The 57671-nt window shown below is 62.0% G+C and carries 48 protein-coding genes, 1 pseudogene and 1 riboswitch (2 of these 50 only partly in view); of the genes and pseudogenes, 25 read left to right on the forward strand and 24 right to left on the reverse strand.

The annotated features are described in order from the left end of the window. The 12 genes from RR42_RS39135 to RR42_RS33260 form a co-directional block, all read right to left on the reverse strand. Positions 1-221: the beginning of a glycosyltransferase family 2 protein gene (locus RR42_RS39135; RefSeq protein ID WP_269083414.1), read on the reverse strand. It extends 631 nt beyond the left edge of the window; only the first 221 of its 852 coding nucleotides appear in the window; its start codon is at positions 219-221; its stop codon lies off the left edge, out of view. A 34-nt stretch (positions 222-255) separates the two neighbouring features. Further along, complete coding sequence (locus RR42_RS33225; protein WP_043356225.1) at positions 256-1482, reverse strand: hypothetical protein; 1227 nt, start codon at positions 1480-1482, stop codon at positions 256-258. Positions 1483-1902: 420 nt separating this feature from the next. Then, the gene (locus tag RR42_RS39140) at positions 1903-3066 is read right to left on the reverse strand and encodes a glycosyltransferase (protein WP_158408332.1); all 1164 of its coding nucleotides are present in this window, start codon (positions 3064-3066) and stop codon (positions 1903-1905) included. A 10-nt stretch (positions 3067-3076) separates the two neighbouring features. Continuing rightward, positions 3077-4252 carry a glycosyltransferase family 4 protein gene (locus RR42_RS39145; RefSeq protein ID WP_082055191.1) on the reverse strand — a complete coding sequence of 392 codons (1176 nt, stop codon included), beginning with the start codon at positions 4250-4252 and terminating at the stop codon, positions 3077-3079. Continuing rightward, positions 4249-5475, reverse strand: coding sequence for a glycosyltransferase (locus RR42_RS39150; RefSeq protein WP_082055192.1), 1227 nt, complete (start codon positions 5473-5475; stop codon positions 4249-4251). The genes RR42_RS39145 and RR42_RS39150 overlap by 4 nt, the downstream gene beginning before the upstream one ends. A gap of 2 nt (positions 5476-5477) precedes the next feature. Next, positions 5478-6980 carry a lipopolysaccharide biosynthesis protein gene (locus tag RR42_RS39155; RefSeq protein WP_158408333.1) on the reverse strand — a complete coding sequence of 501 codons (1503 nt, stop codon included), beginning with the start codon at positions 6978-6980 and terminating at the stop codon, positions 5478-5480. An 84-nt stretch (positions 6981-7064) separates the two neighbouring features. Further along, the gene (gmd, locus tag RR42_RS33235) at positions 7065-8153 is read right to left on the reverse strand and encodes a GDP-mannose 4,6-dehydratase (RefSeq protein ID WP_043358357.1); all 1089 of its coding nucleotides are present in this window, start codon (positions 8151-8153) and stop codon (positions 7065-7067) included. A 29-nt stretch (positions 8154-8182) separates the two neighbouring features. After that, a complete protein-coding gene (locus RR42_RS33240) occupies positions 8183-9115 on the reverse strand; it encodes a GDP-L-fucose synthase family protein (RefSeq protein WP_043358359.1) in 933 nt (310 codons plus the stop codon). Positions 9116-9123: 8 nt separating this feature from the next. Next, positions 9124-10548, reverse strand: a complete 1425-nt coding sequence (locus RR42_RS33245) for a mannose-1-phosphate guanylyltransferase/mannose-6-phosphate isomerase (protein WP_043356229.1) — start codon at positions 10546-10548, stop codon at positions 9124-9126. Positions 10549-10853: 305 nt separating this feature from the next. Next, on the reverse strand, positions 10854-13109 hold the full coding sequence (locus RR42_RS33250) for a polysaccharide biosynthesis tyrosine autokinase (protein WP_043356231.1): 2256 nt from the start codon (positions 13107-13109) through the stop codon (positions 10854-10856). A 20-nt stretch (positions 13110-13129) separates the two neighbouring features. Next, positions 13130-13567, reverse strand: coding sequence for a low molecular weight protein-tyrosine-phosphatase (locus RR42_RS33255; protein ID WP_043356232.1), 438 nt, complete (start codon positions 13565-13567; stop codon positions 13130-13132). Beyond that, a complete protein-coding gene (locus tag RR42_RS33260; RefSeq protein ID WP_043358361.1) occupies positions 13564-14703 on the reverse strand; it encodes a polysaccharide biosynthesis/export family protein in 1140 nt (379 codons plus the stop codon). The genes RR42_RS33255 and RR42_RS33260 overlap by 4 nt, the downstream gene beginning before the upstream one ends. Before the next feature lie 1189 nt (positions 14704-15892). Here RR42_RS33260 and RR42_RS33265 point away from each other — a divergent pair. Further along, positions 15893-16234, forward strand: coding sequence for a hypothetical protein (locus tag RR42_RS33265; protein ID WP_043356234.1), 342 nt, complete (start codon positions 15893-15895; stop codon positions 16232-16234). A gap of 391 nt (positions 16235-16625) precedes the next feature. After that, entirely contained in the window at positions 16626-17111 is a 486-nt protein-coding gene (locus RR42_RS33270; protein WP_043356235.1) for a hypothetical protein, read from the forward strand. Positions 17112-17182: 71 nt separating this feature from the next. Here the strand turns inward: RR42_RS33270 and RR42_RS33275 are convergent, their stop codons facing one another. Continuing rightward, the gene (locus tag RR42_RS33275) at positions 17183-17473 is read right to left on the reverse strand and encodes a hypothetical protein (RefSeq protein WP_043356238.1); all 291 of its coding nucleotides are present in this window, start codon (positions 17471-17473) and stop codon (positions 17183-17185) included. A 405-nt stretch (positions 17474-17878) separates the two neighbouring features. Here RR42_RS33275 and RR42_RS33280 point away from each other — a divergent pair, with 405 nt between their 5' ends. Further along, positions 17879-19039 (forward strand): sensor domain-containing diguanylate cyclase, encoded by a 1161-nt coding sequence (locus tag RR42_RS33280; RefSeq protein WP_236702105.1) that lies wholly within the window; start codon positions 17879-17881, stop codon positions 19037-19039. Positions 19040-19067: 28 nt separating this feature from the next. Here RR42_RS33280 and RR42_RS33285 read toward each other — a convergent pair whose 3' ends face one another. After that, on the reverse strand, positions 19068-19529 hold the full coding sequence (locus tag RR42_RS33285) for a CopD family protein (RefSeq protein ID WP_043356242.1): 462 nt from the start codon (positions 19527-19529) through the stop codon (positions 19068-19070). 326 nt (positions 19530-19855) lie between these two features. Between RR42_RS33285 and RR42_RS33290 the strand changes: the two genes are divergently transcribed. Both RR42_RS33290 and RR42_RS33295 read left to right on the forward strand, forming a co-directional pair. Next, positions 19856-21832, forward strand: a complete 1977-nt coding sequence (locus RR42_RS33290) for a diguanylate cyclase domain-containing protein (protein WP_043356245.1) — start codon at positions 19856-19858, stop codon at positions 21830-21832. An 88-nt stretch (positions 21833-21920) separates the two neighbouring features. Further along, positions 21921-22382, forward strand: a complete 462-nt coding sequence (locus RR42_RS33295) for a GNAT family N-acetyltransferase (protein WP_043356248.1) — start codon at positions 21921-21923, stop codon at positions 22380-22382. Positions 22383-22802: 420 nt separating this feature from the next. On the opposite strand, the gene RR42_RS33300 is transcribed toward RR42_RS33295, so the two are convergent. Then, positions 22803-23504 (reverse strand): GntR family transcriptional regulator, encoded by a 702-nt coding sequence (locus RR42_RS33300; protein ID WP_043356249.1) that lies wholly within the window; start codon positions 23502-23504, stop codon positions 22803-22805. A gap of 213 nt (positions 23505-23717) precedes the next feature. Here RR42_RS33300 and araD point away from each other — a divergent pair, with 213 nt between their 5' ends. From araD to RR42_RS33345, 10 genes are all read left to right on the forward strand, one after another. Further along, the gene (gene araD / locus RR42_RS33305) at positions 23718-25457 is read left to right on the forward strand and encodes an L-arabinonate dehydratase (RefSeq protein WP_043356250.1); all 1740 of its coding nucleotides are present in this window, start codon (positions 23718-23720) and stop codon (positions 25455-25457) included. A 46-nt stretch (positions 25458-25503) separates the two neighbouring features. After that, positions 25504-26241: a ribonuclease activity regulator RraA gene (locus tag RR42_RS33310; protein WP_043356252.1), complete on the forward strand. Its 738-nt coding sequence runs from the start codon at positions 25504-25506 to the stop codon at positions 26239-26241. Between the two features lie 150 nt (positions 26242-26391). Continuing rightward, positions 26392-27396 carry a Bug family tripartite tricarboxylate transporter substrate binding protein gene (locus tag RR42_RS33315; protein WP_043356254.1) on the forward strand — a complete coding sequence of 335 codons (1005 nt, stop codon included), beginning with the start codon at positions 26392-26394 and terminating at the stop codon, positions 27394-27396. A gap of 20 nt (positions 27397-27416) precedes the next feature. After that, entirely contained in the window at positions 27417-28406 is a 990-nt protein-coding gene (locus RR42_RS33320; RefSeq protein ID WP_052495140.1) for a tripartite tricarboxylate transporter substrate binding protein, read from the forward strand. 80 nt (positions 28407-28486) lie between these two features. Next, the gene (locus RR42_RS33325) at positions 28487-29491 is read left to right on the forward strand and encodes a Bug family tripartite tricarboxylate transporter substrate binding protein (RefSeq protein ID WP_043356256.1); all 1005 of its coding nucleotides are present in this window, start codon (positions 28487-28489) and stop codon (positions 29489-29491) included. 61 nt (positions 29492-29552) lie between these two features. After that, on the forward strand, positions 29553-30491 hold the full coding sequence (locus RR42_RS33330) for a 2-hydroxyacid dehydrogenase (RefSeq protein WP_043356259.1): 939 nt from the start codon (positions 29553-29555) through the stop codon (positions 30489-30491). 191 nt (positions 30492-30682) lie between these two features. Then, positions 30683-31501: a hypothetical protein gene (locus tag RR42_RS40890; protein WP_201777373.1), complete on the forward strand. Its 819-nt coding sequence runs from the start codon at positions 30683-30685 to the stop codon at positions 31499-31501. Between the two features lie 233 nt (positions 31502-31734). Next, on the forward strand, positions 31735-31872 hold the full coding sequence (locus tag RR42_RS40595) for a hypothetical protein (protein WP_158408334.1): 138 nt from the start codon (positions 31735-31737) through the stop codon (positions 31870-31872). A gap of 182 nt (positions 31873-32054) precedes the next feature. After that, positions 32055-33479, forward strand: a complete 1425-nt coding sequence (locus tag RR42_RS33340) for an amidase (protein WP_043356262.1) — start codon at positions 32055-32057, stop codon at positions 33477-33479. Positions 33480-33546: 67 nt separating this feature from the next. Continuing rightward, entirely contained in the window at positions 33547-34551 is a 1005-nt protein-coding gene (locus RR42_RS33345; RefSeq protein WP_043356264.1) for a Bug family tripartite tricarboxylate transporter substrate binding protein, read from the forward strand. Positions 34552-34609: 58 nt separating this feature from the next. Here the strand turns inward: RR42_RS33345 and RR42_RS33350 are convergent. After that, positions 34610-34801, reverse strand: a pseudogene (locus RR42_RS33350) (NADAR domain-containing protein); the annotation flags it as partial. Between the two features lie 108 nt (positions 34802-34909). Then, positions 34910-35099: riboswitch (yybP-ykoY riboswitch) on the forward strand. 9 nt (positions 35100-35108) lie between these two features. On the opposite strand from RR42_RS33350, the gene RR42_RS33355 reads away from it, so the two are divergent. The 5 genes from RR42_RS33355 to RR42_RS33375 all read left to right on the forward strand — a co-directional run bounded on the left by RR42_RS33355 (position 35109) and on the right by RR42_RS33375 (position 38941). Further along, positions 35109-35693 carry a TMEM165/GDT1 family protein gene (locus RR42_RS33355; protein ID WP_043356266.1) on the forward strand — a complete coding sequence of 195 codons (585 nt, stop codon included), beginning with the start codon at positions 35109-35111 and terminating at the stop codon, positions 35691-35693. A gap of 145 nt (positions 35694-35838) precedes the next feature. Then, positions 35839-36465: a trimeric intracellular cation channel family protein gene (locus tag RR42_RS33360; protein ID WP_043356268.1), complete on the forward strand. Its 627-nt coding sequence runs from the start codon at positions 35839-35841 to the stop codon at positions 36463-36465. A 221-nt stretch (positions 36466-36686) separates the two neighbouring features. After that, the gene (locus RR42_RS33365) at positions 36687-37535 is read left to right on the forward strand and encodes a hypothetical protein (protein ID WP_144410017.1); all 849 of its coding nucleotides are present in this window, start codon (positions 36687-36689) and stop codon (positions 37533-37535) included. Between the two features lie 92 nt (positions 37536-37627). After that, the gene (locus RR42_RS33370) at positions 37628-38443 is read left to right on the forward strand and encodes an AraC family transcriptional regulator (protein WP_043356270.1); all 816 of its coding nucleotides are present in this window, start codon (positions 37628-37630) and stop codon (positions 38441-38443) included. Between the two features lie 93 nt (positions 38444-38536). Next, on the forward strand, positions 38537-38941 hold the full coding sequence (locus RR42_RS33375) for a cupin domain-containing protein (RefSeq protein WP_043356272.1): 405 nt from the start codon (positions 38537-38539) through the stop codon (positions 38939-38941). Positions 38942-38975: 34 nt separating this feature from the next. Here RR42_RS33375 and RR42_RS33380 read toward each other — a convergent pair whose 3' ends face one another. Beyond that, positions 38976-40052: an MBL fold metallo-hydrolase gene (locus RR42_RS33380; RefSeq protein WP_043356274.1), complete on the reverse strand. Its 1077-nt coding sequence runs from the start codon at positions 40050-40052 to the stop codon at positions 38976-38978. A gap of 1050 nt (positions 40053-41102) precedes the next feature. On the opposite strand from RR42_RS33380, the gene RR42_RS33385 reads away from it, so the two are divergent. Both RR42_RS33385 and RR42_RS33390 read left to right on the forward strand, forming a co-directional pair. Then, the gene (locus tag RR42_RS33385; protein ID WP_043356276.1) at positions 41103-41837 is read left to right on the forward strand and encodes a hypothetical protein; all 735 of its coding nucleotides are present in this window, start codon (positions 41103-41105) and stop codon (positions 41835-41837) included. A gap of 155 nt (positions 41838-41992) precedes the next feature. After that, positions 41993-43714 carry a dipeptidase gene (locus RR42_RS33390; protein ID WP_043356278.1) on the forward strand — a complete coding sequence of 574 codons (1722 nt, stop codon included), beginning with the start codon at positions 41993-41995 and terminating at the stop codon, positions 43712-43714. 31 nt (positions 43715-43745) lie between these two features. On the opposite strand, the gene RR42_RS41860 is transcribed toward RR42_RS33390, so the two are convergent. Beyond that, positions 43746-44381, reverse strand: coding sequence for an alpha/beta fold hydrolase (locus RR42_RS41860; RefSeq protein ID WP_144410018.1), 636 nt, complete (start codon positions 44379-44381; stop codon positions 43746-43748). 341 nt (positions 44382-44722) lie between these two features. On the opposite strand from RR42_RS41860, the gene RR42_RS33395 reads away from it, so the two are divergent. After that, a complete protein-coding gene (locus RR42_RS33395) occupies positions 44723-46372 on the forward strand; it encodes a S8 family serine peptidase (protein WP_236702106.1) in 1650 nt (549 codons plus the stop codon). A 25-nt stretch (positions 46373-46397) separates the two neighbouring features. After that, entirely contained in the window at positions 46398-46892 is a 495-nt protein-coding gene (locus tag RR42_RS33400; RefSeq protein ID WP_144410019.1) for a hypothetical protein, read from the forward strand. Between the two features lie 147 nt (positions 46893-47039). Here the strand turns inward: RR42_RS33400 and RR42_RS33405 are convergent, their stop codons facing one another. The 6 genes from RR42_RS33405 to RR42_RS33430 all read right to left on the reverse strand — a co-directional run bounded on the left by RR42_RS33405 (position 47040) and on the right by RR42_RS33430 (position 55927). Beyond that, entirely contained in the window at positions 47040-48143 is a 1104-nt protein-coding gene (locus RR42_RS33405; RefSeq protein ID WP_043356283.1) for a helix-turn-helix domain-containing protein, read from the reverse strand. 239 nt (positions 48144-48382) lie between these two features. After that, positions 48383-51511: an efflux RND transporter permease subunit gene (locus RR42_RS33410; protein ID WP_043356285.1), complete on the reverse strand. Its 3129-nt coding sequence runs from the start codon at positions 51509-51511 to the stop codon at positions 48383-48385. Positions 51512-51517: 6 nt separating this feature from the next. Continuing rightward, positions 51518-52678 (reverse strand): efflux RND transporter periplasmic adaptor subunit, encoded by a 1161-nt coding sequence (locus RR42_RS33415; RefSeq protein WP_043356288.1) that lies wholly within the window; start codon positions 52676-52678, stop codon positions 51518-51520. A gap of 2 nt (positions 52679-52680) precedes the next feature. Further along, positions 52681-53943: a TolC family protein gene (locus RR42_RS33420; protein WP_419188924.1), complete on the reverse strand. Its 1263-nt coding sequence runs from the start codon at positions 53941-53943 to the stop codon at positions 52681-52683. Positions 53944-54145: 202 nt separating this feature from the next. Beyond that, positions 54146-54625 (reverse strand): hypothetical protein, encoded by a 480-nt coding sequence (locus tag RR42_RS33425; RefSeq protein WP_043356289.1) that lies wholly within the window; start codon positions 54623-54625, stop codon positions 54146-54148. Between the two features lie 411 nt (positions 54626-55036). Then, a complete protein-coding gene (locus tag RR42_RS33430; protein ID WP_043356290.1) occupies positions 55037-55927 on the reverse strand; it encodes a LysR family transcriptional regulator in 891 nt (296 codons plus the stop codon). Between the two features lie 100 nt (positions 55928-56027). On the opposite strand from RR42_RS33430, the gene RR42_RS33435 reads away from it, so the two are divergent. Beyond that, on the forward strand, positions 56028-57671 hold the 5' portion of the coding sequence (locus tag RR42_RS33435) for an alkyl/aryl-sulfatase (protein WP_043356293.1). It continues 333 nt past the right edge of the window; 1644 of the gene's 1977 nt are visible here — the first part of the coding sequence; the start codon lies at positions 56028-56030; the stop codon falls past the right edge of the window.

Consider the following 57671-nt stretch of genomic DNA (forward strand, 5'->3'; position numbering starts at 1 on the left):
TGCATACCTCGATTCCAAAAAAGAGAACCGTCTCCGTGTTCGATCTTCACAAGGGGAAAATCTTCTTTGACGGCATCTACTGTTCCATCGCTACTGCCATCGTCGACAAGCACCGCATCTAAGCGAACACTATTCGACCTGCGGTTTAAAAACAGCGCCCGCAGGCACGACAAGGTTGTCATCTTTCGATTATGACAGGTTATTAATGCTGTTATATGCACAATTCAACTCACATAGATTATTAACGGAAAAAGACTATGAAAAATACTTTTTCAAATCCTCATCGCGCATAGCTCTAAATTTCTTTGAAAGTGATATACCAACTGCCATCCAAAGGAAAATCATTCCCATATCGAAAACTGGAGGCTCTTCGATATAAAACATGACCCACCTGAACGCGATCATCAATCCAAGCATTTTCGAAAGCCAATTATTCGAGCGCCAGACGCCATAATACGCCGCCAAGAACATAATGAGAAAATATAGCGCCACACCAATCGCACCTCCATAAAGAAGGGTATTCAAAAATCCCACCTCTGTACCGTACCGACGTGTGTCAACTAAATCCTCGAAATCGAAATCCGTATCATATGACCCCGCTGCACCCTCGCCCATAACGAATGAGTCACGCTTATCTAATGTCTTAAAAACATCAACATACAAAAATGTTCTAGTATCGCCAGTCAGATTTTCATCTAGGCCGTCAAGTCTTTTTGCATTCGCATTAATTTTGCTGATTTCGGCAAACGGATTAAATTGACCAGAATACCCGCCCCACAGCCCAAGTAATGGTGCTGCCATCATCAGTATCACCCCCCACTTCAAGACAGCTCGTGGAATCAGATCTCTGAAATAGTATGACAGCACCATAGCCAGAGCAAATGAAATTCTTAGAGCATTTGCGCGAAAACCCATTGCAAATCCTAAAGAGCACAGGGCAACGACAAACACAACCAGCCTATCCCGCGGCCTCAAATATGGAGAGAATAGCAATATCACCGCGATGGGGGCCACCATAAATGCATAAAACTCCCCCCCAATGCTCCACGAGAAATAAAGAAACACAAAAGACAGAACAAATATCTTCCTGACGATTAGCAGAACCAGATTCCGAAAACCAACCAAGCAGATCCCCGCGACGATTGAAAAGTGCAACGACAGCCGTAGGACATTTTCGGTCAATAGATTTTTCCATTCCCAATAGTCGTTAGCGGAAGCTATTCCTCGCAATATCTGGAACAGACTCCAATAAGCTAACAACCAAAACAAACAATAGGCACGCCAAGGAATATCACCCTTTATGTCTTTCCGCATTCTAAAAAACAAGAATAAAATCAGGAAAAACGAGGTATACCCCACAGAGGCGGCCAGATACGTCAACCCGCCCAACTTGGTCATGCCATCAATATATTGGAGACGGTAAAAAAAATCTCGAATAAATATTACTAAAAATGATAAAACCACCAATCTGGAGGCACGCATCAAGTAGTTCGCCCTACATCATTAAACGATGTATCATAAAAGATATCCGCTCTGTTCTTGCACAGCCTGCATTTATAGCGACTCATAGCAGCGGCCTCGAATGCGCAGCCAGGCGCTGCAGGAAATTTCTCTCGAAGCCATCTTTACCTCTAAAACCAGCTATTTTGAAATTAAATACACACCGCAATACGCTTACGTGCCCTTAAAATAATCCGGCACGAAGAAACTCATTCGATCGCTATAATTATTTATCTGACAAAATACAACGAGCATATTCAGGCTGCCGTCAACTTATTATTTCTCCATCGCCCACAGCCATAATACGAAATCAAAAATAGATGAGGCCAACTAACAAATATAATCCATTGATGTTATTTCTCACTCTACTCAATCACAAATGAGGTCGCAAATCGAGGCAACTCACGTGGAGCGAAATTCACCGGTCCTATATAGTTCGGCATATTTCATCGGCCCATTAGATAATCCATAATTCTCGCGAACTGCTTCTGCTTGCCGCCTCCCTAACGACCGTCGCTGATCATTTGATAAACCACACATACTGACCATCGCGGAAGCGATTGCGGAGGGATTCGGTTCAACGTATAGGATTCCGGCCACTCGATCTCGAAAGTCACTCAAAGCCTCGACATTAGAGAGAACGGCGGGTACCCCTGCGGCCATCGCTTCAACCGCGGCGACACCAAACCCTTCTTCAGAACTAGGCATCAAGTAGACGTCAGCGGCATGTAAATACGGCAAGGGGTTCTCGACGACCCCAGCACACCGAATTCGATCTTGAACACCCAGAGCTCGACTAATCGTTTCAAGGGGTGCACCCTCGCCCTGTGGCCCGACTTGGATATACAAGACTCTTAAGGAGTCGTCTATCTTTCCCAGAGCCTCGACAATCATTCCGTAGTTCTTATATGACCAGTTCCCCCCAAGGGATATAAAGACGCACAGGTCATCCGGAAGATCCAGGATCCTTCTAGCCTCTTGTCGTTGACTTTCTGTTGGAACCACATATTTGTCGCTATCGTACCAATTAGGTATCAATGGGTTCCTCACGCGATAACGATTCCATTCATTCCTTTGACCGGATGGGCTGTTCGAAATAAGGGTTACTCTTAATATCCTTCGCATAACCTGGCGCTCGACAAATTTTCGCCAGCGTAGAAACCCTCTAAACCTAAATATATGATGAACTGTACGTAAGAGAAGAATGGAATATCCCAAGTATAGGCGAGTCGTGGCGGCAAATATTGGGCTAGCTCTCTCAGTATGGAGATGAACGATATCGAATTTTCCTTCTCTTAATAAACGACCAACAGAGATAAAAAATGATAAACGCTTGGCAAACGCGATGTGATGAATACGATAGCCCGCCTTTTCTAGCACCTCTGCGTATTCACCAACTGACGAGCCAGTGCTAAGAAGATGGATCTCAGCTTCCTTCTGCCAGAGTGATGCGGCGCTGAGTACCATCGCCTCACCGCCAGATGGCTTCAACTCCGCAAATATATGCAGGATTCTAATTTTACTTTGGTCGACCGAGTGATTTTCATTTACGCGCTTTAGATGCATTTTACAGACCTTACAAAACGAGTTCTGCGTATATCTTCTGATACGCATCCGCCACCGCGCTAATGTGAAACCTTTCTTGCGCAAGAGCCTTACCTCGCATGCCGAGCCGTTTACGTTCCGCAGAAGACTGGGCGAGCTGACACAACCCGGCGCAGATCGCTTTTGGCGATGAGACATCCAAGAGGATGCCTGCGTTTCCACCATCCAGAGTCCATGGCACCCCCCCGCTGGATCGCCCCCCGATGACTGGGATGCCAAGCGCCATCGCCTCAATAGGCGGCATTGGTTGCGCTTCCTCCAGTGAGGGATGCAGGAGTATGTCGACCTCTATGGCGAGGCGATCTAGAACATTCTGATGCGAAGTCCGTCCTGCAAACTCAATGCCATCATCATATCCTTTATCTTTTGCCCATTTTTGCGCTGCTTCACTCGTTCCATAATCCGGACCAAACATAATCATCCTGGCATCCGGAAAATCATTCTTAAATAGCGAAAAAGCCTCGATTGCTGCCTCACCATTCTTTAATAAGCTCCAGCTTGAAAGAATCGTTGCGATTCGTATTCCATGAGATTCGCCCCTTTCAACTCTGGATTTTGAAAATAAATATCCCGGCATTCCATTCGGAATTACTTCCATTTTCCCACGATACAACATGAATCGCTTAATATGATTGGCAACATAGGGGGACACAGAGACAACCCGAGTGGCGCGCCGTAATACCTGGTAGGCCATTAAGGTACGCGCAATCCGGTAGGGTATAAAATTGTGCCTCAGTATCGTAATCGGAGCATCGTGAGCTGTAATGACATGCGGAATCCCGCTAGCCTGTGCCGCTAGGGCATATTCATAAGTCCACTGCGCGTGTAGCACATCCGGCGCCTCACGCGCAATGGTTTCCCTTATGTATTTACACTCAGCATAGAAAAAATCTCTTGCCCTTCGCGGACGAAATGGTCCTATGCAAATTCGTAGATTCTCACCTTCCAGAATAATTTCATTATGCACAGCGGGATCTAATGAAATGATCAACAATCGTACACCTCGTCGCAGCAACTCTCCCGATAGAAGATTAACTGGCGTACCGCCAAGGCCAATAGGCAAATCATCCCTCCACTGCCCGGGGTTCAAGTGATCGCGAAAATCTGCCAAACGGATCGGGCCCAACATACCAACGGTGTAGCTCATCGCCTGCTGTTCTCAGAAAAATAATTTGCACTTCTCTTCTCTGCACTTTCGATCGCCGTCAGGCCAGATCCGCGCAGCCCAGCAAGCCACAGCGGGCCAAGAACAGTGGGCCGGAACTTCTCCTGATATCGCTTCGTCGTAGCGGCTGCTATTCTTCTATATATATCAGCATCTTCCAGAAGGCCAATTAACAACTCAGCGCCGCGGCCCGCGTCGTTAAGCGGCCAAAATAACCCCTCCACGCCGTCATCAACTATCTCCGGAATCCCTCCCACCTCAGCAGCCAGTATTGGTTTTCCGTACGACAATGCTTCGATGAGAGTAAGAGGCATATTTTCGATTGTTGCCGAATGAACAAGGGCACGATGCCTAGAAAGCAGGAGTGCGGCGTCTGGCACAAATCCGACTAAATGCAGCTGATCCGTTATTTCTAGTTTCTCGGCCAATGCTACCAAACCTGTCCTATCCGGACCGTCACCGGCTATCGTTAGTGTGTAGCGATATCCTCTACGTTTAGCCTCGAAAAGAACGTTTAACAAATAAGATTGGTTCTTTCTCGCCTCTAGAGTCCCTATTGCCAGGAGATCGCGATCAATGGATATTACTGTGTTATCTTCACTAGCCGGTGGCAGCGGAAAATTGGCAATGACATGTTGGTCAACGAAAGCGAGCTCTGGTAGACGCTGCAGCACCAAGCGGCGCATGAATTCGGAAACAAAAATAATGGTATCAAGTTTCGGCAGCACAATTCTTTCATTGTCTAAGAGATTGTTCCAGAGTGCACCACCTTCATGGGTGTTTCCACTCAAGACGTTCTCGAATCCCTCAGAAACGTTAAAATGCACCACGCCAACTAGTCGAAAAACAAACCCCCTCTCTCGCAATTTAAGTGCTACACGAGCGCTCAAAGGATCTTGGGCGTATACTATTTTTGATATGCCCGCTCCATTTGTTAGCGCTCGAATTAACTGCGCAGCGAGCAATTTGGCATTAAATGCGCGGTTCCAAAGTATCGCGCTCTCGCGACTCACGGCACCGAATGCACGACAAATTATGCCCCCAAATCGGCGTAGCCACCGACTAGCATCGTAGGGCGTGGCAATCGTTACAGACATCCCCTCTGAAGTCGCGCACCGAGCTATAGCATTTAGGTGCGTTTGTACACCGCAGCGCCCCTGCGCAGGTAGGAGGGTGGCAATAATCAATTGATCAATATTACTCATTCCTAGTATCCCCAACGTCGCATACACCACGTAAGTGGTTCTGGCAAACGCCCGGCTGAAGCGGCAAATAATCCAACAACATCACGTCCAATCAGCCAGCGACCGAAAAACAGGACAACAACAGCGCAAAATAGGCCCGTTCCAAATAGTACGCCGGCCAACCGTAGGGCCGGGTTTTGTAACCAATTTTGGAGTAAATGATCCATGCTGGCCGCTAGGGCAGCTGCAAAACAGCCGACGATCAATGGACCCGATATCGCCCGTACAAATTGCACCCAACGGGCTTCGCATATCCGGAGGGCGAGACCCGTAATCAGCAAACAACGCAAAATATATACGCTAAGCACTGCCCACGGCACGGCGAAAATGGAAACATTCGCTGCCCAACTCAAAGCGAATGCAAGCGCGAGAAGACTAAACGCATGTATGCTGGCCTCACTCCTCGCTTTTCCAAGGCCAAGGAGAAGTGGCCCGCCGAGCGCAAGTAGGACATTGATCGGCATAGCTAACGCCAACGGTGTAAGCAAAGACTTGGCTGGCAACCATGCCTCACCATAAACACCAAGAATGGTTGTCTGCGGTATTGCCGCCAGTGTTAAGAACGCAGGTATGAGCAACATCGCAACTCCACCAACTGAAGCCAGATAGGAGCGTCGCACCGATGCGATGTCAGTCTGACCGCGCGAGTAGGCAGAGAACAGCACACTTTGAACAGCTGAGACAAAGGCGTTCATAGGCGTCGCAACAAGATTCATGGTGCGGTTGTAGAGTCCAAGCTCCACGATGCCGAAAATCCTCCCAACGATGGCGGCATCAAGATTGCTAATTCCCCAACTGCTGACATTCCCAGCGAGTACCCCAGATCCGAACGCTAGCATTCCGCCACCCGGCATGCGTAGCGTCGGTTGTAATGAGTGACGAACTCGGAGATAAAGCGCGGCCGAAGTGATTATGGCCTGCGTCAACTGGGCCACCACCAGCGCCCAGACCCCAGCGCCTGCCCAAGCCATAGGTAATCCGACAGCAATATAGCCCGTGAGGTAGCCCCCAATACTCGCCAGTTGAATCGCGCGAAAGTTCATTTGACGGCGCAATATGGCCGCAGAGGTCTGCCCAGAAGCTTGCAGGACAAAGAGTAGTGCCATGGCCTGCACTACTTGCACGGCATTGGGCTTGCCGAAAAATATGCCTATGAGCGGCGCCAAGCTGGCTACAACAACGCTGAATACCAAGCCAACAACAATTTGCACGGTAAAGGCGAAGCGGATGTCCAATGGTGTAATATTCTGGCGCTGAACTAATGCTGATGCCAAACCGAAATCAGCAATCAAATTTCCAAGGCCGATAACTATCCAGGCGATCGCCACCAGCCCGAAAGGTTCCGGGCCGAGTAATCTTGCCAAGACAATACCGATGATAAATTGCACCAACGCACGAACGGTATTCCCGAAGGCGTTCCACTTAAGCGCAGTGAATCCTCTTGAAGTTTTATTTTGTGATTTCAATTTTGTCACTAATTAAATTTAATCAATATAAAATTATAGCCAACAAATAATAATTGATTAACCTCAAGGCGCTTTTCGTTAAATCTATGCCACTCTTACAGACATCTTGTAACCATGAGATTTGAGGAGCACGTGCCGCTGCGCCTCCGCCAAATCGTGTGCGACCATTTCTTTACACATTTCCTGAACCGTGATTTCGGGAGTCCAGCCCAGCTTTTGCCTGGCTTTAGTCGGGTCACCAAGTAGGGTTTCAACTTCCGCCGGGCGGAAGTAGCGAGGATCGACTTTGACGATCGGTCGATCGCCCCAGTAGCCGATTTCGTCGATTCCCCTACCTTCCCACTTCACTTTCATCCCGAGCTCCGCCGCCGTCCACTCAATGAACTGGCGGACACTGTATTGCACCCCCGTAGCAATCACGAAATCCTCCGGATGATCTTGCTGCAACATTAGCCATTGCATACGCACGTAGTCCTTCGCATGGCCCCAGTCGCGCAATGCGTCCAAATTGCCCATATAAAGGCAATCCTCCAATCCTTGGTGGATGTTAGCCAAGCCCCTGGTGATTTTTCGGGTAACGAACGTTTCGCCACGACGGGGGCTCTCATGATTAAATAGAATGCCGTTGCAGGCGTACATGCCGTACGCCTCCCGGTAGTTCACCGTAATCCAGTAAGCGTACATCTTAGCGACCGCATACGGGCTACGCGGATAGAAGGGGGTCGTTTCCCTCTGCGGTGTCTCTTGGACCAATCCGTACAGTTCGGACGTGGACGCCTGATAGAAGCGAGTCTTTTCCTCTAACCCCAAAATACGGATTGCTTCCAGAATACGTAAGGTTCCCATCGCGTCGACGTCAGCAGTATATTCTGGGCTTTCAAAGCTCACGGCCACATGGCTTTGTGCTCCAAGATTGTAGATTTCGTCTGGCTGAGTCTGCTGGATGATGCGTACGAGGTTACTGGTGTCGCTCAAATCCCCGTAGTGGAGATTAAATCGGGCGTTCTCCACATGGGGATCCTCGTAGATATGATCGATTCTATCCGTATTAAAACTGGAAGCGCGGCGCTTGATTCCGTGAACCATATAGCCTTTTTCCAGCAAAAATTCGGCGAGATATGAACCGTCTTGCCCGGTAATCCCGGTGATGAGGGCAACTTTTGCTTGTTTCATAGAGAAATAATCTTCCTGGAGGTCAATAACTAGGCCCATTGCCGAAATGGTGCGACGTCATACGCGAGGCGCACTCCATCCGCCAGCGTTGTACGAGCCCGCCAGCCCAGCGATGCCAGCCGACTTACGTCGAGCAGCTTTCTAGGAGTGCCATCTGGTTTGGTCGCGTCATATACGATACGGCCGCGGAAACCAACCACGTCCATCACTGTCTCAGCCAACTCTCGAATCGTTAAGTCCTTCCCGGTACCTATATTTACCAATGGGCCGTCATATCCCTGCTCAGCAAGATGTACGCATGCATCGGCCAAGTCATCTACGTATAGAAACTCACGGCGCGGCGTGCCGGTGCCCCATACCACGTACTCATCGTCGCTCCGTAGCTTGGCTTCGTGGGCTTTTCGAATAAGGGCAGGTAACACGTGACTATTGGCTAGGTCGTAGTTGTCATTGGGCCCATAGAGATTGGTTGGCATCACACCTACATACTGGCGACCGAACTGTCGGTTGTAGCTCTCGCAGAGCTTGATACCCGCGATCTTGGCAATCGCGTAGGGCTCGTTTGTGGGCTCGAGAGGGCCAGATAGCAGATACTCTTCCTTGATTGGCTGAGGACAGTCGCGCGGGTAGATACAACTTGAACCCAGGAACATGAGTCGCTGCACGCCAGCCAAATGCGCACCGTGAATGATGTTTGCCTCGATCAGCAGGTTTTGATACAGAAAGTCCGCGCGATATAGGTTGTTGGCTTGGATTCCTCCCACCTTGGCCGCGGCAATGAAGATGTACTCCGGCCCCTCCGAACTCAGGAATGCGTGCACTGCGCGTTGATCGAGCAGATCTAGTTCGGCATGCGTGCGCGTGAGCACGTTTGTGTAACCGCCTTCTCGCAGACGACGAACAATAGCACTGCCTACCATCCCGCGATGGCCAGTAACAAAGATCTTTGCTGTCTTATCCATCGTCTCGCTCATTTGCGTCCGTATGTGTCTTCAAAGCGCACGATGTCGTCTTCTCCAAGATAACTGCCACTCTGCACCTCGATGAGTTCAAGCGGTAGTTTTCCTGGATTCTCCAACCTGTGGACTGTGCCTAAAGGGATATAACTCGATTGGTTCTCGGATAGTAAAAAGGTCTCATGTCCACAAGTTACTCGCGCCGTGCCTTTAACCACGATCCAGTGCTCAGCACGATGGTGGTGCATCTGCTGCGAAAGTTTGGCGCCGGGCTTTACAGTGATGCGCTTCACCTGATACCGCTCGCCATCGTCCACCGAATCGTACGCGCCCCATGGGCGATAGACTTTGCGGTGCTCTGTGGCCTCGCTTCGGCCAGTCTTGCGAACAAGATCCACCAGCACCTTCACGTCCTGCGTCTTTTCCCGATGTACCACCAGAACGGCGTCAGGTGTTTCCACAACCATTACATTGTCGAGACCAGCAACCGCGACCAACCGATGCGATGAGTGAATCAGGCAATTCTTTGCGTCGTGCAAAAGCACGTCACCGACGGCCACATTGCCCTCTTCAGTCTTCTCTCCCACTTTCCAAACTGCATCCCATGAGCCGACGTCGCTCCACTCGGCGGACATTGGCACCATGCGAGCGAGGCGGGTATGTTCCATAACTGCGTAGTCAATCGAATTGCTCGGACAACGTGCGAGGGATTCAGAGTGCAGACGGAAGAAGTCCTGGTCTTGATGGCCCTGGTCGACTGCCTCCTTTGCGAGCGTGAGTATCTCAGGTGCGAATTTCTCCAGTTCTGCTAAGTAAGCAGATGCCCGAAACAGGAACATCCCGCTGTTCCAGAAATAGTCCCCCTCTGCCAGGTACTGGCTGGCTAGCTCATGCGAGGGCTTCTCAACGAACCGGTCCACGTCAAACACGGACGCCCCATTTGGCAAGCCAGACTTGATGTAGCCGTAACCGGTGGCAGGTTCGGTGGGAATGACGCCAAATGTGACAATTGCACCCGCCTGCGCCGCAGGTACCCCATTGCCGACTGCGAGCACGAATGCATCTGTATCGCGAATTAGCTGATCGGAGGGCAATAGCAAGAGTATGGGATCTTGCCCGTTTGCCGTGGCTCGCAATGCTGCAACGGCTGCCGCAGGCGCGGTATTCCGCCCATGCGACTCGAGAATCAGGGATCCGTTCTCGACCCCCATTTCGCGCACTTGCTCGGCCACCATGAATCGGTGTGCGTGATTGGATACCAACATCGGCGCGCTAATGCCAGGGATTGCCTGCACTCGTAGCAGAGTATCCTGAAGCAATGACCGATTACTCAGCAGCCGAAGGAACTGCTTGGGATAGCCCTCGCGGGAAAGCGGCCAGAGGCGAGTACCAGAACCTCCACAAAGTACAACCGGGATAATGGCGGCTGGTGTTTCCATCCGTTTGCTCCTTCTGCAAAATCGACGTCGATCTCACCTGCATAGCAAATATCAGGCGGCAAAAATTACTCGCGCCCTGAAGTCGGGGCGAGACGTCCCCGCTATGAATAAAATACCAAGTTTGGGATGTTTATACAGCAGATTATAATTTCTGCCCCCCATTTTTCTTCCAGCCTTTCCACCCGATCTATTATTTTCCAGTCGATCAGCTTTTCGTAACCAATAACTGAATAATTAGATTAATTTTTATAGGCTGCTATATTAATTTATTTTAAGCGAAGATTCGGCGACAACGGCTGCACTGCCTAGACGCTTCGAGGCGGTCTCTGCACGGCTTCTTCGGAGGCATACCCATAGTACGCGTATCGATATCGCCCATACTTCGATCCGTATCCATATCGATACGCGTTTGCATCGAGACCGTTAAAGACAACGCCATTGACGTCAGCATTAGCTTGACGCAACTGCTTGGCAGATTCTGAAATCTCACCGATTGTCGTCTTCTCGAATCTAGTAACGAGAAAGACCGTGCCACAGCGCGCAGCCAGGATTGCCGTATCTGAAACCGCAAGTACTGGGGGTGTGTCGATCAGCACTAAGTCATAGTGCTCACCAAGCTCTTGCAGCAGCTTTACCATGCGTTCGTTTAGCAAGAGTTCCGCCGGATTGGGTGGCAACACCCCAGTACTAAGAAAGTCCAGGTTCTCGAATACTTGCTTATGGACAGCCTCTTCGAATCCGATCTTTCCCACCAGTACGTCTGAGAGTCCGCGCTGGCGATCCTTGCCGAAATATTGGTTCAGATAACCCTTGCGCATATCTGCATCTACCAGCAGCACGCGCTTTCCACCCGTTGCCATCACCAGTGCCAGGTTGGCGGACACGAAGGATTTTCCAACTCCAGGAGTCGGCCCGGTCAAGAGCACCCTATTATTGTCCGCATCCAACATCGCAAATTGCAAAGCAGTTCGCAGACTACGCAGGCTTTCAATTGATGGTTCGTTGGGATTGCGATCTGCCAGCAAGAACTTTCCAGGCTTACGTTGTCGGATTTCCTCTGTGAGAATTGCCTGCGTAGCCGAAAGTGGTACTGTGGCGTACACATTCAGGCCAGTGTGCTGCTCGATGTCCTGTGGGTCCGTAATGCCACCATAGAGAGCGTTCCTTACAAAGGCTGCGATTATCCCAAGAAGGATCCCAGCTATGCCAGAAATCCCGATGACAAAGGCCTTCTTTGGCTTAATTGGGGCCTCTGGAATTGGAGCATTATCCAACAGGCGAACGTTACCTACTTTTCCCGCTTTCACCAGTTTCAGCTGCTGCATGTTGTTCAACAAACCAACATAGAGATCATTGTTGACCTGCACATCACGCATCAGGCGCAATGTGTCCTGTTCCACGTTGGGCAGGGTGCCCATGCGCGCCGTCAAGCCCCCCGTCTTGGCAGTAAGCGTGGCGATCTGCTGATCGAGAGCCTGTACGCCGGGATGATTGGCGGTGAAGCGCGTAAGCAGTTCGAGACGCTTCTGCTTCAACTCGAGCAACGCGGTTTCTGCTGTCACGCTTTCTTGCAGAAGCGCGCTGCCCTCGGCACTCAGATTGAATGTGCCACGCTTGTTGCGCATTTCGTTGTACTTGACCTCTGCCCGCTCGAGTTCCGTTTTTAACTGCGGCAGCAAATCGCCCAGGAAGACCAGAGACTTCTCCGCTTCCGCCGCTTTACGTTTGATATTTTGAGCAACATACTCCTCGCCGAGGTTGTTCAGTATGCTCGCAGTCAGCGCCGGGTTGGTCCCATCTAACGAGGCGCCAATAATGCCGCTTTGTTTTCCCTTCTCCGCAATGTTGAGTTGTGCCTGCAGGCGCGTGAGCGTCTGAAGCCGGGAGGCACGCACCACGTTAAAGACCGCACCCGGCTTTGCCTTCAGATCGCTCACCAATATGTTGAGGGTACCCACCTCTTGAGTGGCCTGCAGTACTTCACCCACGCGCCCCTCCAGCGAACGGTCTAGGCTCTCCTGTTCCAACCGGAATCTGCCAGCGCCCAACGCCACGAGCTTGAACGGCGCGCCCTCCAACACCTCTGGCACGTCGAACAGTTCCACCTTGATTGCCTCTCCTGCCCACACATAGCCACCGAATCCGAATAGCCCCGGTTCGGAGAGTCCTTTGGAGCGTCTCGCAATCCAACTGCCTACGAATGGAAAGTACTTGGGTGCCGCTGAGATATATAGGTGTAGGTTGTCTACCGCCTTACCCACCACCATGCGCGAGCGAAGGATTTCGATCTCCGCTGTTGCCTCCGCCTTGACGTCAAAAATACTGGAGACATCGCCTAACAGACTTTTCGCGCTGTTAGGACTGTCTTCCACTTGAACGAGGATATCCGCCTGGTACACGGGACTGGCCAGGAAAGAGTAGGCAAGGCCAAGTGTAAGCACTACGGCGGCGATAAGCGCGATCAGCCAGCGATTGGCCAATAGCACATCAAGGTAGTGAACGAGATCAATCTCGTCTTCCGGCGGGCCGGCAACAGGAACAGTGGGAGGATTCTGGTTCATTGGCTCTACTGCAGATTCTGTTAGCTGAGGGCGCGGATGCGGGGGACCCAGACTTCCACGCCGCGCTGGATCAACTCAAGCGCGTTCTCAAAGGCGGGGCGAGCTTCACGATAGGGGTCCGGAACATCAAATTTATCGAGTTCGCCTAATCGGAACACGCGACCTGTCGTTGCGGGATGCAAATGCTGTATCTCCTGCCGCTGTGCGTTATCCATCACCAGAATCAGATCTGCCTGCTTTGCCAGCCCGCCGCTCAACTGCTTGGCTCGATGACCAGAGATATCCAGGCCGAGATTCTTCATCACAGCGACTGCATGCGGGTCGGCCGGTTGGCCCACCAGGGCACCTAGGCCGGCGGACACAATCTTCATCTCCGGCAGCACATGTCCAAGCAGACCCTCCGCCATCGGGCTCCTGCAAATATTGCCGATGCACACCACGAGTACGGTCTTGATCATTTCAGCGTATTCGCGGTAGAGGTGAAGAAATTCCCGCTCGGGAGCAACTGGTTAATGACGCGGCTCCAGCGGACGACACCGGCCGCGTCCACGTACACAACGTCTTTCGGCTTCAGCTCGAAAGACTCCGCAAGCGCGAGTGAAACCGGAGACTTGCCATCGAGGTGGAAGATTTCTGCTTCGCCGTCCTCGCTCTTGCGAATCACATAGAGCTCTTTTGCGTCTGCTGAGACAGGATTCACGCCGCCCGCTTCGCCAATTGCTTCATTCAACGTCAGGCGACCGTTGCGCGGGAGTACAACCGAGGGACGCACGACCTCACCCGTCACGAACACCTTGCTGTCTTCACGCTGCTCAACTCGCACGATGTCGCCATTTCGCAGCATGACGCGTGCGGGGTCGATGCCCTTGCGCAAGAGGGCGGGTAGATCTACTACGTAGTTCTTACCATCGCGCGCGACGCGAATGCGGCTGTTGTCGCCCGTCAGTACGTTGATCCCGCCAGCGCGATTCAGCGCTTCGACGAGCGTCATTGGCACGTCGTCGATATTCTGCGGACCAGGCACCTTCACTTCGCCGTCCAGGTAGACGCGTCTGCTGCGAAACGCGAGCACGCGCACGGTGATCTGCGGCATGTTGACCACGCTCTTGAGCTGCTTGCTCAAGTCCCCGCGAATCTCGTCGGGCGTCTTGCCAAGTACGGTGACAACGCCTGCGTAAGGAAACTGGATGGTGCCAGCTGGGCTTACCACATAGCCGGGCACGTTCGCAGCACCGCCAAGTGCTGGGATATCGTAGGCCGTGCCAATGGTGTAGGTCTGCGTGGGGAACACCAACTCGGGGTGGTCCCATACGACGATAGAGAGAATATCGCCTACGCCAACTGTATAGGCTTGCGCCGTGCCAAACAGGTCTTGGACACCGTCGTTCGCCGGTTTGCTGCTAGCCTTCATAGCCCGCACCAACGCCGGCGTAATCTGCGTGACCTTTGGCACAGACTCGGGATCTTCCGGATCGAGCGGGCGCTGCGGGTCGAACCGCATCCCCGGCGCAAGTGCGCAGGATGCGAGAAGTGGAACCGTCCCCAGCAACAGCAACGCTCTACGGAAAGACAGAAGGCTTGAAAGCTTGAACACGTCTGAATAATTCCCTTGATACCCGAAAGGTCCGCACTCCTGGCCGTCTCCTGGCTTGGGATTGCTGCGACAAATCCGCTTGTCCAACATGGCACGCGGGCGGTGCCTTTCCGCTGCGATGACCTGCGGGCGGAGATGAACGTTGCGGCGGTGGCTTCTTGGTGCCTGCACGCTTTGCTCTTGCAGTGCATCACTGCGCGAAGACCGGCGAAGTGTATGGCTCTTGGGGGTAGATCTTCAAGGCAATGCGGCCGTTTTTGCCGTGTTTTCTATCCCTACTGAAGAGTGGACCCGACAAAGGGAGGGATGCCCCTAAAAGGGGTAATGCAGAAGAATTTGGTTTGTGTTCATGATGGAGATCCTTGCGTTTGCTGGCGCGTTGTCACCCGATTTGGCTATGCGTTTTTTGCGGTTTTCTCGGGGTTTTTTGCGGTTTTCCGATTTTGAGTGTCGGGGTGGCGTGGGCCGCGGCGTGCGCATTTTGTCGTTGGATTGCAGCGGTCGCGCAACAGCCGCTGGTGACCTTGCCGGGCTTTCATTTCCCCACCAAGGTGGGGATCGGAAAACTGCGGAGGGACTTCCACAACAATGCGGATTCGTGCTTGCGCGGAGATGGATAGAAGGCTTTTCAGCCAGATCTAAAACATCATGTTGTGATGCATTATTGCTGCGCTCTTTTGCGCATTGCCGATTGCCATGGCGGTGAAAAGATGCCTCGGACTTTTGTGTGGGTATTGCATGCCGCTGCGCGTTGCCGGAGGCAAAGCACTGGTTTTCTCTCCTCCCCCACCGCGTGGGAGAGGGGAGCTACGGCAGCGCTGGGGTTCGCCCAGCGATGCATCAACCCACACAAAAATCAGATGAACCTGGAAATCAGATGAACCTAAAAAAAAGGGTGTAGGCGCGGGGAGTGCCTACACCCTATCGGGAATTAGCAAGGGGTCACGCTTGCTGATGCTGATTATTGGTGCACACGGCTATTGCGGTTACCCCGCTAAGGTAGGTGCCACGCTTAGGTGGGGATAAGAATGTGCTGTCGCCATCGATAAGCCGTTGCCCGTGGTGGTCAGCCCCGACATTCTTACCCTGCGCCTGGGTGGGTCCTACCAAGGCAGGGTACCGACACTGCGTTTGCCTGATGAGAATGATGCGCTGTTGCGCTGGTTGTTACCTTGAAGGGCTGAAGCAGATGCTGGATTCAATCGATGGAAAGCTGGAGGCCGATGCGGCGGCATTTGCGTCGGGCGAGGCGTGGATCGAGGCGCATCTGACGCCGTCGGGCTGGGTGTATGGCAGCTACAAGGAGGAGAATGCGCACCCGGTGTTGATTCCGCCGCCCGGCGAGTCTGTGCTGACGGTGCGGCGGCACTATATAGTGAGCGGCGCGGCGACGCCCCGGCGGCTTAGCGAGATCCGGACGACGCGCGCGGATTCCGCCCGAGAGATCATTCGCTTGCTGGAGGCCTACGGCGAGCCGCATTTCAATATCAGGACGCGCCAGGTGCCGAGAGTCCCCGGCGTAACGTTCTGACTGGCGCTGCCTTGTTGCTTTGTTGCTTTGTTGCCTTGCCTCCCCGCGTGATCACGGCGCCTGCCGGCGCGGGTCATTGCCGACCTGGAGCCCCACCCCGCTCTCGAGCCTGACCTTAAGCGCCAGAACCTAGCCCGAAAGGATGACGGGCTAGGGCAAACGGGGCATTGACGGGCTGTGCCTGGGGGCTACCATCGGGTTAATCTGGCGCGATCTCCTTGGTTATGGCCTCTTGCGCCGGACGCGGCGCGCGAAGCGCCTCTGGCTGCATACGGTATACACTGCCGGTTCTCCTCGGGTGACAGGGTCCCGTGAGCGCCGGGCCAGGGGTGCGATTTTGCGGCGTGGCTTAGCCTGCGCGGCCATAACAACGAGACAAGGCAGTAAGACGATGAAAGTTTCGACCACCAACGTTCTCAACGTCCTGGAGCAGGGCGAAATCACTGCTGTCCGGGATCTTGCGCGCTACATCTCGCATCCTCGCGCCTTTGTTCTGCTTCGCACTGCCTTTATCGCGATGGCCGCGGTGGCCGTGCTGTGCTTCGCAGCGAGTAGCTTCCATCTCGACGGCTTCGAGAACGTGGGGATTGGCGCGGCGGTGGTGGCCGCGCTGCTGCTGCTTGGCGAGCGCCGCTGGTTCGGTAACCGCGACGAGGTGGTGGTGCCGGCTGAGCTGCTTGCGGTGCTGCGCGGGCAACTTCGCCAGGAGATGTTTGGCAAGCTGGAGGAGGTGGCGAGCCGCCTGACCCATGATGGCCCGGGGGATGGGGTGATCCGGGTTCGCACCTTGTGGCAGTTCCTGTCGGAATCCGTGGCCAGCGATACGCTTAAGCGCCGGGATGCTCGCCGGCCGACCAAGGAATCGCAGGCGGGCTGAGTTACAGCACGCACAGACGGGGCGGCCGGGCCGCCCCTTATCAATGGAAGCGGGTGACGACCGACCGACCGCTATGCGTCGCCGCGCCCGTCCTCCCCATGCTCCGCCGCGAGTTCGCTCAGCACCAGTATTTCTTGCGCCAGTCCGGTCGCCAGTGAGAGCAGAGGGCCCTGGATGTCTGCGACCAGATCTCCGAATGTTCCGGCGGCGGCGCTGTCGCGGGTCATGAAGAGTAGCGCGTAGAGTTGTGCCGCTTTTTCGCCAGCGAGGCTCAGCGGGCTTTCGCATGGGGTATGGGCGGTCACGAACATGTCCGCGCCGGCATGTTCGGCAGTGACGCCGTAGCGGCTGTGCCTAAACATGGGCAGCCTCCGTTGCGGTGGCGTTCCAGTATGCGTGGGCGAGTGGATTAAGGCGGGTCAGGCGTTGCCCGGAATGGGCGAGCGAAGACAGGGGCATGAGAGTGCCTCCTACGTTAGCGAATCGAAGATCCCGCCTTGCGGCGGCCGTCGCCTACGTTTTCGGGCTGCTATTCCCGGTCGCTGTTTTGCAGCGACCGGCAGAGTATACCTCCATATGTTCCTCCTGAAGCGCCGCAATAGCGTGCGGACCATGGCGGTGGTGACCAGCCGGGTGGTGCGCGCCGGCGCCTGGATCACCGCGCCGGCCATGGTCTTGCTGCCGTGGTGAGCATGCCGGCGTGCAACCTTAGCCGATCAGTCTTTGGTAGGATTGCCAATCGCCACGGATTGGGAGGCGCACTGACGATGCCCCAGATCGACCTGAGAACGACAGTCCTCCTGTCAGCGGTGATGTCGGCCCTGATGTCGGTCGTGCTGTTGTCGGCGTATTACAGTTTTCCGCGCTCGATCAAGGGGATTGGGCGTTGGGTCAGCGGCTCGCTGCTGCTGATCGTTACGCCGGTGCTGTTCTGGTTGCGCGATATCGCCCCGGACTGGCTCTCCATCGTGGTGGCCAACTGTCTGGTGATGGCCGCCATGGCCCTGTGGATGCTCGCCGTGCAGGCGTTCTACGGGCGGCCACAAACATGGCGGTGCGCTGCCGCGCTGACGGTGCTGGGCACGCTGCTGCTGGCCTGGTATGCGTTTGGGCAGCCGAACTATGTGGCCCGGGTCACCATCGCGACCTTTGTCGTGGGGATCTTCTACTGCGTGCAATGCGTGGTGATCGTGCGCTACGGCGAGCGCCATTTCAGCACCTACTTCTTTGGTACCCTGATGATCGCCCAGACGCTGGTGGTGCTGCTGCGTTTTGGCACCAGCCTGTTTGCCGGGATGACCGGGCAATCCTTTTTTGCTCCTGGCGACGCGATCCAGATCATTTACCTGAGTTCCAACACCCTGATGGACCTGGCCTTGTCGGCCGCCTTCATGCTGGTGATCACGCGGCGCCTGCACGTGGAACTCGACGTGCTCTCCAGGACCGACCCGCTGACGCTGCTGCTGAACCGGCGCGCACTGTATGCGGCCGGGCAGGAGGCGCTGGAGGGCATGGCGGAGGACGGCGCAGAGATGGCGTTGCTGTTGATCGACCTTGACCACTTCAAGCGCATCAACGACAGCATGGGGCATGCCGAGGGCGACCGGGTGCTGACGGCGTTCTCGTCCATGCTCAGGCGCGAACTGCCACCGGGCGCCTACCCGGGGCGCTTCGGGGGCGAGGAGTTCCTGGTGCTGCTGCCGCGTACCGGCATGACGGGCGCGCTGGCGCTGGCCGAGCGCCTGCGGGCAACGTCTTCGCGGTTTTTTGGCGAGCGCGTTGCGGATCTCACCATCAGTATCGGCGTGGCGTGCCTGGAAAAATCGGAAACGCGCCTGGATGACGCCATCGGCCGCGCCGATCTTGCCCTGTACCGGGCCAAGAGCGCGGGCAGGAACCGGGTCGAGGCGGTGATGCAGGCGGCCTGAGGGGCCTGAGGGGACTAAGGGGCAGCCATCAGGCGAGCAGCCGGCCCAGCGTGGCTACCCCGATGGTGAGTGCGCCAAGCGCCAGGTTCAGGCCAACGGCCTGCCGGATGCGGCCCAGCGCGGCGCCGGCGGCCTTCCAGTCGTGCGCATCGACGCCGCGCCGCAGCGCCGCGTAGGGGCCGAAATACACGTAGGCAAAGATCCCGATCATGATCAGCCCAAGGCCGAACATGATGTGCCAGTGGACCGGCGCGGCGGCAAACCCTAACGCGCCGAGCATGGACACGCCGCTGATGGCGATCACGGCGACGGCGCCCCAGACCCAGGCCAGGAACCGCGCGAATACGGCGCGCCACAAGCGCAGCCGCTGCGGCGGCTCCAGCAGGGTGGCCGCAGCCGGGCGCAGGCAGGCATAGGCGAAGAACATGCCGCCCACCCAGAGCGTGACGCCGGCGATGTGCAGGAAGCGCAGGACAGGATCGAGGGTCATGGTTTTTTGGTTTTTTCGGACGACGGGGATGGGGGAATGGGCAGGCCCCAGCCGGCGAACCGCGGTGGGGATTGTCGGGGGAACTGTTGCGGGGACTGTCGGGCGACTGTTGGGGGAATGCTGCATTCTAGCCCCCGAAAGCCACTTGTGCCGGCATAAGTCACGCATGAGACACACATGCCAGAGCAATGCCGTCGGCATAAGCGGTGCGCTCCCCCGCTTCTGCTAACCTACCAGCCTGGTGAGTCGCTCGCGACAAGGGATAGGCAACCGGGACGGAAAAGCCAAGGGTCAGGCTGGTCCGCAAAACCAAGAAAAAAATACTCATGCGGCACTCCTTAAAGTATCAGGTCGCCTTAGCCACGGCGCTCGTGGTGACATTTGTCATCGTGGCGCGCGCGCTGTTCTCCCAGTACTACGCGTTCCAGAGCCTGACGGCGCTGCGCCAGTCCCAGCAGGAAACGCTGGTCAAGCTGGTTGCCGAACAACTCGACGAGAAATTCGAGACGCGGGCAATCGCCCTGCGCCGCCTGGCGCGCCAGCTGGCGCCCATGCTTGGGCAGCCGCCCGCCGATCTGCGGCGCTTCGCCTCCCAGGCGATGTCGATGCCGCAGTTCTTCAATGCCGTGTTCCTGGCCTTGCCTGACGGCGACATGGTGTTCAGTACCGCCGTACCCGTGGGGCAACGCATCCACCTGTCGGACCGCGACTACTTCCGTGCGGTCGTCGACGGTTCGGAGTTTGCGGTGTCGGACCTGCTGCGGGGCAGGATGAGCGATTCGCCCGGCGTGGTGCTGGCCGTGCCCCTGCGCGGCGCGGACGGCAAGCTGCTGGCGGTGGTTGGCGGCGTGTTGAATTTCTCCGAGAGCAACTTCCTTAGCGTGCTGGCGCACAGCCGGGTTGGCCTGACCGGCGGCTATTGCCTGGTCTCTTCCGGCACAAATCCGCGCTACGCCATGCACCCCGATCCTTCGAAGGTGATGATGCCGGCCAAGGCGCACGGCGAGACCTGCGGCGTTGGCGCGCCGCCCACCGGGTGGGAGCTCCTCAACCCGACGCAGCCCGTGGTGGCGCGCTACCTGCTCGAGTCCAATGGCTGGGAGGTGGTTTCGGTGCTCCCTGCCGCGGAGGCTTACGCCCCGCTGCTCGCGGCCCGCAACAAGACGATCATCGTCGGGGGCATGTCGCTGTTGCTGGCTGCGCTGCTGATGTGGCTGGTGATACGGCGCCTGCTGGCGCCGCTGGAGTTGCTGCACCGCGTGGTCAGCGAGGTGCCCAAGAATCCTGCCGCCCTGGCTGCGCTGCCAACCGGGGGCAATAACGAAATCGGCGAACTGGCCGCCACCTTTGGCGCGGTCATGCACCAGCTCTCCGAACGGGAAGCGGCGCTGAGCGCCGCCAAGGATTGCGCCGCCGAGAGCGAGAAGCGCATCGAGGCCATTGCCAACCATGTGCCCGACCTTGTCTCGTTCATCGACATGAACGAGCGCTATGTCTTTGTCAACGAGGCCTACGCGCAGCGGTTCAACCTGCCGGTGCAGCAGATTGTCGGGCTGACGATGCGCGAGCTTTGGGGCACCTCCGTCTACGTGGCATCGAAGCCTTACCTGGAGCAGGCCTACCTGGGCGCGTCGGTCACCTTCAGCCTGGAAGGCAAGGATAATGCCGAGTGCATGCAGGTTACATACCAGCCCGCCTGGAATGACGGCAAGGACACGGTCCAGGGCCTGTACATGTTCGCGCGCAACGTGACCAGCGAGCGCCAGAAGATGCGCAGCCTGGAAGCGCAGACGCTCACGGACCACCTCACCGGCCTGCTGAACCGCAAGGGGTTCGACCGGCGCATGGCCGACGCCATGGCCCGGGCTGGCGCGAACCACGCCAGCGCCGCCCTGCTGCTGGTGGACGTCGACGATTTCAAGACCATCAACGACACGTTTGGGCACGCCGTTGGCGACCAATTGCTGGCCTCCTTCGCCGAGCGGCTTTCGGCGTGCGTGCGCACCGGCGACGCCGTGGCCCGGATTGGCGGCGACGAGTTCGGCATCGTGCTGGACGACGCACTCAACGTCGCAACGCTGGAGCGCATCGCCCAGGCCATCGTGCATGCGGCCAGGCGAGCGCATTTTATCGATGGCCATACCATCGTGGCGACAGCCAGCGTGGGCATGGCCATCCATTACCCGGACGACGGCCAGACCGCGAACGAGCTCTTCATGCGTGCCGACATGGCGCTCTACGAAGCCAAGCGCGGCGGCAAGGCGCGCTACACACCGCCGCCTGCCTCGAGCAACCGCGCCTAGCATCCATGCGCGACAATGCAATAACGCAACAACGCAACATCACAACATCACAACAACGCAGCAGCACATTCACCCTGAGGATGACCCTGTGACCGACCCGATCCTGATCCGCCCCGCCGAGCCAAGCGATTTCGAAGCATGGAAAGTGCTATGGGATGGTTACAACGCCTTCTATGGCCGCAAGGCGGAGACGGCGCTGCCGGCAGAGATCACGCGCATGACGTGGTCGCGCTTCTTCGATGCTTACGAGCCCATGCACGCGCTGGTGGCGGAGCGCTCCGGCGAGTTGCTGGGCCTGGTGCATTACCTGTTTCACCGCAGCACCATCCAGATCGGCCCGAGCTGCTACCTGCAGGATCTCTTTACGTCGGAGGCGGCGCGTGGCGCTGGCGTGGGCCGCGCGTTGATCCAGGCGGTCTACCAGCGCGCCGAAGCCGCCGGGGCGAAGCGGGTCTACTGGCAAACGCACGAGACCAACACGACGGCGATGAAGCTCTATGACAAGGTTGCGGAGAACTCGGGGTTCGTGGTTTATCGCAAGCCGGTTTAGCCCGCTTAGCCGGTTTAGCCAGTCGAATGGGATAAGGAAGGATCCGCAAGCCACCGAGCGCGGGAAACCTGGTTGAACGGGCCCCGCGACCGGCTATTAGAGAAAACCCTCTAACCGCTTGACAATTTGTACCAAGCTGTAACTAAACACCCATTTTATGGGTCGTGTTATCCACAAATACTGTGGATAACAGGCACCTCGCTTCCCGCCAACCGGCTTGCAGCCGCCAATCCGGTCGGACTGCCTATTGTTTCAGCAACTTGAAGGTTTTGTGGCACATCCATGGCATGGATGCCAGCGGCCGTCGGTGTGGCCCCCCACAATTTCCCCTCGTTATCGATCACATGCGGCGCGCCGCGCGTGCCGCATGAAGGTTTGCGCCCGCAGCTTGCAGCTTGCTGCTTGCTGCTACTTCGACCGCTACTGCAGGAAGTCGCCGTAGCGAGCGCGGATCTCTTCGAGATTGGCGAGCGTGCCGGATAGATGCCGGCGCAGGCTGGCCTGGGCGGCGTCGGGGTCGCCGCTGGCGATCGCATCGGCGATGGCAGTGTGATCCGCCACGACAGCGTTGGCCTTGCCGGCGATTGGCAAATGCAGGCGGCGCAGGCGGTCCAGGTGGCCACTCTGGCGGCGCACCAGCATCCATAGGTCCGGCACGCGGGCGGCTTCGTACAGCTGGCGGTGAAAGGCCTGGTCGAACAGGGAGAACTCGGCGAAGTCCTGGGCGGCCAGCATGGCCTGCTGGCGCGCCACGATCAGGCGCAGCCGCTCCACCAGCGCGGGGTCCGGTGCCTCGGCCAGCGTGCGCACGATTTCCACTTCCACGGAGCGCCGCAGGAAATGCGCCTGCTGGGCCAGCGCGATGCTGATGGGGCTGACCACCGTGGCGTGCTGCGGGAAGATATCGACCAGCCCTTCCTCGGCGAGCCGCATCAGGGCATCGCGCACCGGTGTCTGGCTGATGCCGTACTGCGCGGCGAGATCCGTGCGCGACAGCACCGTGCCGGGGGGCAGCGTCATGGCGATGATCATGTCCCGCATATGCTCGAACACCTGCGGCGCGGCATGCCGGGTGCGGTCGAACTGGAATTGAATCTGCGGGGCGGTCAAGGTGGCTTCCATCAGGCTGTCTGGTTTCACTGCACAGGTGTGTCTTATCACGCACAAGGACGCTGCATGGCGTCTCATGGCAGCAGTTTAATGGAAAGGTTTACGGTTTGACACACTAATATATTAGTGCTTTAATCATGCCGACGATATCAGATGTCGTACCTCTACCGCCCGGTTCTGGCGCCGGAGGTCCGGCCCAATGACAACATCCGTGGAAGAGACAACATGACGTCACGCAAGAAGACGCCCGAGACCCTGCGCAGCGCGCGCTGGTTCGCCCCCGATGACCTGCGCTCCTCCGGGCACCGCTCGCGCATCATGCAGATGGGCTACTCGCCCGACGAATGGCTGGACCGCCCGATCATTGCGATCATCAACACGTGGTCCGACATCAATCCCTGCCACTCCCACTTCAAGCAGCGCGTCGACGACGTCAAGCGCGGCATCCTGCAGGCCGGCGGCTTCCCCATCGAGCTCCCCGCCATCTCGCTGTCGGAAAGCGCGGTCAAGCCCACCACCATGCTGTACCGGAACATGCTGGCGATGGAAGCGGAGGAACTGATCCGCTCCCACCCCGTCGACGGCGCGGTGCTGATGGGCGGCTGCGACAAGACCACGCCCGGCTTGCTGATGGGCGCGTCGAGCGCAGGCGTGCCGGCCATCTACGTGCCGGCCGGCCCGATGCTGCGCGGCAACTGGAAGGGCAATGTGCTGGGCTCCGGCTCCGACGCCTGGAAGTTCTGGGACGAGCGCCGCGCCGGCAATATCAGCAAGACCGAGTGGATCGGCATCGAGGGCGGCATCGCCCGCAGCCATGGCACCTGCATGACGATGGGCACGGCCAGCACCATGACTGCGATTGCCGAGGCCATCGGCATGACGCTGCCGGGCGCCTCGTCCATCCCCGCTGCCGATGCCAACCATATCCGCATGTGCTCCGAGGCCGGACGGCGCATCGTGGACATGGTGTGGGAGGACCTGACCCCGCAACGGATCCAGACGCGCGCCTCGTTTGAAAACGCCATCGCCGTGGCCATGGCGATGGGCTGCTCCACCAACGCCATCATCCACGTGATCGCCATGGCGCGCCGCGCCGGGCATGACATCGGGCTGGAGGATTTCGACAAGACGAGCCGCCACGTGCCGGTGATCGCCAATATCCGGCCCAGCGGCGACAAGTACCTGATGGAGGATTTCTTCTACGCTGGCGGCCTGCCCGCGCTGATGAACCGCATCAGCGACAAGCTGAACCTGGATGCGCTGACCGTCACCGGGCGCACGCTGGGCGAGAACATCGCGGGCGCCGAGGTCTATAACGACGACGTGATCCGCACCAAGGAAAACGCGCTGTACCAGGAGGGCGCGCTGGCCGTGCTCAAGGGCAATATCGCGCCCGACGGTTGCGTGATCAAGCCCAGCGCCTGCGAGAAACGGTTTTTCAAGCACACCGGCCCGGCGCTGGTGTTCGACGACTATCCGTCGATGAAGGAAGCGGTGGAGCGCGATGATCTCGACGTTACCGCCGACCACATCCTGATCCTGCGCAACGCCGGCCCGCAAGGCGGCCCGGGCATGCCGGAATGGGGCATGCTGCCCATCCCCAAGAAGCTGGTCCAGCAAGGCGTGCGGGACATGCTGCGCATGTCGGACGCGCGCATGAGCGGCACCAGCTACGGCGCCTGCATCCTGCACGTGTCGCCCGAATCGTATATCGGCGGCCCGTTCGCGCTGGTGCGCACCGGCGACATGATCTCGGTCGACATCGACCGCCGCAGCATCCACCTGGAAGTGTCCGACGAAGAGCTGGCGCGCCGCAAGGCGGCGTGGACGCCGCCGCCGCCGCGCTTCGGGCGCGGCTATGGCTGGATGTTCTCCAAGCATATCCGGCAAGCCAATGACGGCTGCGACTTCGACTTCCTGCAAACCGACTTCGGCGCGCCCACGGGCGAGCCCAGCATCTACTGATCACCGAATCCGCTCACCGAATCCGCCCATCGACTCCGCACCCGCCATGACCGATACGACCCAAGCCAGCAAACTCAGCCAGCAGACCATCGACCAGTTCAAGAGCGTCAGCACCGCCACGTTGTGCACGGCGCTGTTCAAGCGCGGCCTGCGCAACCAGTTCATCCAGGACGTGCATCCGCTTAATCCCGAGCACGGCAACATGGTTGGCGAGGCCTTCACGCTGCGCTACATCCCGGCGCGCGAGGACCTGAACCCGATCTCGGTGTTCCTGGACCCGAACCATCCGCAACGCCAGGCGGTTGAGCAGTGCCCATCCGGCGCGGTGCTGGTGATCGACAGCCGCAAGGACGCGCGCGCGGCCTCCGCCGGCTCGATCCTGATCACGCGCCTGATGCAGCGCGGCGCGGCTGGCGTCGTCACGGATGGCGGCTTTCGCGATTCGCCGGAGATTGCGCGGCTGGCCATGCCGGCGTATCACCATCGCCCCTCCGCGCCGACCAACCTGACGCTGCACCAGGCCATCGAGATCAACGGCCCCATCGGCTGCGGCGACGTGGCGGTGTTCCCGGGCGACGTGGTGGTGGGCGATGCCGAAGGCGTGATCATCGTGCCGCGCCACCTGGCCGAGGAAATCGCGGCGGAAGCGGTGGAGATGACCGCGTTCGAAGACTTTGTCACGGAGGAGGTGATGAAGGGCCGCTCGATCATCGGCCTGTATCCGCCGACCCAGGAGCAAAGCCGGCTGGACTTTGCCGCCTGGCGCGAAGCCAAGGGCCGCTGAGCCGCGCTGCCTGCCAGACGGGGCAAGCCTTGGGCAAGCCTCGGGCAAGCCAAAAACAAGCCGCAAACAAACCACAAACAAACCACAAACAAGCACATGAGCCAGCCGGCTCCCGACGCAGGGGGCAAGGCGGCCACGGATGGAGACAAGATGAACCACAACAAGCGAGGCGCGCTGCGCCGTGTCGCCGCCATCGGCATGCTGGGCGCCGCCGGCGCCCTGTTCCTGTTCGGTACCGGCGCGCAGGCCGAGGACAAATGGCCGTCGCGCCCGATCACCTGGGTGGTGCCGTTCGCGGCGGGCGGCTCCACCGATATCGTCGCCCGCACCATCGGGCAGGAAGTCTCGAAGGCGTTGGGCCAGCCGGTGGTGGTCGAGAACCGGCCCGGTGCGGCCGGCGCGGTGGGCGCGGGCTACGTGGCACGCGCGAAGGCGGATGGCTACACGCTGTTTGGCGGCACCATCAGCACGCATGCCATCAACGCGAGCCTGTACAAGAATCTCTCGTACGACCCGGTCAGGGATTTCGAGCCGGTCTGCCTGATCGCCTACGTGCCCAATGTGCTGATGGTCGACGCCAAGCTGCCGATCAACAACGTGAAGGAGCTGATCGCCTATGCGAAGAGTCATCCGGGCCTGAGCTTCGCGTCGTCGGGCGCGGGCACTTCGACGCATCTGGCGGGCGAGCTGTTTGCCGACATGATCAAGGTGCCGATGACCCACGTGCCTTACAAGGGCAGCCCGCAGGCGATCCAGGACGTGGCCGCCGGCCTCGTTCCCTTTCTCTTCGACCAGCTGACGGCGGGCGACGCCATGATCAAGGCCGGCAAGCTGCGCGCGCTGGCCGTGACCTCGCCCAAGCGCTCCGCGCTGGCGCCCAACGTGCCGACCATGGCCGAGGCCGGCGTGCCGGGCTTCGAGATGGTGTCGTGGCAGGCGCTGTACGCGCCGCACGGCACGCCGAAGGATGTGGTGCAGCGCCTGAACGCCGAAGTGGTGCGCGCGCTGAAGCAGCCCGCCGTGCAACAACGGATGACCCAGCAACTGGGCATGGAAGTGGTGGGCAGCAGCCCTGCGGAGCTCGCGGCGTTCATGGGCAAGGAGATCCCGCGCTGGGCCGAGCTGGTGAAGAAGTCGGGGGCGACAGCCAATTGATGAATCGCGCAGGAGACAACATGCACTTTTACACCAGGCCCATCGGCGCAGCGCTCGCAGGCATCGCCGCCGCACTCGCCTTGACCGCCCCCGCCACCCATGCCGCCGAAGCCAGCTACCCCACCAAGACCATCACCATCATCGTGCCCGCCTCGCCCGGCGGCGCCATCGACCTGGTAGCGCGGCTGGTGGGCCAGAAGATGACCGAAGCCTGGGGCCAGTCCGTGGTGGTGGACAACCGCCCCGGCGCCACCGGCATCATCGGCACCGACCTCGTCGCCAAGAGCCCGCCGGACGGCTACATGCTGGCGCTGGTGGCCAGCAGCCACGCCATCAATCCCAGCATGGTGAAGAAGCTGCCCTTTGACACCATCAAGAGCTTCGAGCCGGTGGCGCTGACCCACGTGGTGCCGCTGATGCTGGTGGTGTCCCCTTCCCTGCCTGTGACGTCGGTCAAGGAACTGATCGCCTACGGCAAGGCCAACCCGGGCAAGCTGTCGTTCGCGTCCAGCGGCTCGGGCGGCGCGCCGCATTTCTCGGGCGAGCTGTTCAAGAGCATGACGGGCATCGACATGATCCACATCCCGTACAAGGGCAGCACGCTGGCCCATCCGGACCTGACCAGCGGGCGCGTGTCGCTGATGTTCGACACCGTTGCCGCCATCGGGCCGCAGGTCAAGGGTGGCAAGGTGCGCCCGCTGGCGGTGACGACGGCCAAGCGATCATCGGCCGCGCCGCAGGTGCCGACCATGGCGCAGGCTGGCCTGCCCGGCTATGAGACCAGCACCTGGGGCGGCGTGCTGGCCCCGGCCGGCACCCCCAAGGCGGTGGTGGACAAGCTCAACGCCGAGATCAACAAGGCGCTGGCTTCGCCCGACGTGCGCGAGCGCCTGCAGAACGCCGGCATCGAACCCGCGGGCGGCACGCCCGCGCAATTCGCCGGTTTCCTGCAGGTGGAAATGGGCAAATGGGCCAAGGTGGCCAAGGACGCGGGCATCCAGCCCGAGTGAGCTGCCACCTGGCAGCCACCAACCCATGCATGCCGGCGCCATGGCGCCCGGCCATCAAGCTGTATTTTCGGAGACAAGACATGCGCTCGCTCTACACCCCCACGCTTGGCCGCCGCGCGGCCCTGATTGCCCTGGCCACCCTGGCCACGGGCGCCTGGCTGCCCGCCGCGCAGGCCCAGCCCGGCGCGGCCTGGCCGACCAAGCCGGTGACCATCATCCTGCCGTTCGCCCCGGGCGGCGGCACCGACGTGGGCACCCGCCTGGTGGCGCTGCGGCTCTCGCAACTGTGGGGCCAGCCGGTACTGGTGGACAACCGCCCCGGCGCGGCCGGCAATGTCGGCCTGGACATCGTGTCCCGCGCCAAGCCCGATGGGTACACGCTGGTGGCGGGCAATGTCGGCACGCAATCGATCAATCCCTCGCTTTACAAGAAGCTCAACTATGACCCGGCCGCCTTCGTGCCGATCAGCCTGATGGCGGAGTTGCCCTTTGCGCTGGTGGTAACGCCCAAGCTGCCGGCCAGGAACCCGAAGGAACTGGTGGCGCTGGCCAAGGCGCAGCCGGGCAAGCTGACCTATGCCAGCTCGGGCAGCGGCGGCTCGCCGCATCTGTCGGCCGAGATCTTCAAGGTAGCAACCGGCACGGACCTGCTGCACGTGCCCTACAAGGGCGGCGGCGCGGCCATGACGGACCTGATGGCGGGTAATGTCGACATGCTGTTCGCCTCGATCCTGGAAACCGCCGGCCATGTGAAATCCGGCAAGCTGCGCGCGCTGGCCGTGACCAGCAAGGTCCGCTCGCCCGCGCTGCCGGACGTGCCGACGCTGGCGGAGGCGGGCATCGCCGGCGCCGAGTCGGGGTCGTGGGTGGGCCTGCTGGCGCCGGCTGGCACGCCCAAGGACATCGTCGACAAGATCGCCGCCGGCGTGAAGGAAGTGGTGGCGATGCCGGCGGTGAAGGAGCAACTGATCGCGCAAGGCGCCATTCCCGTGGGCAGCACGCCCACGCAGTTCGCCGACCTGATTGCCACGGATCGCAAGCGCTACGCCAAGATCATCCATGACAACAAGCTCAGCGCGGACTGAATCCAGCACCGCCGCACCACCGTCACCATCACCATCACCATCACCATTTGGACCTCTTCTCATGAAACCACGCCTTGCCCAGCACGGACGCCTGCCCGCCGCGCTGGAAGCCAGCCTCGCCGAGCACTACGACGTGCACCCGCTGTGGGCCGAGACCGATCCCGCCGCCTTCCTCGCCAGCCACGGCGGCGAGTTCGCCGCGCTGACCACGCGCGCCGCGATCGGCGTTGACGCTGCGATGATCGCGGCCATGCCAAATCTGAAGGTCATCTCCAGCTTTGGCGTGGGCCTCGACAAGATCGATCTGGACGCCGCGCGCGCGCGCGGCATCGCCGTTGGCTATACACCCGACGTGCTCAACGATTGCGTGGCCGACACGGCCTTCGGCCTGCTGATGGATGTGGCGCGCGGCTTCAGCGCGGCCGACCGTTTCGTGCGGCGCGGCGAATGGCCAAAGGCGCAGTTCCCGCTCGCCACCCGCGTCAGCGGCAAGCGCATGGGCATCGTCGGCATGGGCCGCATCGGCCGCGTCATTGCACGGCGCGGCGTGGGCTTCGACATGGAAGTGCGCTACCACAGCCGCCGCCCCGCGCAGGATGCGCCCTACCGCCATGAGCCATCCCTGAGCGAGCTGGCCAGGTGGGCGGACTTCCTCGTCATTGCCACCGCCGGCGGGCCCGAAACCCGGCACCTGGTGTCGGCCGAGGTACTCGAGGCGCTGGGCCCGAACGGCTTCCTGATCAATATCGCGCGCGGCACCGTGGTTGACGAAACCGCGCTGGTGGACGCGCTGGTGCAGGGGCGCATTGCAGGCGCAGGACTGGATGTGTTCGAGAACGAGCCGCAGGTGCCGCAGGCGCTGTTCGCGCTGGACAACGTGGTGCTGCTGCCGCATATCGCCAGCGCCACGCACGAGACGCGCAATGCGATGGCGGATCTGGTGTTTGAAAACCTGCAGAGCTTCTTTGCCAGTGGGGCGGTGAAGGCCTCGGCTGTGTAAGTCGGCTTGAGCGAGCTTGAGCCAAAGCGGCGGCGGGCGAACGCCCCGCGCCCGCGCGCCGCTCCGGCCTCCCCCACTGAAGTGGGGAGCTGTGTATCTCAACCGACGCTTACACGTTAGGAGAACCGCGGGGCGTGCGCCAGAGCCAGGCAGGACCCCGCGACGATAAAAAAATATCCCGGGGAAAAATCATGAGGTCATTCCAGTTGTCCGTGCTTGCTGCGTGCGCCATGACCAGCGGCTGCGCGGCGATCGTCAGCGGTACGAACCAGCTTGTCAGCGTGGAAACGCGCAAGGACGATCAGCCTGTCGAGGGCGCGAGCTGCAAGCTGGTGAACAGCAAGGGCACCTACTACGTCAACACGCCAGGCACGGTCACGATCAATCGCGCCTACGGCGACCTTAGCGTGCGCTGCGACAAACAAGAGATGGAGGCCGGACTGGCCACGGTCAAGTCCACCACCAAGGCCATGGCGTTCGGCAATATCCTGTTCGGCGGCGCGATCGGCGTGGCGGTCGATACGGCGTCGGGCGCGGCCTACGACTACCCCGAAGTCATCATGGTGCGCATGGGCACGAACTCCATCGTCAGCATCCCGACCGTGGCCGGCGGCATGGGCCATACGGAAGTGTCCCTGCCCGCGCCTTCCGGCTATGCCGACATCAACAACGTCGATGCCGTGCCCTACGCGCGAGCGCGCCGTGGCTACACCGAGTACCTGGCCCGCAAGGCGCCCAAGGCCTTCGTGCTGGCGGACGGCGGCCACTATGCCTTCTGGTCGAACAACAAGGACGCCATCGAGCGTGCGATGGGGCAGTGCCGGGACAAGAAGTTCACCGCATGCCGCTTGTACGCCTACGACGACATCGTCGTGTGGCCCCGGGATGCGCGCACTACGCAGCGGGTTGCCGCGAAGGATGTGTCGCCCGGCGTCGCAGGCAACGCCGCGCCACCTGCGGGCGACACCCCTGCCCTCACAGGCGGCGCGGGCCAGGCCCTGAACCGGTGAGCGGCGCCTTCGCTCATGAGAAACCAAACTGAAGGCGGCGACTGAGCGACTGTCATGCATCCGCCCCATGGGATCGGTCTGGAGGCCCCGAGTGGCGGCGCGGCGTTTGAGGGCGAACAGCGTGGTGATTCGGGCCACACCCCCCTCCGTCGAGTGGTAGCGGGCCAGGTGTGCTTTTGCGCATACTCGCAGCTAGCAAAAAAATAGCGCGAACGCGCATCGAGGGGTCGGATATGGAAGCAACCATTACGTTTGCGGGGTACCTGCTTGCGTTTCTGCTGGCGCTGGTCCTCGGGGCGAGAAGCGTGAACCGGCACCATCCGGCGCTGCGCCAGGAATTGCCGGTTGCCGCGGAGCCGCAGCGGCCATAAACTTGGTCCCTTGCGGCGCCCCCGCCGGCACTCAGGGTTCAGTTAGGGTTCAGCAACCGCAGCGACGTCGTCGCGTTGTCGCGTCGTCGCGTTGTCGCTTTCCCCCCGCTGCGCCAACGCCCTGAGCGGCGCAAGGCGCGGCATCGACTCCCCCCCGAGACGCTTTCCGGAGACGCCCGCCAATGCGCGATGCGCTTTGCTTCCTGTCCGCCGCCGAACTTCAAGGCCGCATCACCCGCAAGGAAATCTCACCCGTCGAGCTCACGCAGGCCGTGCTCGACCGCGCCGCCCGGCTGCAGCCTGAGCTGAACTGCTTCATCACGCTGTGCGCCGACCAAGCCATTGCCGCCGCCCGCGAGGCGGAACAGGCCGTGATGGCGGGCAAGCCGCTTGGGCTGCTGCACGGCATTCCCTTCACCGCGAAAGACCTTGTCAATACAAAGGGCGTGCGCACCACATTTGGCGTGGCGCCGTACCGGGACAACGTGCCGGACCACGATGCGGTGGCCATCGCCCGCCTGCGCGAGCAAGGCGCCATCCTGATCGGCAAGACCACCACGCCCGAGTTCGGCTCCAAATGCCTGACCGATTCGCCGCTGTTTGGCCGCACGCGCAATGCCTGGAGCCGCGAGCGCACCAGCGGCGGATCGAGCGGCGGCGCGGCGGTTGCCGTGGCCAGCGGCATCGCGCCGCTGGCGGTCGCAACCGATGGCGGTGGCTCCACGCGGATTCCGGCCGCTTGCAACGGCGTGGTCGGCATCAAGCAGAGCAACGGCGTGATTCCGCACAGCCAGGCGCAAGACCTGTTCGGCAACCAGACCTATGTCACGCCGACCACGCGCACGGTCGCCGATACCGGCCTGATGCTGCAGGCGATGGCCGGCGAGCATGCCTGCGACCCCTGGTCCATCGGCGTGCCCAAGCCGGACTATGTCAGCGCGGCACGCCCGCAGGGCGACCTGCGCGGGCGCCGCATCCTTTACTGCCTGACGCCGCCGGGACGCCCGGCATCGGCAGAGGTGGCGCGGGCATTCGAGGCGAGCCTGTCCAGGCTGGCTGATCTTGGCGCGGAGCTGGAACCCTTTTCCGGCGAAGGCTTTGACGTGGAGCCGATCTGGCGCGCCATCAACCATACGGTCTGGCGCGCGCGTTTTGCCGCTATTGCGCAGGAGCACGGCGACCAGCTCAGCGCCACGTTCCTGCGGCAGGTGGCCTCCGCCGCGCAGGTCAGCGGCGTGGAGTACCAGCAAGCCATGTTCGACCGCACCAGGCTGTTCCAGCGCGTGCAGGCGCTGCTGCAGCGCGGCGATCTGCTCGCCATGCCTACGCTGACGCGCACGGCGCTGCCCATCGGGCAGGACCTGTTCGGCACCATCGACATCGACGGCGAGGCTTTCGAAAACGTGCGCGCGCACTGGTTCCCGTGGACCATGCCGTTCAACATGACGGGCCACCCCGCCATCAGCCTGCCCTGCGGCTTTGGCAGCGACGGGCTGCCGATCGGCTTCCAGCTGGTGGGCCAATTCCGCGGCGACGCCGAATTGCTGCGCGTGTCGGCGCTGTTCGAGGCGTCGCACGGGCTGCTTGGCCAGTGGCCGCAACTGTAATCCGCGACAACCACCCCCCGCCCTCCCGCCCCCTTTATCACCGATAGACCTCGCCACCGCATCCGCCATGACCCAAGCTTTACGCCGCAACTTCGTGATCCACACCCTGGCGCTGTCGGCCTGCGCCGTTGCTGTCCTCGCCCTGCCCCGGCCGGCCAGCGCGGCGGACAACCCGGATGCCGCGATGCACATCATCGTCGGCTACGCCCCCGGCGGCGCGGCCGACAGCCTGGCCCGGATCTATGCCGAGCAACTGCGCCAGGATGGGCATGGCACCGTCATCGTGGAGAACAAACCCGGCGCATCGGCTCGCCTGGCGCTCGACTACGTGAAGCGCGCCAAACCGGATGGCAAGACCATCTTCATCGGGCCGTCGCCGCTGTTCACTATCTTCCCGCTGACCTACAAAAAGCTGGGTTACGACGCGGACAAGGACCTGGTGCCCGCGGCTGTGCTGACCGACGTGCCAACCGTGATCGCGGCGGGCGTGCAGCAGCCATACAAGAACATGAAGGAGTACGTGGAGTGGGCCAGGCGCAATCCCAATAGCGCCAGCCTGGGCCTGGCGACCATCGGCAGCGCCGGCCATCTCGGCACGGTAGCCCTGGGCAAGGCTGCCGGCATCGCCATCACGCCGGCCGCTTACCGCGGCGCGTCCCCGATGCTGGTCGACGTGATCAGCGGCACGGTGTCGATCGGCTGGGATGCCGTGGCCAGCATGATGCCGCTGTACAAGGGCGGCAAGCTGCAGTTCCTGGGCGTGAGCGGCACGCGGCGCGCCAAGGCGCTGCCGGATGTGCCGACCCTGAAGGAGCAGGGCTTCAGCCAGTATGAGTACGCCACCAGCTGGTACGGCGCGTTCCTGCCGGCCGGCACCCAGCCGGATGTTGTCGCCAAGGTCGAGAAGATGTTCATCGTCGCCTCCGGCAATGCCGCGACCGCCGGCAAGCTGGAGGCCCTTGGGCTGGAAGTGGCGGCCAAGCCTGGCCAGGACGCGCGGCACCGCATCCAGCTGGAGCGCGCCGCCTGGAAGCCGATTGTGGAGGCTACCGGCTTCGTCGCCGAGGACTGATCGGGATCGGAGGAAGGGGCGGAGGAAGGGGCGGATTATGCCGAGCCTTCCTCCCGCGCTAATGCGCCGCGCCTTCGCTGAGCGCCTCGCGCACAGCCATCAGCGCAAATCCGAGCAGGTTGGGCCCGCGCCATTGATCGGGATTGGCCGCGCGCGGATCGTCAGCGGCCAGGCCGATGCCCCATATGCGGTCCACCGGGCTGGCCTCCACCAGCACGCGCCGCCCGGTGCCGAGCAGGTAGCCAGCGAGGTTTGTTCGCGGCAAAGGTGTGCGTCAAATGGCACAAGGCGCGGGTTCATGAGCAAGGCATACTGAGCGCCGGGGCGCCGGATCCGCGCCGGCGCAAGCCTGTGGTATCATCTGCGCCGTCTTAGGGGAGTAGCTAGCCTCCAGTCCCCCTGGAGGAGCCGACGTCAACATACTTGGTACAAAAAACCATGGCGCCGGCGGCCTGATTGGCTCAGCGAGACCTTTGACTTTTCTGTCCACCAGCTGGGGCTGGCACTGGGCAGCGAAGTCATTGGTTCGTTTGTTGCCGGCCCCCTTTGGATGTCACATGGAAGCACTCATTGCTTCGTTCGGTATGGTCGCCCTGGCTGAAATGGGCGACAAGACTCAGCTCCTTTCCTTTCTCCTGGCCTCCCGGTTCCTTGGCAAGCAGTGGAGCATCATTGCGGGCATTTTCGTCGCAACGATCTTCAACCACCTCTTTGCCGCCGCCTTGGGCGACTGGGCCGCGTCGCACGTCAGCCCGGACGTGACACGCTGGGTGCTGGGCATCGCCTTCCTGGCCTTTGCCGCCTGGGCGCTGATCCCTGACAAGCTGGACGACGAAGGGAACAACGGCAAGCGCGCCGGCGCCTTCGCCACTACCGTAGTCGCCTTCTTCCTCGCCGAGATGGGCGACAAGACGCAGTTCGCCACCATTGCGCTAGGCGCGCAGTATGCCAACCTGGGCATGGTCGTGGTCGGCACCACGCTCGGCATGATGGCGGCCAACGTGCCCGCGGTCCTGCTGGGCGAACGCCTGACCCGCATCATCCCGCTGTCCAAGATGCGCTTCGTCGCCGCGGCGCTGTTTGCCATCTTCGGTATCCTGATCCTGTTCAAGGTGAGCTTTGGCCTGAACCTGGGGATCTGAGCCAGCGGCACGGCACGGTCAGCGCGCATGCCTTCGCCAGCTTGCGCTTGCGTGCTGGCATGCGCCTATGGCGCCACTGCGCCGAGGGCAGTATCCTCCCTGAAGCCGTCCCGCCCTCGAGTCCCAAGCCCAACTTGCCAGCCTAATGAAAACAAGAGCCGAAGTCGTCGTGCTGGCAGCCGATCTTGCCGGCACCACCGTGTTTGCCGTGGAGGGCGCCATCATCGGCATGCGGCATGGCCTGGACCTGCTCGGGGTGCTGGTGGTCGCGCTGGTCACCGCGGTGGGCGGCGGCATCATCCGCGACCTCCTGATCGGCGCGGCCCCGCCCAATGCGATCCGGGACTGGCGTTATCCCGCGCTTGCCTCTCTTGCTGGCACCGCGGCGTTCGTGTTTCACGCGGCGGCGCAGGGGTTTACCGGCCCATTGATCATCGCGCTGGATGCGGCAGGCCTGGCGCTGTTTGCCGTGGCGGGCGTGCAAAAGGCGACAAACTACGGCGTACGCCCGTTTGTGGCGACGCTGATGGGCACACTCACCGGCGTGGGCGGCGGCGTGGTGCGCGACATGCTGCTGGCGCAGGTGCCGACCGTGCTGAGCGCCGACATCTACGCCACGGCGGCATGGCTGGGATCCGCGGTATTGGTGAGTGCCCGGGCCCTGCGCCTGCCGCCGGCCGTCGCTGCGCTGGCCGGCGGCGCCAGCTGCTTTGCGCTGCGGCTGCTTGCCGTGCAACATGACTGGCACCTGCCGAAGGTGCCGGTCTGGTGAGAACTCGGATCCGAGCTCTGGGCTCCGGGCTCTGGGAACAGCCAACGGATTGCAAGGCCGAAGCCCGCCATTTCAGGGATAGCAAAACAGACGCGATCTCCCTGCCTGCTCCGGCGCAACACCAGTGCGTGCCCGGACCGCCCTGCCAGGTGCAACATCGAGTTCGCATGCGCTATGATCGCAATCGCTTGGCCTAGGCGAAGTACAGGGCGGGGCGAAGCGTGAATGCCCAGGAACTGGACACAACAAGATTCGGGAAAAACAACATGCAGACACATGGCGGGAAAACAATAAGAATCCGCAAGGCACTGATGACCCTGGGGGGCGCGCTGCTACTGGTGCCCTGCGCCGCGCTCACGGCGAACCAGGCGTCGGCCCAGAGCGTCGAGCAACCGGCGTTCAAGGAAGGCGATAGCTGGACCATGCACCTGAAGAACCAGTTCCAGAATGGCGAAACACGCGAGCGCAGCTTCGTCAGCGCCCTGGTCCGCTCCGGCGGAGATAGCATCCTGGTATCGACCAAGCCAGTCGATTCCAGCCTCCCCCCCAAGGAGATCCTGTTGGGTCTCGACTGGAGCCAGGCGAGAAGCATCAACGGCCATATGCAGGTCGTCAACAAGCCGCTCTCGTTCCCCATGAAGATCGGTAAGACATGGACCGTCTCCTACGACGAGGAACATCCAAATCCCACGATCAAGCAGCGCCATACCCAGATGCAATACAAGGTGATTGGCTGGGAGGATATCAGTGTGCCTGCCGGCAAATTCCACGCCTTGAAGATCGAGACCGATGGGACCTGGTACCTGGAATTCCAGCCGACGCCGTCGGCCGCCGCCGCGGTTGCCAAGGTGGATCAGAATGGTTCCAGTGTCACGATGCAGAGCCAAAAGCCCACTACCCCGGATCCGGCCACAGGCCGCATTTACCGAGCGTACTGGTATGTTCCGTCGGTCAAGCGGGCCGTGAAAATCATCGAGGAGCAGTACAACTCCGGAGGCGGCCTCTCAAACCGGGACACGGTGGAGCTTGAGTCGTACAAGGTCGACATGCAGGCCGCTGCCGGCAACTAAGCGCTCGCCAGGGCAACTGCAGCGCTCGTACCGGCCGCGCAGCTTGTCCCGCCCTGACACCGGCGAGAAACCGCAGCCAGGAATGGAGCATCATGCCGTTGAATGACACCCCGAAGGACTGGGTTTTGCGCGCGCCGCAAGCGGGCCGCATGGAACGCATCGAGGCGTTCTTTTCCGGGCATGGCTACGATCCGCATCGCCACGATACCTATGCCATCGGGCGGACGCTGTCGGGCGTGCAGCGCTTCAAATATCGTGGCGCGCAGTGCAACAGCGTGCCTGGCGGGACCATCGTGCTGCATCCCGATGAGGTCCATGACGGCGAGGCCGGCACCGACGCTGGCTTTCAGTACCGGATGTTGTATATCGAGCCGGCGTTGATCCAGCAGGTGCTGGGCGGCAAGCCGCTGCCCTTTATCAAGAACGGCCTGTCCTCGGATGCGCGGCTGTGCGAAGCGACCAGCGTCTTGCTGCAAAGCATGGCGTGCCCGCTCGATCCGCTGGAGGAGGACGATGCGCTGTTCGATCTCGCGCATGCCCTGAGCGCCGCGGCCGGCGCTCGCGCCAGGCACCAGGGCTATGACTACCGGGCCGCGGAGATGGCCCGGGGATTCATTCACGGCGCGCTGCACCGCACGGTCACCTTGAGTGAGCTGGAAGCGTGCAGCGGGCGCGATCGCTGGAGCCTGTCGCGGGACTTCCGCTTGCTGTTCGGCACCAGCCCTTACCGCTACCTGACCATGCGCCGGCTTGACCTGGTCCGCTCGCTGCTGATGCGGGGCCAGTCGCTGGCCGATGCCGCGCTGGCCGCGGGCTTCACCGATCAGAGCCACATGACGCGTCACTTCGGCAAGGCCTATGGCATGCCGCCGGCGCGCTGGGTAAAGATGCAGCAAAGGCTGCGCTGAGGGCGCCGGCCGACAGCTTGCACGATCGTACAAGAATTCGCCCGCGGGCCTTGCTAACGTGAGCGTTCTCGACAACGCAAGGAGATACACACCATGCAACACGATCTGGCAAGCGCCCCGCACAAAGCATCCGGAGAATACAAAAGCGTGAACTTCGCGCAGAAGCTCGGCTTGATCCATGAGCGCTGGACGCCGAAAGTCATCGCCGAGATGAACGACTACCAGTTCAAGCTGGTCAAGATCGAAGGCGAATTTCTCTGGCACCAGCATGCCGAGACCGATGAGGCGTTCATCGTGCTGGAAGGCGCGCTGCGCATCGATTTTCGCGACGGGCACGTGCGGCTATCGGCAGGCGAGATGTTCGTGGTGCCCAAGGGCTTGGAGCACAAGCCTTTTGCCGAGACGGAGGTGAAGCTGCTGTTAATCGAGCCCCGGGGCGTACTGAATACCGGCGACGAAGGGGGCGAGCGCACGGCGGTCAACGACGTCTGGATCTGACCGCCCCGCCCTGCGCTCCCAGCGCTCCCGGCGCTCAGGCCTTGCGATAACGTGCGATGCCGTCCGGGCCCACCTCCATCACGGCTTCTTCCCGCTGCACGAGATAGTTCAGGTGGGCAATGCTCTCGCCAGTTGCCATGCCGAGCAGCCCGGGCTCGGCGCCGATGGGGCGGGAGAATAGCTCGCCGAAGACGTCCACCGCCCGCCGGGGCTCGGCCAGCGCGGCGCGCAGCCGGTCCAGCGCGTGGTGCTGGCTGCGCGCCAGATAGTCGATACGCGCGTGCAAGCCACGGAAGGGCTCGTTGTGTGCCGGCAGCACCAGTACGTCGTCCGGGACTTCCCTGCGCAGCTTGGCGAGCGAGGCCAGCCAGTCGCCCATCGGATCGGCATCGGGCTCGGTCGGGAAGACCGACACATTGGACGAGATGCGCGGCAGGATCTGGTCGCCGCTGATCAGGATCTTCAACGCCTCGTTATAGAGGCAGGCGTGTTCGGGCGAGTGGCCGTTGCCCACCACGACCCGCCACTGGTGCTCGCCGATCGTCAGGCTCTCGCCGTCGCGCAAGCGCCGGTAGCTGTCAGGCAAGGCATGGACGTACTTGCCGAAGCCGCCAAAGCGTACGCGGTAGGCCTCGATGGCATTGTCGTCCCAGCCTGCGCGGCGATAAAAGCGCACGCCGTCTTCCGGCGCCTCGCGCCCGGTGTCCGCCGCGAGCACGCGGCAGTTCAGGTACTCCAGCCGGGTCATCCACAGGCGGCAGGCAAACTTGCGGGTCAGCCAGCCGGCCATGCCGATATGGTCGGGATGCATGTGCGTGACGAAGAGCCGGGTGAGCCCGTCCGCCAGCGCCCCGCCCTGCGCGAAGAGATCGCGCCAGGCGGCGGCGGTTTCGCTGGTTTGCAAACCGGCGTCAACCGCTGCCCAACCCTTGCCGTCACGCACCGCCCACAGGTTGATATGGCTCAGCGCGAATGGCATTGGCATGCGGATCCACAGCACACCCGGCACGACCTCAACCGCGCTGCCTGGCGCTGGCGCTTCTCCGCAGGGGTAGTCGAGAACAGGCTTGCTCTCGGTCTCGGGCGGGGGGGTCAGACTCTCGTCGCTCATGTTGTTGTTTTCCTTGGGTCCGTGCGGACATGCCGGGCGCGACGCGGTGCGTGCAGGATACTGCACCGGCATGGGGCAAGGCTGCGCACCCTTGCGTGCGGCGCCGTGGGAGATTCTACCGAGGTCCGGCCGTTCGCGCAGCGCGAAGCGTGCCCTGAATTGCTGACACCCCTGGGGCAACAGGAACTTCCGCCGCGTGGCCGCAACCGGCACCAGCTTCTTGCTCCGCCGGCTGGCATTCACCCCTTCAGAAGGGTACTGAAATTGCTGTGCTGCAGCACACTTACCAACGGCAACTCGATCGACCCTGTTGTTGCCATTCCTTGAGGGTGTAGGCGATCTCCCCGGCCTACACCCCCCTTTTCCTGTTTTCTCTCTCCAATTGAAGGGCCAGGACGTGTCAATCCGGGGAGGGTTTCACAAAACCAATCCCCTCATCAGAGGGGATGAAAATAATAGGTGCCCCGTAATACCTGGCATTCGACCGTTTTTATGTCAGACATTAAAATATTGAAATGCATATCACAAATAATCTCAGATATAGTGCAACGCAACAATTGAATATTTAGCATTTTATTCATTTCATATCGATTTACCGTGGGAAGTAACTCGGATATGAACAGCTAAGGCCCACAGGCATGAACGGGCGATTTTCAGTTGCCAGCACCGTATAAAAAACAACGAGCGAGGCCGCAACCGGCGCGGGATGGGGAACCACCGCACCGTGTAGCCGACCTGCCGGACACATCAAATAACCACGCGGCACACGCGGCGCTGCAAGCGCCGGGCGGCACGTTGTGGAATCGGTGAAACGGGGTCCCACCAGAAGGCAAGGGGCAAAAAGTGCAGCACACAGGGGTATTCACGCGTCAGGAACTGGACAATTACTTTGCCTCGTACGTAGGGATGGAAGGCGGAAACCCCAGGGCCAGTCTCTGGATCTGCGACAGAAGCCCGCATCCCTGGTACGAGCGCCTGGCCGGGCCGTTACGGCCGCGCACGGAGCCACCGGCATGGGATGCGGCGTTTCGCGCGAAGCATCGGGAAGACATGGGCAAATGGCTGAACCACCAGCGCATTGCCCGCATCATGGCCGCGGCGCGCGCGCAAGCGCTCGATATCCGGCTGGATGACAATGACTGGAAAGCGTACTACCGGGACGAGCTCTACGCACCCGACGGCGCGCAATTCAAGCTGAACCTGTTTCCCTTGCCTCTCATGCTCGATGGCCTGACACCCTGGTCCAAGGTGTTCCGCGGCCAGTCCGAACTCGTGCCCAAGGAGCGTTACCTCGACCTGTGCCGGCATGGCGGGCGCTTCCGCTTCCTGCGCTCGCTCTGCGCGCACTGGCGGCCCAAGGTGGTCGTCTGCATCGGCTATCGCCAGGCGGACGACTTCGCACGCGCATTCGAGCTCGAAGAGGTCACATGTGAAGAGCGGCAACTGCAGCCTGCAGACCAGGTAAGGCTGCTGCAGATCTACAAGCGAGATGGCACCACGTGGATCATTTGCCCCGCACTCGCGGGCAGCGCGGGGCTGACCTCCGACGTGCAGCTCAACGCGTTCGGCAAGCTGCTCGGCGCCAGCCTGGCGCCGAGCGACTTCGATCACCCGTGCGCGGCGGCACTCGGTCGGGGCGGGTTGCCGGAGAGCCTGAGTGCGCTGTTGGCCGAGAGTGCATCCCGCGGACTGCCTGGCGGCGGATATCCTGCCCAACGGCATCATCAACCTGACCCAAGGCCAGCGCGACAACACCTATCCGATTGCGTGCCCCAGGCAACGTAGCCGCCAGGGTCACTGTTCAGCCGGCCGGGCGCAAGGAGCCGGCGTGAAGGACATGGTCGGCAGGAAATAGCACGCCGAGGCTATCGCATGCCCGGCGGGATTTGCACCGGCTGGCCAACTCATGCGAACATCCTGCGTTTTTGGGAGCCCTGCCCATGAAACGCTCGACCTTGCTCGCCTCGCTAGCCCTGCTCACGCTGGCCATGGGGCAGCCCGCCGTCGCGGACACGCTGAAGAAGCCCGGCCTCGACGCGCTAGCCGCCGCCGCGCAGGCCAGCCCGCCAACTGATTTCAACGCGTTCCTGAGTGCGGCAGCCAAGGCCGATCCCTCGCTGGCAGGCAGTGTCGCCGCCTATCAAAAGCACGCCTCGCTGCACGGCGACGACCTGACCAATATCGGGCGCTTGCTGGGCCTCTATAACCGCATTCACAACCACCAGGCGGTGATCGGCGCCATCGAGCGCATGGTGGCTTTGCGCACCGTGCGCGACGACAAGATCCCGCAGCACGAGAACCCCGCCATCATCGCCTTCGGCAACCTGGTGGAGGGCATGGCCAAGGACTTCGGCCTGACTTTCCGCAACGTGGACAATCGCGTGTTCGAAGTCACGCTGCCGGGCACGGGCAAGGAAGAATTCGGCTTGCTCACCCACGCCGACGTGGTCCCTGCCGTGGCGGATGAATGGGTGCTGGACGACGGCACCAGGCTCGATCCGTTCAAGGTCACGCGCGTGGGCGATTTTCTGTACGGCCGCGGCACCATCGACGACAAAGGCTCGATTGCCACCGTGCTGTACGCGATGAAAACCGTGAAGGAAAGCGGGCTGAAGCTCAACCGCACCATCCGGCTGATGATCGAGACCACCGAGGAAACGGGCGGCGACGGCATGAAGTACTACCGGCAGCACACCAAGCTGCCCGAGTACAACATCGTGCTCGACAGCAAATACCCCGCCGTGGTGGCCGAGAAAGGCTCCGGCAGCCTGAAGGTGTTCTTCCCCGTGCAGGCCACCGACGGCGACGCCACCGCCATCGTCGGCATGAGCGGCGCGGCCTCGGCCAACGCCGTGCCGCAGACCGCGAGCGCGCAACTCAAGGGCGGCGACCTGAACGCGGCCCGCGCCCGGCTTGAAGCCGCACGCGCCGCCTTTATCGAGAAGTACGCGCCGCAGGGCAAGTTCGCCATCGATATCACCCAGCGCGCCGACAGCCTGGAGGTCAAGGTCACCGGCAGTTCGGCCCACGGCTCCCGGCCCGAGGAAGGCGTGAATCCCCTGCCGCGCCTGACGCTGTTCCTGCGCGAATCCGGCATCGCGCTGGCCGACAACCACTACGCCCGCGCAGCAAAGTACCTCGACGACCTGTATGCCACCGGCTACCTCGGCGAGAAGATGGGCGTGGCCTACAAGGACGACTTCATGGGCCCGCTCACCCTGTCGCCCAACCTCGTCCAGGAAAAAGATGGCCGGCTGGAAGTCACCACCAACGTGCGCATGCCGCGCGGCAACACGCCGCAAGCACTGTCCAAGGCCGTGGCCGACAAGATCAACGCCTGGGCTGCCGCCAACCACGCAACGGTGACCATCAGCCACGACCAGGGCGACTGGATGGCACGCGACCCCAAAGGCGCGTGGCTGTCCACGCTGCTCAACATCTTCGGCGACACCACGGGACTCGAAGCCAAGCCCGTGCCCACCGCCGGCAGCACCACCGCCAAGCTGATGCCGAATGCCATCAACTTCGGCCCCGCCATGCCGGGCAAGAAGTACACCGCGCACAACGCCAAGGAGTACAAGGAAGTCGTCGACCTGGACCTGGACATGCAGATGTTCACGGAAATGCTGATCCGCATCGGGGACCTGAAGACGATGCAGTGAGGCTGTGGCGGCCGCGTTGCGTTGCGTTGCGTTAATTGCGGCCGCGAAACCTGTCCAATAGCCATTCCCGAGCGATCGCCGTGCTCGCCTCGGGACGCTCCATGGACGGGAAGTGCCCGCAACCGGGAAGCACTTCATACCGGGCGTCAGGCAAGACACCGGCGATTCGCCCGCCGACTTCGGCCGGCACGAACGTATCCGCCGCCCCCCAGATCCATAGCGCCGGGACCTCTACCGACGCAAGCGTGCCCCAATGATCCCGTCGTGTCAGGGTGGCGTCCGACTGGCGGGCGAACAGCGCCGCCCCGCAAGTACGCCAGCCGGATCCGGATGCATGTCCGGGTTGCAGTTCATCGGCCAAATCCCTGCCACGCGCTCCGGGACAGGAACGTCCGAGTGAGACAGAACGTCGGTTTTTGTGAGACGCAGCGTCAAGTGGCGAAGCGATAACTCTGCAAAAATTGGCGCCGGTTCGTGGTACACGCCACCCCTCCAGCAAGAGCGCGGCCCCGGGCCAGCGTGGCACGCGGCCTTCGATGGCAAGCACGACTCGCTTGCCAGCACCAGGCCGCACGACCAGGCCGCCCCAAAGGTTCTCGATAGCAGCCCGGCAGCGCAGCTTGCCGACACCAGGCAGTTCCTGCGGGATGCGCCCGGTTCGTGCCATGGCGTACTGAAAACACAATATTGAAGGCGGGAAATCTCATGCTGAAAAGTAGGACGACATTCATATCGCTGACATTCCTGGCCGCCGCAGCGCTCTCGGCATGCGGGGGCGACAATCCAGAGAACACGGCCGCGAACGCTCAAGCGCCCGCCGCGCCCACGCCCACGCCGGCGCCCCTCGCGTCCACCTGCGCCGAAACCGGCGTGGATGCGAAGTTCGCCTGCCAGACCGGGGCCACGGAGCCGCTCTACATCTACCAATGGGCGCTCAGGCAAGCCGCCAGCTACTTCAAGTCTTTCTCCGGGATCGCGGATGGCGTCACCGATCTCAATGTGGAAGACGTGCATGCCGCGGGCATCAAAGGCCAGGGCGTCAATGTCCTGGTGCTCGACGACGGCGTCGATATCCACAATGAGGACCTGGCCGCCAATGTGAACAAGTCGATGACTTACAACTTTGACGACGGCACCAACAACCCCACGCCGGCCGATATCCCCAACAACATCGCGCAGGCCCATGGCACCCATGTCGCCGGCATCATCAGCGCGGCGCAGAACGGGAAAGGTGTGATTGGCATTGCGCCGCGCGCCACCCTGGGCGGCGCGCGTTTCATCGGCACCGCGAATGCCAGTATCTTGCAGGCCTACGGCGGCGCCGACTGGTCCAGGAATGCCCACATCATCAATGCATCGTACGGAGGCAATCCCGAGGTGCCGGACGAGTACGACACCGAATCCGGGAGCAGCTCCGTCATCAGGGCCTTTCCGAACCTGAGAAGCGGCAGGGGCCTGGTCATGGTGAAGGCCTCAGGCAATGAGTACAACAACACCGGCGGCGACAACCCCAGGTTTTGCCCGGATATCGATGGGATAAGCGGCGTCATCAGTTGCGAGAATCCCGCGAACGACACAGAGGCGCTGGAGCCGGGCGTCATCCTGGTCGGCGCGGCCAACGCCAAGGGCATCAAGTCAAGCTACTCCAACGCCGGGGCGGTCAACTGGATCACCGGGCTTGGCGGTGAATTCGGAAACGGGGGGCAATACGGGGAGCTCGGCTCCGGCCCGATGATCTTCTCGACCGACCTGACCTCTTGCGCGAGAGGCTATAGCCGCAACTTCCTGGAACTCACCAACGCATTCAGCATTGGCGGAAGCGCAACCAACAAGAAAGATAACCCGCACTGCGACTATGCCAGCATGAATGGCACCTCGGCCGCCACCCCGACCATTTCAGGGGTGGTTTCACTGATGCTGGCGGCAAATCCAAACCTGACGTGGCGGGACGTGCGCGAGATTCTTCGCGTCACCGCCAGGAGAATCGATCCGGACTATGGCTCGCGCAACAACCGGAATCTCCGGCTTGACCTGAAGCAGGGGACATTCACCGCCAGCGAAGATGCCAGCCTCGTCGATGGCAGCCAAACGGCACGGCTGGACCTGGGCTGGCAAAAGAATGCCGCGGGCAACTATTACTCGAACTGGTACGGATTCGGCCTGGCGGACGCCGCGGCCGCAGTCAGGCTGGCGAAGGCATATAGTGCCTACAAGCCGACAACCCTGGCCATTGGCGACTTCACCAAGGCGTTCGCCGATAGCGCTCAGCTCAAGTACGGCTCGGTCCAGAAACTGGGGCAGTTCACGGTCGGCGGCAATGACAAGGTGGATGCCCTGCAACTGAGACTGAGCGGCTCCATCTGCGTCGGCAGCGTTGGCGTCTTTGTCAAATCGCCCTCCGGGACCATTTCCGCTCTCGCTGTTCCATACAACAGCTACTACAGCACGGGCGTTCCGGAAGTGAAAAGCTACGGGCTAGGCAGCTATGCATTCCACGGCGAGAACGCCGCCGGGAATTGGGAGGTGTATGCGGTCAGCGCGATGCCGGCCACCGCTGCGCCGGGCACGTGCAGCAGTTTCCAGCCGCAAGCCGATGGCGTCAGCGTCAAGCTCAGCAAGCCCTTGGCTGTTGAATACCGTGTGATTGCCGCGAAATAACGGGGCGAGGAGAATGATGATGAAAATGAATTTGTCCTTCAGGGTCTTGCTGTGCGGCGTCGCGGCGCTGGCCCCCACGCTGTGCTACGCAGGCGCATCGACTTATGAGGCTGGGCAACAGCTGTCGCCCGCGCAATGGAAGCGCCTTGCGGGCACCACGGTCGTTCGCCTTGGCAGCCAGTCGCTCCAGACGCTGCCGGCCTCTGCCTCGGCCACGGCGAAGAACGCGGGAGCCGCGGGCAGTGCCGTGACGCTGGTCGTCAACGATCGCGGTGTTGTGGGCGAAAGCCGCAACGAGGTGGTTGTTTCGCAAGTATCGACCCAGGAAGTCCAGCAGATGGTCGGCAAGCTAAGCCACGCCGCGATCGGGGTCCAGTACTTCGACCACATGCGCATCAGCCAGTTGACGTTCGCTTCGTTCCAGGATGCGGTCAGCGCCAGGGAGCAGCTCAAGACGCTGCTTGCGCCGGGGGCAGCGGTCGATGTCCCGATCCGGTATGGCAAGCCCAAGGTGCGCTGAGCCGGCCTTCGCGGCCGGAGCCATCCCTTCTTGCCGCGTTTGAAGACCCCGGCTGGCCTGGGCCCTGCCGTTGTCACGGTGCTTGCCTGGCGTGCTACATGCAGTGCGGCGGGCAGGTAATCGACATCGAGGGCTGAAGCCTTGCAGTCAGGCGCCGGCACCGATGGCCGTGAATTCGCTACGGAGGCTCTCCAGCCATTCGTTGATGGTGGCGGCTTCGCTGCTGTTGGCCGACGCCGCTGGCCAGTTGTTGCGGGGACGCTCCGCGAGCGCGCGCACCGCCCGCGGACTCAGGCTGAAACGGCGGCGAAAGGCGCGGCTGAACGTGCTCTCGTTGGAATAGCCGTAACGATATGCCAGCTCGGCGATACTGAGCCCGCTGCCCTTGGATCGGGCGAGTTCATCGAAGCAGCGATCCAGCCGCCTGCCCTGGATGTAGGCGTTCACGCCGCCGTCGCTCTCGAACAGCCGGTAGAGGCTGGCTCGCGACAGGCGGAAGACGCTGGCAACCTGCTCCGGCGAGAGCGCTTCCGTGGCCAGATGTTGTTCGATATGGCGCCGTACCAGCTTGCGCATGCTGCGGCGCGCCGCCGTTTGCACGTCGGGCTCGCTATCGCGCAGCCTGGCGCCGCTGCCCTCCAGCATGATCAGCGCCGCAGTGACCGATGCGGCCATCTCCTGCGCTGTCAGGCTGGCGCCGGCCAGCATGAGTTGCGACAGGTGAGACGCCAGCAAGCGTGTGGAACCCTGGCCGGCATCCAGCACGGTGCCGTGCAGGTTGCAGCTCCTCAGCGCGGCGGGAAGGCGGTCGCGCGGCACGGTGAGGGTGATGTTCGAAAACGCCGGCGTACGGCTATCCAACGTCCGCCCCAGGTCGAGCAGGCTGATCGATCCCTCGCTCGCATGGAACGGCCGGTTGCCATACTCGCCCCGAACGCCGCCCGTGACGTAAAGCTGGATCAGGATGTGGTCGATATTGCTGCGCCGGATCTCGACGCTGCCCCGCTTGAAGCGATGCGCCACCGAGCCCCCGACACGGGCGATCAGGCTGTCGCCCAGATGGACACCCGTCAACTCGGCCGAGAAAGCGTCAGGTGCGGCGCCAATCTCGACGTCAAAGAGCGGCGATAGCGCTGCGCGCCAGAGTTCGCCGGCGTCGGGAAGTGCCTGCCCATCAAGCCGGACATGCACTTGCGGCGGCGCCGCTGCCGCGCCGTCTGCCTGCGCCCCGGTTTCGGGTTCTGCCGCCATCTGTGCTGATGCTGGGCCTGCCACGCGATTTCCTTCTTTTTTGATTCATCCGACTTTCGTGTGGGTCGATGCATCGCTGGGCCAGATCCAGCGCTGCCGTAGCTCCCCTCTCCCGCATGGCGGGAGAGGGACATGATATCGAATCGATGAGGCCATGCGTTAGCGCGGCGGCTTGCCCCAAAGAAAAACGCCCCACCGGGACCGCGTGGGGCGTTGCCTGACTGTGCGATGTTTCTGCGTTACACCGGCACGTCCTTCATCGGGTCCGGCTTGCGGTTATCGAACCAGCGATACAACGTCGGCACCATCACCAGCGTCAGCAGGGTCGAGGTGATCAGCCCGCCGATCACCACCACCGCCAGCGGGCGCTGCACTTCGGAGCCCGGGCCGGTGGAGAACAGGAAAGGCACCAGCCCCAGCATGGCGATGGTGGCTGTCATCATCACCGGGCGGAATCGCTGGGTCGCGCCCTGGATCACGGCCTGGTCCAGCGACAAGCCGGAGTCGCGCAGCGTGCGGATGTACGACACCAGCACCACGCCGTTGAGCACGGCCATGCCCCACAGGGCGATAAAGCCCACCGAGGCCGGCACCGACAGGTACTCGCCGGTGACGAACAGGCCGATGATGCCGCCGATGGAGGCAAACGGCAGCACGGTGATGATCAGCGTGGCAAAGCGCACGGAGTTGAACAGCAGGAACAGCAGGAAGAAGATCGCGGCAATGGTCACCGGCACGATGATCTTCAGGTGGCCCATGGCGCGTTCCATGTTCTGGAACTGGCCGCCCCACTCCAGGTAGTAGCCTTCCGGCAGCTTGACCTTGGCTTGCGCGGCCTGCTGCAGCTCGGCGACGAAGCCGCCGAGGTCGCGGTCCTTTACGTTGATCATGACCACCACGCGGCGCTTGGCCATTTCGCGGCTGATTTGCGCGGGGCCGTCGGTGACCTCGATCCTGGCCACGCTTTGCAGCGGCACCTGGGCGCCGTTGGGCGTGGCCACCAGCAACTGGCGGATGGCCTGCACGTTGTCGCGGAACGCCTCGGGCAGGCGCACCGCCGCGGCAAAGCGGCGCTCGCCTTCGAAGATGTCCGTGGCGCGCTTGCCGCCGATGGCGATCTCGATGATGTCGTGGATGTCGGAGGCATTGAGCCCGTAACGCGCGATGGCCTGGCGATCGATCTCGATCGACAGGTATTGCTGCCCGGAGATCCGCTCGATGCGGATGTCCTGCGAGCCCGGGATGCCGCCGGCAACCCGCGCGATCTCGCCGGCGAGGTCGCGCAGCTTGTCGAGGTCGTCGCCGAACACCTTCACCGCCACGTCCGAGCGCACGCCGCTGACCATCTCGTCGACGCGGTCGGAAATCGGCTGTGCCATCACGATCTGCACACCGGGAATGGCCTTGAGCTTCTCGCGGATGGCGTTGGCGATATCGTCCTGGGTCCAGCCGTCGGGCCACTCGTCGCGGTCCTTCAGGCTGGCAATCGGCGTCGATTCGTTCTGGCCCTGCGGGTCGGCCGGGCTTTCGCCGCGGCCCACGCCGGACACCACCGACTTCACGCCGGGCACCGACAGCACCAGCTTGTTGGCTTCCATCTCGAGCTTGACCGACTCCTCCAGCGAGATGTTGGGCACGCGGTCCAGCGCCGGCACGATCGAGCCTTCCTTCATCTCGGGGATAAAGGAGGTGCCCAGCAGCGGCACGATGGCCACGGTGGCCATGAACGCCACCACCGCGCCAATCACGGTCTTGCGGCTATGGTTCAGCGCCCAGTGCAGCATGCGCAGGTAGTGGCGCTTCATGAAGGCGATCAGCCAGGTATCGTGCTCCGCGCCGCCCTTGAGCAGGTAGGACGACAACACCGGCGAGAGCGTGAGCGACAGGAACAGCGAGATCGCCAGCGCGATCGAGATGGTGAACGCCAGCGGCGCGAACATCTTGCCTTCCATGCCGGTCAGCGTCATCAGCGGCAGGAACACCAGGATGATGATGCCCACGCCGACGATCACGGGCGTGGCCACTTCCTGCACCGCCTTGACCAGGATCTCGGTCTTGCTCATGCCGCTCATGCCACTCTTGTCGCGGTGGCCAAGCCGCTCGAACGCGTTCTCCACCACCACCACCGAGCCGTCCACCATCAGGCCGATGGCGATGGCCAGCCCCCCCAGCGACATCAGGTTGGCCGACAAGCCCACCTGGTTCATCACCATGAAGGTCATCAGCGGTGTCAGCACCAGCGTGGCCAGCACGATGACGGACGAGCGCACATCCCCCAGGAACAGGAACAGCACGATCACCACCAGCACCACGCCTTCGAGCAGCACCTTGGTGACCGTCCACAGCGCGGAGTCCACCAGCTCGCTGCGGTCGTAGTACGGCACGATCTGCAGCTTGCCCGGCAGCATGCCGCGCTCGTTGATCTCGGCCACGCGGGCCTTGACGCGGCTCACCACTTCCTTGGCGTTGCCGCCGCGCATCATCATCACAATGCCGCCGACCGACTCGGTCTGGCCGTTCTTGACCAGCGCGCCCTGCCGTACTTCATGGCCGATGGTCACGTTGGCCACATCCCGCACATAGACCGGCGTGCCCGCGACCTCCTTGAGCACGATGCTGCCGATATCCTCCACGCCCCGGGCCAGGCCCACGCCGCGGATCAGGTACTGCTCGGCGTAGTGCGGCAGCACGCCACCGCCGGAGTTGGCGTTGTTGCGCGCGAGCGACTGGTAGACCTGCTGCAGCGTGACCTGGTAGTGCCGCATGCGGTCCGGGTTGACCAGCACCTGGTATTGCCGCACGAAGCCGCCCTGCGAGTTGATTTCCGCTACGCCCGGGATCGAGCGCAACAGCGGGCGCACCACCCAGTCCTGCGCGATGCGGCGCTCGGAGAGTTCCTCGGCCGTGAGCGCGCGGTTGCCGTCGTCGACGCGGTCCAGCGTGTACTGGTAGACCTCGCCCAGGCCGGTGGAGACCGGGCCGAGCACCGGCGTCACGCCCTCGGGCATGCGGCCGGCCACCTCGATCAGGCGCTCCATCACCAGTTGCCGCGCAAAGTAGACGTCCGTCGCATCGGTAAACACCAGCGTGATCAGCGACAGGCCCGCCTTGTTGAGCGAACGCATTTCTTCCAGGCCGGGCAGCCCGGTCATGGCCATTTCCACCGGCACGGTGACAAAGCGCTCCACTTCCTCCGGCGAGCGGCCGGTGGCTTCGGTGGCGATCTGCACCTGCACGTTGGTGACGTCGGGGAAGGCATCCACCGACAGTTTGGTTGCCGCGCGCAGGCCAAAGAAGAACAGCACCACCGCCAGCACGCAAACCACCAGCCGCTGCTTGATGGCGGCTTCCACAAGGGATTTCAGCATGATCGATTACCCCTGTTCCAGGCGCTTGCGCTCGTTATCGAGGTGGAAGGCGCCATCCACCACGATGCGCTCGCCCGCTTTCACCCCGCTTTGCACCACGCGCATGCCGTCGCTCTCGGCGCCCAGCTTGACCTTGACCTGGCGGTACAGGCCGCCGGGCTGCTCCACGTAGACCAGCTCGTCGTTGCCGTCGCGCACGATGGCGGACTCCGGGATCACCAGTTGCTCGGACGCAGCGCTGGCAATCAGCATGCTGGCCAGCATGGCCGGCTTCAGGCGCCCTTCGCGGTTATCCAGCTCGGTGCGGACCAGCACGGTGCGCGTTTGCGGATTCACGGTGCGGCCCACGTAGATGAGCTTGCCGGTGATCTGCTTCTGGCCCGCGCCGTTGCCAAGGGACGGCACCTCGATGTCCACGCTCTGGCCCTCGGCCACCAGCGCGGCCTGCTGCTCGGGCACTTCCGCCACCACCCACACACGCGACAGGTCGGCCACGGTGTAGAGCGCATCGGCCGGCTGCACCACCTGGCCTTGCGCGACGTTGCGCTCCACCACGGTGCCGCTGATGCTGGAGAACACCGGCGAGTAGGAATCGATGCTGCCGCTCTTGGCCAGTTGCGCCACCGCGGCGGCCGACATGCCAAGCACGCGCAGCTGGTCGCGATAGGCGCGCATCTCGGCCGAGGAAATGGCCAGCTCGCTCTCGCGGCGTTGCAGCTCGCCGCGGCCGATCACGTCGGCGGCGAACAACTGGCGCGCGCGCTCGGCGTTGCGGGCCTGCAGCTCGGTCTGCGCCTCGGCCTTGAGGAAGGCCATCTGGGCCGCGCCCAGCTCGCTGCTATGCAGGCGGGCGAGCACCTGGCCCGCCTTGACCTCCTGGCCCAGGATGCCGTAGAGATCCGTCACGCGGCCAGTCACGCTGGCGCCAATGCGCGCCACGCGCTGCTCGTCGAAATCGATGCGTCCGGACACGCGCAGCACTTCGCTGAACGGGCTGGCAGCCACCGCGGCCACCTTCAGGGTTTTTTGCAGCGCCTGTTCCGGCTTGACCACGCCGGGCGGCTGCCTGGGCGGCTCGGCGGCCGGTGCGGGTTCATCGGAGCAGCCAGCGAGGGAAAACAGCAGGGCTGCGGTTGCCGTCAGGGTAAGTAGAAAATGGGGGCGCATGCTTATTTGGTTTCCGTAGTTGCCGTGGGGGCCGAGGGTGCCGTGGGCGCCGCGGTCTGCCCGGGCACGCTGGACAGCAGCTTCTCGATCTGGATGGTGGCGGCCTGCAGCTCGAACTGCGCGGCAATCAGATCGCTGCGCGCGCCGCGCAGCACGCGCTGGGCATCGAGGTAGTCCAGGATGCCGCGCTCGCCGAAGCGATACGCCGACTCGGCCACCGCCAGCGCGGATTCGGCCTGGCGCACGATGCCGCCTTCCAGCGCGCTTACCTGCGACTGCGTGATCTCGTACTGGCGGTAAGCCGATTCCAGCTCCTGCGTGAGCTCGAACTCGCGGGCTTCCAGCGCCGTGCGGGCCTGGATCGCCTGCGCGGCCGCCTCGCCCACCGGGCCGCTGCGGCGGTCCCACAACGGGATGGTGAGGACCAGGCCAACCTGCGAGACCGTGTTGTCCGGCTGGCGCTCGGCGCTGGCGCGCACCGCCAGCTCGGGCAGGCGCAGCGAGCGCTGGTAGTCCACGGCCAGGCTGGCCCGGTCCGCTTCCAGGCGGCGCTGGGTCAGCTCGGCGTTGGCGCCGGTCAAGGTGTCGCGCAGCGTGGGCAGGGCCGGCAGCGCGGGGGGCTGGCTCAGGCTGCCGGACAGCGAATAAGCCGCGGGCATGGCGCCGCCCACTTGCTGGCGCAGCGCCGCCTTGGCCTGGTTGACGCGCAGCTGGGCGCTTTGCAGCGTCTTCTGCGCGCTCAGCAGCTCGGTCTCGGCCTTGATCAGCTCATAGCGCGGGGCTTCGCCCACCTCCACCCGCAGCCGGGCGCGGTCCTGGATCTGCCGCATCATGGCCAGGTCTTCCTTGGCGGCGGCCAGCTCCATCTCGCGACGTAGCACATCGAAGTACGACGTCTTGACCCGCGCCGCCAGGTCCGCGCGGAATGCCTGGCGGCCGGCTTCGGTGGCCTCCAGGCTGCGCCCGGCGATCTCGGCGCGCAGCTTGCGCTGCTGCGGATAGTCCAGCTTCTGGGTGATGGCCATGGTCGGCGCGGCGCCACCGGTCACACCGGAAGTGCGCGGCGACAGACGGCCGTACATCACCTCGACCTGCGGGTTGGGATAGGCGCGCGCGCTGGTCACGGCGGCGCTGGCGGCATCGACGCCAGCCTGCGCCGCCTCCACGCCTTTGTTGGTGGACTGCGAAAGGGACAGCAGTTGCGGCAAGGTGAACGTTTCCGCCGCGAGAGCCGGCAAGGCTCCGAGCGACAGCAACGCCACCATGGAAAACATGGTGATTTGTTTGATCTGTTTGATCTGCATGACGAATGGGGGCAGGCGAAACGGCTGCGCGCCCGCCGCCGGCGCACGCGAAAAGCGCGCGCCAACGGTCAGCCAGCGATCGCGGACGCGATCGGGCCAAGGCGCCCAGGCAATAGGAACGCAGCCCCGGCGCGCAAGCTGCGCGCCCGGGTTGCCAGGACTGTCAGATCAGGGAGATGGGGGGCTTGAAGAACGCCGCGGGCAATGGATCCGGGCGTGCGGGCAGCGGTTGCGCGATCTCGTTGGGGGGCAACGAAACACGCACGGTGGGCAGCGCGAAGAGCGCGCTGGATTCTTCGATCTCGTCGAGCATGTCGAGAGGGTCGAGCAAGTCGGCGGACCAGATCTCGCAGTAGCCGGGAGGATCGTCCTCCACCGCCGCTGCCGCCATCGCTTCACCCGCCAGGCCATCGTCGCCCGGCGCCACGACGCGCTCCAGGCCGGCACCGCCGTCCAGTTCGTCGAGGGTGCGGGAGAACGCCGCTTCGGCAATCAGGCGTTCGGCGCGAACGGGATCAGATGCAGACCCCGCTGGCCCCTCAGACCCCTCAGACCCCGATATACCGGCGTGCGTGTTCGCCGCTGCCCCGAAGGACAGCGCAGACAAGCACAAAACGGTGATCAGGAGCAGCAGGGATCGCATGAACCGGGATAGCGCGAATCGGGGTGGAGCGAATCGGGTTGGAGCAACAAGGGCCAAACCAGCGCGGACGGTGATAAATCAGCCACCCGCTGCCGATGGTGCACCACAGCATTGTAACGCGGATGTAAGTCATAGACCGCCAAAGGGCCGGTGCGTTCCGGCCGAGCCTGACAAAAGTTGCTTGCGCGCGGGCTGGGCTGCGACGGCGCCAAGGGGGACGGCGCCCTGGCCGGCTTCACCGGGCTGAAGCCCATCCGCATCCCGGCGGGGACTGCCGCAAGGGATGGCGGTGGCGGCTATGTGGGTTTCCCGTCTGGCTGCGCCTCGCAGCCGCCGGAAATGTTAAAAAAAATAATATTTACGCAAATAAAGCTGCGTTTAGTTGGCTTTCGATTGGCGCTGGCGCGCCCATCAAGCGGCGGCCAGCACGGCTGCCACCGCCCTTTGCGCCGCCGGCGACAGCGTGCGCTGCGCCAGGTGCACGACGACAAAGTCCATGGCCATGGAGACCGTGCTTGCCAGCGCCAGCGGCACCAGCGCGCCGCTCTCCAGCTCCGCCCTGAGCGCCCGCGCGGGCGCCAGCAGCAGCACATCGGATTGGCACGCCAGATGCTTGAGCGCATGAAGATCATTGCTCTGCACCTGAAACGGCAGGCTCTCGCCCGGCCGGCAGCCAAGCAGCCTGCGCAACTGCTCATGGCCATGATCCGGCAACGGCACGGACACCAGGGTAGCCTCGCGCAATTGCGCCGGCGTGACACGCTCGCCCGCAAGGGGATGGCCCGGGCGCGCAAACCAGCCCGATGGCTCGGGCCGCAGGCGCCGGACTTCCAGCTCTGCCGCCGCTGGCATGGTACGGCGCTCGGCAACCAGAAAATCCAGCGTCTCCGCGTGCAGGGCGGCGAGCAGCGCCGGGGCGCTGTTGACCTCGGCCTTCACCCGCAGCTTCGGCCAGTCCCGGTTGAGGGCGCACAGCACGCCGGGCAGCAGGATAGCGGCGGGAAACGGCCCCATCCCCATCTGCACGCTGCCGATCTCATGCTGCTGCACCAGCGCGAGATCGCGCGCCAGGCAACGCGTCTCGAACAGGATCCGCCGTGCCCGCTCCGCCACCATGCGCCCGGCCGCGGTCAGCGCCACGCCGCGCGGGCCGCGATCGAACAGCGGCATGCCGGCCTCGGCCTCCAGCGCCTGGATGCTGCGGGTCAGCGCGGGCTGGCTCAGGTGCACGCGGCGGGCGGCCCCCGCCAGCGAGCCCTCTTCGGCCACCGCGATCAGGTGCTCCAGCCGTTTCAGGTTCAAGACATGCGCTCCTTGCATCGCTGAGATAAAAAACTTGCAATTGAATTATAGGTGGCGGTGGACTCCAATAGACGTCCTCTTCGTGTCACCGAGCCTTGCCATGCCCCTTCGCCGTATCCTCCCCGCCATCCTGGCGCTTGTTGCCTTCCAGTGCGCCACCGCCCAGACGGCCAGCGCGCCTGCCTCGCCCGTCACCGTGCAAGCCAATGCGGCGTGGCTGCAGGCACTGCCCTTTGGCGACCGGCAGGATTTCGAGGATGCGCACCGCGGCCTGGTGGCCCGCTTCCCCGAAGGCACCATCCGCGGCGCGGACGGCCGCGTGGCATGGGACTTCAACGCCTACGCCTTCGAGCGCGCCGATGCCGCGCCGGCCACGGTAAACCCGAGCCTGTGGCGGCTCGCGCAGTTGAACAATGAAGCCGGCCTGTTCAAGGTCACCGACCGCCTCTATCAGGTGCGCGGGGCCGACCTGTCGAACATGAACATCATCGAAGGCGACACCGGCATCATCGTGATGGACCCGCTGATCACCGCCGAGACCGCGCGCGCGGCGCTGGCGCTGTACTATGCGCACCGGCCGCGCAAGCCGGTGGTCGCCGTGATTTACACGCACAGCCACGTCGACCATTTCGGCGGCGCCAAGGGCATCGTCGACGAAGCCGACGTGAAGGCCGGCAAGGTGGCGGTGATCGCGCCGGCGGGCTTCATGGAAGAGGCCATCAGCGAGAACGTGCTGGCGGGCAACGCCATGAGCCGGCGCGCGCAATACATGTACGGCACCACCCTGCCCCGCAACGCGACCGGGCAAGTCGACGCGGGCCTGGGCAAGGCCACCTCGCGCGGCACGGTCACGCTGCTGGCGCCCACCGATCTCATCGACAAGACCATCGACACCCGCCGCATCGATGGCATCGATATCGAGTTCCAGCTCACGCCCGGCACCGAGGCGCCGGCCGAGATGAACCTCTACTTCCCGCAGCTGCGCACGCTGTGCATCGCGGAGAACGCTGCCCGCACCCAGCACAACATCCTGACCATCCGCGGCGCGCAGGTGCGCGATGCCAAGGCCTGGTCGTTCTATATCGGCCAGGCGCTGGCCCGCTACGGCGAGCGCAGCGACATCCTGATCGCCCAGCACCACTGGCCCACCTGGGGCAAGGCGCGCATCAACGAGTTCCTGTCGGACCAGCGCGACATGTACGCCTACCTGAACGACCAGACGCTGCGCCTGATGAACCATGGCCTCACGCCCACGGACATTGCCGACACGCTGCGCAAGCTGCCTGAGCCGCTGGCCAGCAAATGGTATGCGCGCGACTACTACGGCTCGGTCAGCCACAACGTGCGCGCCGTGTACCAGCGCTACCTCGGGTTCTACGATGGCAACCCGGCCCACCTGAACCCATTGCCGCCGGTGCAGGGCGCGAAGAAGACGATCGAATGGATGGGCGGCGCGGACGCTGTCCTGGCCAAGGCGCGCGAAGCCTACGCCCGCGGCGAATACCGCTGGGTGGCGCAGATCGGCAACGAGCTGGTCTTTGCCGACCCGGCCAACACCGCGGCCCGCGCGCTACAGGCCGACGCGCTGGAGCAGCTTGGCTACCAGGCCGAAAACGCGACCTGGCGCAATGCCTACCTGACCGGCGCGCAGGAACTGCGCAACGGCATCAGGCGGGGCGCGCCCGGCGGCACGACGTCGCCCGACCTGGTGCGCGCGCTGACCGTGCCGCATTTCTTCGACTAC

Source organism: Cupriavidus basilensis, assembly GCF_000832305.1.
GTDB classification, from domain to species: domain Bacteria; phylum Pseudomonadota; class Gammaproteobacteria; order Burkholderiales; family Burkholderiaceae; genus Cupriavidus; species Cupriavidus basilensis_F.

Excerpts from the sequence above, each read along its gene's own strand:
- RR42_RS33340 (WP_043356262.1), top strand. The coding sequence starts at position 32,055 with ATGCGCGATGCGCTTTGCTTCCTGTCCGCCGCCGAACTTCAAGGCCGC.
- RR42_RS40890 (WP_201777373.1), top strand. The coding sequence starts at position 30,683 with ATGAGGTCATTCCAGTTGTCCGTGCTTGCTGCGTGCGCCATGACCAGC.
- RR42_RS33400 (WP_144410019.1), top strand. The coding sequence starts at position 46,398 with ATGAATTTGTCCTTCAGGGTCTTGCTGTGCGGCGTCGCGGCGCTGGCC.
- RR42_RS33225 (WP_043356225.1), bottom strand. The coding sequence starts at position 1,482 with ATGCGTGCCTCCAGATTGGTGGTTTTATCATTTTTAGTAATATTTATT.
- RR42_RS33280 (WP_236702105.1), top strand. The coding sequence starts at position 17,879 with ATGCCCCAGATCGACCTGAGAACGACAGTCCTCCTGTCAGCGGTGATG.
- RR42_RS33315 (WP_043356254.1), top strand. The coding sequence starts at position 26,392 with ATGAACCACAACAAGCGAGGCGCGCTGCGCCGTGTCGCCGCCATCGGC.
- RR42_RS33385 (WP_043356276.1), top strand. The coding sequence starts at position 41,103 with ATGGGCAAATGGCTGAACCACCAGCGCATTGCCCGCATCATGGCCGCG.
- RR42_RS33345 (WP_043356264.1), top strand. The coding sequence starts at position 33,547 with ATGACCCAAGCTTTACGCCGCAACTTCGTGATCCACACCCTGGCGCTG.
- RR42_RS39145 (WP_082055191.1), bottom strand. The coding sequence starts at position 4,252 with ATGAGCTACACCGTTGGTATGTTGGGCCCGATCCGTTTGGCAGATTTT.
- RR42_RS33380 (WP_043356274.1), bottom strand. The coding sequence starts at position 40,052 with ATGAGCGACGAGAGTCTGACCCCCCCGCCCGAGACCGAGAGCAAGCCT.
- RR42_RS39140 (WP_158408332.1), bottom strand. The coding sequence starts at position 3,066 with ATGCATCTAAAGCGCGTAAATGAAAATCACTCGGTCGACCAAAGTAAA.
- RR42_RS33285 (WP_043356242.1), bottom strand. The coding sequence starts at position 19,529 with ATGACCCTCGATCCTGTCCTGCGCTTCCTGCACATCGCCGGCGTCACG.
- RR42_RS33325 (WP_043356256.1), top strand. The coding sequence starts at position 28,487 with ATGCGCTCGCTCTACACCCCCACGCTTGGCCGCCGCGCGGCCCTGATT.
- RR42_RS33405 (WP_043356283.1), bottom strand. The coding sequence starts at position 48,143 with ATGGCGGCAGAACCCGAAACCGGGGCGCAGGCAGACGGCGCGGCAGCG.
- RR42_RS33255 (WP_043356232.1), bottom strand. The coding sequence starts at position 13,567 with ATGATCAAGACCGTACTCGTGGTGTGCATCGGCAATATTTGCAGGAGC.
- RR42_RS33245 (WP_043356229.1), bottom strand. The coding sequence starts at position 10,548 with ATGGAAACACCAGCCGCCATTATCCCGGTTGTACTTTGTGGAGGTTCT.
- RR42_RS33320 (WP_052495140.1), top strand. The coding sequence starts at position 27,417 with ATGCACTTTTACACCAGGCCCATCGGCGCAGCGCTCGCAGGCATCGCC.
- RR42_RS33265 (WP_043356234.1), top strand. The coding sequence starts at position 15,893 with ATGCTGGATTCAATCGATGGAAAGCTGGAGGCCGATGCGGCGGCATTT.
- RR42_RS33370 (WP_043356270.1), top strand. The coding sequence starts at position 37,628 with ATGCCGTTGAATGACACCCCGAAGGACTGGGTTTTGCGCGCGCCGCAA.
- gmd (WP_043358357.1), bottom strand. The coding sequence starts at position 8,153 with ATGAAACAAGCAAAAGTTGCCCTCATCACCGGGATTACCGGGCAAGAC.
- RR42_RS33375 (WP_043356272.1), top strand. The coding sequence starts at position 38,537 with ATGCAACACGATCTGGCAAGCGCCCCGCACAAAGCATCCGGAGAATAC.
- RR42_RS33410 (WP_043356285.1), bottom strand. The coding sequence starts at position 51,511 with ATGCTGAAATCCCTTGTGGAAGCCGCCATCAAGCAGCGGCTGGTGGTT.
- araD (WP_043356250.1), top strand. The coding sequence starts at position 23,718 with ATGACGTCACGCAAGAAGACGCCCGAGACCCTGCGCAGCGCGCGCTGG.
- RR42_RS33270 (WP_043356235.1), top strand. The coding sequence starts at position 16,626 with ATGAAAGTTTCGACCACCAACGTTCTCAACGTCCTGGAGCAGGGCGAA.
- RR42_RS33425 (WP_043356289.1), bottom strand. The coding sequence starts at position 54,625 with ATGCGATCCCTGCTGCTCCTGATCACCGTTTTGTGCTTGTCTGCGCTG.
- RR42_RS33290 (WP_043356245.1), top strand. The coding sequence starts at position 19,856 with ATGCGGCACTCCTTAAAGTATCAGGTCGCCTTAGCCACGGCGCTCGTG.
- RR42_RS33300 (WP_043356249.1), bottom strand. The coding sequence starts at position 23,504 with ATGGAAGCCACCTTGACCGCCCCGCAGATTCAATTCCAGTTCGACCGC.
- RR42_RS33240 (WP_043358359.1), bottom strand. The coding sequence starts at position 9,115 with ATGGATAAGACAGCAAAGATCTTTGTTACTGGCCATCGCGGGATGGTA.
- RR42_RS33355 (WP_043356266.1), top strand. The coding sequence starts at position 35,109 with ATGGAAGCACTCATTGCTTCGTTCGGTATGGTCGCCCTGGCTGAAATG.
- RR42_RS33360 (WP_043356268.1), top strand. The coding sequence starts at position 35,839 with ATGAAAACAAGAGCCGAAGTCGTCGTGCTGGCAGCCGATCTTGCCGGC.
- RR42_RS33420 (WP_419188924.1), bottom strand. The coding sequence starts at position 53,943 with ATGGTGGCGTTGCTGTCGCTCGGAGCCTTGCCGGCTCTCGCGGCGGAA.
- RR42_RS33310 (WP_043356252.1), top strand. The coding sequence starts at position 25,504 with ATGACCGATACGACCCAAGCCAGCAAACTCAGCCAGCAGACCATCGAC.
- RR42_RS40595 (WP_158408334.1), top strand. The coding sequence starts at position 31,735 with ATGGAAGCAACCATTACGTTTGCGGGGTACCTGCTTGCGTTTCTGCTG.
- RR42_RS33390 (WP_043356278.1), top strand. The coding sequence starts at position 41,993 with ATGAAACGCTCGACCTTGCTCGCCTCGCTAGCCCTGCTCACGCTGGCC.
- RR42_RS33415 (WP_043356288.1), bottom strand. The coding sequence starts at position 52,678 with ATGCGCCCCCATTTTCTACTTACCCTGACGGCAACCGCAGCCCTGCTG.
- RR42_RS33275 (WP_043356238.1), bottom strand. The coding sequence starts at position 17,473 with ATGTTTAGGCACAGCCGCTACGGCGTCACTGCCGAACATGCCGGCGCG.
- RR42_RS41860 (WP_144410018.1), bottom strand. The coding sequence starts at position 44,381 with ATGGCACGAACCGGGCGCATCCCGCAGGAACTGCCTGGTGTCGGCAAG.
- RR42_RS39150 (WP_082055192.1), bottom strand. The coding sequence starts at position 5,475 with ATGAGTAATATTGATCAATTGATTATTGCCACCCTCCTACCTGCGCAG.
- RR42_RS33250 (WP_043356231.1), bottom strand. The coding sequence starts at position 13,109 with ATGAACCAGAATCCTCCCACTGTTCCTGTTGCCGGCCCGCCGGAAGAC.
- RR42_RS33330 (WP_043356259.1), top strand. The coding sequence starts at position 29,553 with ATGAAACCACGCCTTGCCCAGCACGGACGCCTGCCCGCCGCGCTGGAA.